Origin of the sequence: Psychrobacter sp. KCTC 72983 (assembly GCF_014280455.1) — a bacterium.
GTDB lineage: Bacteria > Pseudomonadota > Gammaproteobacteria > Pseudomonadales > Moraxellaceae > Psychrobacter > Psychrobacter pacificensis.
This window is the reverse complement of sequence record NZ_CP060391.1, coordinates 1-49,070: the sequence shown is the minus strand read 5'-3', so window position 1 is coordinate 49,070 and position 49,070 is coordinate 1. Positions and strand designations below refer to the sequence as shown.

At 41.7% G+C, this 49,070-nt stretch carries 45 protein-coding genes and 5 pseudogenes; 16 read left to right on the top strand and 34 right to left on the bottom strand.

All coding sequences use genetic code 11. The features are described 5' to 3' along the window. Positions 1–155: 155 nt before the first annotated feature. Positions 156–2,534 (top strand): annotated as a pseudogene (locus PSBA01_RS13185) (MobA/MobL family protein); the annotation flags it as partial. A 25-nt stretch (positions 2,535–2,559) separates the two neighbouring features. Beyond that, on the top strand, positions 2,560–3,516 hold the full coding sequence (locus tag PSBA01_RS13180) for a hypothetical protein (protein ID WP_025652652.1): 957 nt from the start codon (positions 2,560–2,562) through the stop codon (positions 3,514–3,516). A 188-nt stretch (positions 3,517–3,704) separates the two neighbouring features. On the opposite strand, the gene PSBA01_RS13175 is transcribed toward PSBA01_RS13180, so the two are convergent. Both PSBA01_RS13175 and PSBA01_RS13170 read right to left on the bottom strand, forming a co-directional pair. Further along, the gene (locus tag PSBA01_RS13175; protein ID WP_025652653.1) at positions 3,705–3,980 is read right to left on the bottom strand and encodes a hypothetical protein; all 276 of its coding nucleotides are present in this window, start codon (positions 3,978–3,980) and stop codon (positions 3,705–3,707) included. A gap of 157 nt (positions 3,981–4,137) precedes the next feature. Further along, positions 4,138–4,362, bottom strand: coding sequence for a helix-turn-helix domain-containing protein (locus PSBA01_RS13170; protein ID WP_186475567.1), 225 nt, complete (start codon positions 4,360–4,362; stop codon positions 4,138–4,140). Between the two features lie 381 nt (positions 4,363–4,743). Between PSBA01_RS13170 and parA the strand changes: the two genes are divergently transcribed. The 6 genes and pseudogenes from parA to PSBA01_RS13140 all read left to right on the top strand — a co-directional run bounded on the left by parA (position 4,744) and on the right by PSBA01_RS13140 (position 8,219). Next, positions 4,744–5,382, top strand: a complete 639-nt coding sequence (gene parA / locus PSBA01_RS13165; RefSeq protein WP_186475557.1) for a ParA family partition ATPase — start codon at positions 4,744–4,746, stop codon at positions 5,380–5,382. A gap of 3 nt (positions 5,383–5,385) precedes the next feature. After that, positions 5,386–5,595: a plasmid partition protein ParG gene (locus tag PSBA01_RS13160; protein WP_025652656.1), complete on the top strand. Its 210-nt coding sequence runs from the start codon at positions 5,386–5,388 to the stop codon at positions 5,593–5,595. Positions 5,596–5,786: 191 nt separating this feature from the next. Further along, positions 5,787–5,909 (top strand): annotated as a pseudogene (locus PSBA01_RS13155) (threonine synthase); the annotation flags it as partial. A 347-nt stretch (positions 5,910–6,256) separates the two neighbouring features. Then, positions 6,257–7,000 carry a TorF family putative porin gene (locus PSBA01_RS13150; RefSeq protein WP_071001644.1) on the top strand — a complete coding sequence of 248 codons (744 nt, stop codon included), beginning with the start codon at positions 6,257–6,259 and terminating at the stop codon, positions 6,998–7,000. A 200-nt stretch (positions 7,001–7,200) separates the two neighbouring features. Then, positions 7,201–7,374 (top strand): annotated as a pseudogene (locus PSBA01_RS13145) (IS1595 family transposase); the annotation flags it as partial. Between the two features lie 71 nt (positions 7,375–7,445). After that, on the top strand, positions 7,446–8,219 hold the full coding sequence (locus PSBA01_RS13140; RefSeq protein ID WP_186475556.1) for an IS5 family transposase: 774 nt from the start codon (positions 7,446–7,448) through the stop codon (positions 8,217–8,219). Between the two features lie 27 nt (positions 8,220–8,246). On the opposite strand, the gene PSBA01_RS13135 is transcribed toward PSBA01_RS13140, so the two are convergent. The 5 genes from PSBA01_RS13135 to PSBA01_RS13115 all read right to left on the bottom strand — a co-directional run bounded on the left by PSBA01_RS13135 (position 8,247) and on the right by PSBA01_RS13115 (position 15,378). Beyond that, positions 8,247–9,146, bottom strand: a complete 900-nt coding sequence (locus tag PSBA01_RS13135; protein WP_102078870.1) for a cation diffusion facilitator family transporter — start codon at positions 9,144–9,146, stop codon at positions 8,247–8,249. A gap of 86 nt (positions 9,147–9,232) precedes the next feature. After that, positions 9,233–12,373, bottom strand: coding sequence for an efflux RND transporter permease subunit (locus PSBA01_RS13130; protein WP_186475555.1), 3,141 nt, complete (start codon positions 12,371–12,373; stop codon positions 9,233–9,235). Next, positions 12,363–13,592 carry an efflux RND transporter periplasmic adaptor subunit gene (locus tag PSBA01_RS13125; protein ID WP_186475554.1) on the bottom strand — a complete coding sequence of 410 codons (1,230 nt, stop codon included), beginning with the start codon at positions 13,590–13,592 and terminating at the stop codon, positions 12,363–12,365. Before PSBA01_RS13125 ends, PSBA01_RS13130 begins: the two co-directional genes overlap by 11 nt. A gap of 1 nt (position 13,593) precedes the next feature. Then, positions 13,594–14,919, bottom strand: a complete 1,326-nt coding sequence (locus PSBA01_RS13120) for a TolC family protein (RefSeq protein WP_025644122.1) — start codon at positions 14,917–14,919, stop codon at positions 13,594–13,596. Between the two features lie 48 nt (positions 14,920–14,967). Further along, positions 14,968–15,378, bottom strand: a complete 411-nt coding sequence (locus PSBA01_RS13115; protein WP_198013336.1) for a cation efflux protein, CzcI-like — start codon at positions 15,376–15,378, stop codon at positions 14,968–14,970. A gap of 335 nt (positions 15,379–15,713) precedes the next feature. Here PSBA01_RS13115 and PSBA01_RS13415 point away from each other — a divergent pair. Both PSBA01_RS13415 and PSBA01_RS13105 read left to right on the top strand, forming a co-directional pair. Then, a pseudogene (locus PSBA01_RS13415) lies at positions 15,714–15,830 on the top strand (transposase); the annotation flags it as partial. Positions 15,831–15,957: 127 nt separating this feature from the next. Next, positions 15,958–16,287, top strand: a complete 330-nt coding sequence (locus PSBA01_RS13105) for a four-helix bundle copper-binding protein (protein WP_093071101.1) — start codon at positions 15,958–15,960, stop codon at positions 16,285–16,287. A gap of 335 nt (positions 16,288–16,622) precedes the next feature. Here the strand turns inward: PSBA01_RS13105 and PSBA01_RS13100 are convergent, their stop codons facing one another. Further along, the gene (locus tag PSBA01_RS13100; RefSeq protein WP_007115209.1) at positions 16,623–17,087 is read right to left on the bottom strand and encodes an NUDIX hydrolase; all 465 of its coding nucleotides are present in this window, start codon (positions 17,085–17,087) and stop codon (positions 16,623–16,625) included. 231 nt (positions 17,088–17,318) lie between these two features. Here PSBA01_RS13100 and PSBA01_RS13095 point away from each other — a divergent pair, with 231 nt between their 5' ends. Next, positions 17,319–17,906 (top strand): recombinase family protein, encoded by a 588-nt coding sequence (locus PSBA01_RS13095; RefSeq protein WP_186475553.1) that lies wholly within the window; start codon positions 17,319–17,321, stop codon positions 17,904–17,906. 777 nt (positions 17,907–18,683) lie between these two features. Here the strand turns inward: PSBA01_RS13095 and PSBA01_RS13090 are convergent. The 19 genes and pseudogenes from PSBA01_RS13090 to PSBA01_RS13000 all read right to left on the bottom strand — a co-directional run bounded on the left by PSBA01_RS13090 (position 18,684) and on the right by PSBA01_RS13000 (position 36,686). Continuing rightward, positions 18,684–19,046, bottom strand: a complete 363-nt coding sequence (locus tag PSBA01_RS13090; protein WP_186475552.1) for a DUF3817 domain-containing protein — start codon at positions 19,044–19,046, stop codon at positions 18,684–18,686. A 245-nt stretch (positions 19,047–19,291) separates the two neighbouring features. After that, on the bottom strand, positions 19,292–19,999 hold the full coding sequence (gene lspA, locus PSBA01_RS13085) for a signal peptidase II (RefSeq protein WP_186475551.1): 708 nt from the start codon (positions 19,997–19,999) through the stop codon (positions 19,292–19,294). 141 nt (positions 20,000–20,140) lie between these two features. Next, positions 20,141–21,421 (bottom strand): c-type cytochrome biogenesis protein CcmI, encoded by a 1,281-nt coding sequence (gene ccmI / locus PSBA01_RS13080; RefSeq protein ID WP_025643930.1) that lies wholly within the window; start codon positions 21,419–21,421, stop codon positions 20,141–20,143. Next, complete coding sequence (locus PSBA01_RS13075) at positions 21,418–21,900, bottom strand: cytochrome c-type biogenesis protein (protein WP_020443538.1); 483 nt, start codon at positions 21,898–21,900, stop codon at positions 21,418–21,420. The genes ccmI and PSBA01_RS13075 overlap by 4 nt, the downstream gene beginning before the upstream one ends. Before the next feature lie 83 nt (positions 21,901–21,983). Then, positions 21,984–22,646, bottom strand: coding sequence for a DsbE family thiol:disulfide interchange protein (locus PSBA01_RS13070; protein ID WP_011513682.1), 663 nt, complete (start codon positions 22,644–22,646; stop codon positions 21,984–21,986). Continuing rightward, a pseudogene (locus PSBA01_RS13065) lies at positions 22,647–24,696 on the bottom strand (heme lyase CcmF/NrfE family subunit). Positions 24,697–24,940: 244 nt separating this feature from the next. After that, on the bottom strand, positions 24,941–26,230 hold the full coding sequence (locus tag PSBA01_RS13060) for a hypothetical protein (RefSeq protein ID WP_036599449.1): 1,290 nt from the start codon (positions 26,228–26,230) through the stop codon (positions 24,941–24,943). A gap of 97 nt (positions 26,231–26,327) precedes the next feature. After that, positions 26,328–27,197 carry a twin-arginine translocase subunit TatC gene (gene tatC, locus PSBA01_RS13055; RefSeq protein WP_011959994.1) on the bottom strand — a complete coding sequence of 290 codons (870 nt, stop codon included), beginning with the start codon at positions 27,195–27,197 and terminating at the stop codon, positions 26,328–26,330. Next, positions 27,194–27,580 carry a Sec-independent protein translocase protein TatB gene (gene tatB / locus PSBA01_RS13050; protein ID WP_036599454.1) on the bottom strand — a complete coding sequence of 129 codons (387 nt, stop codon included), beginning with the start codon at positions 27,578–27,580 and terminating at the stop codon, positions 27,194–27,196. Before tatB ends, tatC begins: the two co-directional genes overlap by 4 nt. Before the next feature lie 55 nt (positions 27,581–27,635). Next, entirely contained in the window at positions 27,636–27,920 is a 285-nt protein-coding gene (gene tatA / locus PSBA01_RS13045; protein ID WP_011959992.1) for a Sec-independent protein translocase subunit TatA, read from the bottom strand. A gap of 80 nt (positions 27,921–28,000) precedes the next feature. Continuing rightward, positions 28,001–30,619, bottom strand: a complete 2,619-nt coding sequence (locus PSBA01_RS13040) for a copper-transporting P-type ATPase (RefSeq protein ID WP_186475566.1) — start codon at positions 30,617–30,619, stop codon at positions 28,001–28,003. Between the two features lie 115 nt (positions 30,620–30,734). Continuing rightward, on the bottom strand, positions 30,735–30,911 hold the full coding sequence (locus PSBA01_RS13035) for a hypothetical protein (protein ID WP_157769651.1): 177 nt from the start codon (positions 30,909–30,911) through the stop codon (positions 30,735–30,737). A 129-nt stretch (positions 30,912–31,040) separates the two neighbouring features. Next, positions 31,041–31,517, bottom strand: coding sequence for a DUF305 domain-containing protein (locus PSBA01_RS13030; protein WP_037059145.1), 477 nt, complete (start codon positions 31,515–31,517; stop codon positions 31,041–31,043). Positions 31,518–31,612: 95 nt separating this feature from the next. Further along, a complete protein-coding gene (locus tag PSBA01_RS13025) occupies positions 31,613–32,704 on the bottom strand; it encodes a copper resistance protein B (RefSeq protein ID WP_186475565.1) in 1,092 nt (363 codons plus the stop codon). Between the two features lie 25 nt (positions 32,705–32,729). After that, positions 32,730–34,430 (bottom strand): copper resistance system multicopper oxidase, encoded by a 1,701-nt coding sequence (locus tag PSBA01_RS13020; protein ID WP_186475564.1) that lies wholly within the window; start codon positions 34,428–34,430, stop codon positions 32,730–32,732. Positions 34,431–34,497: 67 nt separating this feature from the next. After that, positions 34,498–35,136, bottom strand: coding sequence for a DUF411 domain-containing protein (locus PSBA01_RS13015; RefSeq protein WP_186475563.1), 639 nt, complete (start codon positions 35,134–35,136; stop codon positions 34,498–34,500). Positions 35,137–35,301: 165 nt separating this feature from the next. Continuing rightward, positions 35,302–35,892: a c-type cytochrome gene (locus PSBA01_RS13010; RefSeq protein ID WP_102078921.1), complete on the bottom strand. Its 591-nt coding sequence runs from the start codon at positions 35,890–35,892 to the stop codon at positions 35,302–35,304. A gap of 61 nt (positions 35,893–35,953) precedes the next feature. Beyond that, positions 35,954–36,226 (bottom strand): hypothetical protein, encoded by a 273-nt coding sequence (locus PSBA01_RS13005; protein WP_186475562.1) that lies wholly within the window; start codon positions 36,224–36,226, stop codon positions 35,954–35,956. 133 nt (positions 36,227–36,359) lie between these two features. After that, positions 36,360–36,686 carry a hypothetical protein gene (locus tag PSBA01_RS13000; RefSeq protein WP_011959984.1) on the bottom strand — a complete coding sequence of 109 codons (327 nt, stop codon included), beginning with the start codon at positions 36,684–36,686 and terminating at the stop codon, positions 36,360–36,362. A 325-nt stretch (positions 36,687–37,011) separates the two neighbouring features. Here PSBA01_RS13000 and PSBA01_RS12995 point away from each other — a divergent pair, with 325 nt between their 5' ends. The 4 genes from PSBA01_RS12995 to PSBA01_RS12980 all read left to right on the top strand — a co-directional run bounded on the left by PSBA01_RS12995 (position 37,012) and on the right by PSBA01_RS12980 (position 41,822). After that, the gene (locus PSBA01_RS12995; protein ID WP_186475561.1) at positions 37,012–37,758 is read left to right on the top strand and encodes a heavy metal response regulator transcription factor; all 747 of its coding nucleotides are present in this window, start codon (positions 37,012–37,014) and stop codon (positions 37,756–37,758) included. After that, complete coding sequence (locus PSBA01_RS12990) at positions 37,748–39,220, top strand: ATP-binding protein (RefSeq protein ID WP_186475560.1); 1,473 nt, start codon at positions 37,748–37,750, stop codon at positions 39,218–39,220. The genes PSBA01_RS12995 and PSBA01_RS12990 overlap by 11 nt, the downstream gene beginning before the upstream one ends. A gap of 183 nt (positions 39,221–39,403) precedes the next feature. After that, the gene (gene lgt, locus PSBA01_RS12985) at positions 39,404–40,288 is read left to right on the top strand and encodes a prolipoprotein diacylglyceryl transferase (RefSeq protein ID WP_186475559.1); all 885 of its coding nucleotides are present in this window, start codon (positions 39,404–39,406) and stop codon (positions 40,286–40,288) included. 811 nt (positions 40,289–41,099) lie between these two features. Further along, positions 41,100–41,822 carry a CHAP domain-containing protein gene (locus PSBA01_RS12980; protein WP_186475558.1) on the top strand — a complete coding sequence of 241 codons (723 nt, stop codon included), beginning with the start codon at positions 41,100–41,102 and terminating at the stop codon, positions 41,820–41,822. A 1,358-nt stretch (positions 41,823–43,180) separates the two neighbouring features. Here the strand turns inward: PSBA01_RS12980 and PSBA01_RS12975 are convergent. Next, on the bottom strand, positions 43,181–44,149 hold the full coding sequence (locus PSBA01_RS12975; RefSeq protein ID WP_025652670.1) for a DNA-binding protein: 969 nt from the start codon (positions 44,147–44,149) through the stop codon (positions 43,181–43,183). A gap of 523 nt (positions 44,150–44,672) precedes the next feature. Here PSBA01_RS12975 and PSBA01_RS12970 point away from each other — a divergent pair. Beyond that, positions 44,673–45,749, top strand: coding sequence for an RNA-guided endonuclease InsQ/TnpB family protein (locus tag PSBA01_RS12970; protein WP_101211256.1), 1,077 nt, complete (start codon positions 44,673–44,675; stop codon positions 45,747–45,749). 260 nt (positions 45,750–46,009) lie between these two features. On the opposite strand, the gene PSBA01_RS12965 is transcribed toward PSBA01_RS12970, so the two are convergent. The 6 genes from PSBA01_RS12965 to PSBA01_RS12940 all read right to left on the bottom strand — a co-directional run bounded on the left by PSBA01_RS12965 (position 46,010) and on the right by PSBA01_RS12940 (position 48,951). Next, positions 46,010–46,264, bottom strand: coding sequence for a Txe/YoeB family addiction module toxin (locus PSBA01_RS12965; protein ID WP_025652646.1), 255 nt, complete (start codon positions 46,262–46,264; stop codon positions 46,010–46,012). Further along, on the bottom strand, positions 46,261–46,551 hold the full coding sequence (locus PSBA01_RS12960; protein ID WP_025652647.1) for a type II toxin-antitoxin system Phd/YefM family antitoxin: 291 nt from the start codon (positions 46,549–46,551) through the stop codon (positions 46,261–46,263). The genes PSBA01_RS12965 and PSBA01_RS12960 overlap by 4 nt, the downstream gene beginning before the upstream one ends. Before the next feature lie 92 nt (positions 46,552–46,643). Continuing rightward, positions 46,644–46,877: a type II toxin-antitoxin system RelB/DinJ family antitoxin gene (locus tag PSBA01_RS12955; RefSeq protein WP_025652648.1), complete on the bottom strand. Its 234-nt coding sequence runs from the start codon at positions 46,875–46,877 to the stop codon at positions 46,644–46,646. Between the two features lie 80 nt (positions 46,878–46,957). After that, complete coding sequence (locus tag PSBA01_RS12950) at positions 46,958–47,914, bottom strand: replication initiation protein (protein ID WP_025652649.1); 957 nt, start codon at positions 47,912–47,914, stop codon at positions 46,958–46,960. A gap of 326 nt (positions 47,915–48,240) precedes the next feature. Next, positions 48,241–48,411 (bottom strand): hypothetical protein, encoded by a 171-nt coding sequence (locus PSBA01_RS12945; protein ID WP_156410067.1) that lies wholly within the window; start codon positions 48,409–48,411, stop codon positions 48,241–48,243. 198 nt (positions 48,412–48,609) lie between these two features. Beyond that, positions 48,610–48,951, bottom strand: a complete 342-nt coding sequence (locus PSBA01_RS12940) for a hypothetical protein (RefSeq protein WP_025652650.1) — start codon at positions 48,949–48,951, stop codon at positions 48,610–48,612. Between the last annotated feature and the right edge of the window lie 119 nt (positions 48,952–49,070).

Below are 49,070 nucleotides of genomic sequence, written 5' to 3'. Positions count from 1 at the left end.
AAAAAAAAGAAACCCCCAAAAAAAAAAAATCTTTAAAATTTAAAGGGGAAAAGGGGAAAAAAGGTTTTTTAAAATTTAAAAGGGGGTTTTGTAAAGCCAAAAAACGTCTTGGGGTTTTGGGGGGGCATCCTTAGAAAAGGGGGGCGGACACTGAGGGTTTTTGGAATGATATCGAACGCATTGAGACTCGTAAAAACGCGCAATTGGGTACTGAGATTGACGTGATGTTTCCTGATGGGATCACCGCGGATCAGCGTATAGTTCTGGCCGAGCGCTACGCTCAAACCTTATCTGATCGCTATAACGTGCTTGTCGATGTGGCCATTCATCGGCCCCACAGTCACGAGAAACATGTGGGGGAGGTTGAAGTGGTTGAGCTGACCAGTCGTAACTTTCATGCCCATATTTTACTCTCAAGCCGTGAGATAGTAGCGGATGTTGAGGGTTATGCTTTATCAGCACGCAAGAATTGGTTGCAGTGGTCAACGGAGGAGCGGTTATCTAAGGGGTTAAACGGACGCGGCGATGAGCTTAAATATCAACGCACCCTTTGGGCGGATATGGCCAATGAGCTACTGCCTAAGAATAAAACCATTAGTGAGAAATCCTACCGTGAGCTGGGCATCAATCGTTTGCCAAAAATGAAACTAGGTAAATCACTATATAAGGATATTCTCAAAGGCAATCGTTCAGTGATTCACGAATACAACGAGACGATTGATGAGATCAATGCTTACATTGAAAAAAATGGTTTAGTAATTGAGTACGACGACAAGGGACGTATTGACCTAGAAAGCAATGAACAAGAGGTTAACGGCGTCACAATACATTATAAAAAGCGTAAACCCTTTGCGCGAATTGAGCTCAGTAATATCCGATTTGTAGATCCTGCCGTTGAACTTGAACCCGCTATCCCTAAAAGTAACAGTCAGACGCATAGTGATGCGGCGAATGATCACGCACTTGATGAGCTTTTAGCAATCTCAGCCGACTTTGTGAGTCAAAAAAAGATGGTACGCAGCGCCTTATTTTCAACCATTGATGCGCTGCATGAAGAGTTAGCGCACCAGTCTAAACAGATTATTACTATTGATAAAAACATTAAGAGTACCCAGCGGTTCACCGAGGAGGTGGGACAGGATTTTAGTGACCCCCGCCAAAAAATGATTGAGCTTGCCAGGCAGATAAGCACAAAAGAGCAAAGTGAGGCACTAAAGGCGGCTTTAGCGTTGGTTGAGGAGTTTAGACAAGATGATACCCTACAAACAGGCCGCGCTGTTAGCCGTCTTGAAGAGCAGCTGTCACAGATTGATAAAACGGTGCTGAACAATAAAACGGTTTTAAAAAAGCTGATCCCGCTTAATAATGAAGTCATTGCGGACTACAAAGGGTTGAAGGCCACGCTAAAACCCTTTGCCGCAAAGCTGAATAAACTGGCGACTGGCTTTAAAGCTCTTGATGAGATTGATATTGAAAAATCCGACTTATCCTTACAGTGGGATCAAGCGTTTGCGGATCTACAAGAGATAGACGTCACCAATAACATGGACACTTATCATAAGTTTGCCGCATTTGCAGATCTGGATGTTGAGCGCTTTAAATATCTTCAAAAAGAGCGTGAGGCGCTCAGTACGTTAAAAGCAGTAGAGGTAGACGCGGATGCTTACACTCGTTTAACGGCATTGACCGCTGATGTTAAAGCGTTTAAGACTGCCAATGATAACGACATCAAACAGTTAAAGCAGCAAATTAATACCAGTCAAAAAACCTATCAGCGCCTGTCGCCGTTTTATGAGCAGCGTATCGCCTTACTGGATCAAAGTGAAGCTGTGATTGTGCAAGATGATGACCTATACGATGAGATTACCCGTACCAAGACCACTCAATTGAACGCAGATCGGCTTGATGACTGGCGCAACCGTACGATGGTGCTTCACCACCAGCTCAATAAAGCACATGAGCAAGCAAAGCTTAAGGAAGAGGCTGAGCGCGCACGAGAGGAGGCTTTAACCAGGCGGCGAGTAGCTTTACAACAGAGACGGCAGCAGGCATCTCTTAAGCGTCAGCGAATCAATGAGACCAAAGCATATCGAGATCGATTTGACAATTTAGTGGTACGGGTGCGTGACCGCGTTGATGCCCTTGATTTTAAGGCCGTTGATGCACCGATCGAAGTGATCAACGCGGCTGAGGCGGTTGCCGCACAAGCATTTATATTCACTACTCTAAAACACACTGACAGCTTTACGACACTACAAAAAAGTTTACGAGACACCGATGCCAAAAAAATTGCAACGCAGGTGCAGAAGGCAGCAACGACGCTATGGCAACAGCTTGAGCGCTTGCCTGACAATCAAGATAAGGTCGAGGTATTAACCCAGATCAATGAGCGCTTTGAGCACGTTCCTGCTATCACCATAGATGGGGCAACGCTCACACAAACTGTGACAGATCACCTGCAAAAAACGAAGAACGCCATCCAAGCGCATGAACAAGCACAAAGACGCCGCTACTCCTCACCACGCCCATTTTAGGCGGCATTATAATAATGAGTACCCCATGAATAAAGACAATAGCAATGAGCAAGACATACACGATCAACTTGTTAACCTAGTGACTTCATTGACTCCGGTCATTGGGGCCTTGCGTGAGCTGATTAAGCGAGCCGATGATGCGGTAGCGAGGCGGCTTGAGCGTTCGCTTAGCGGTATTGATAGCAAGGTGAATGAGGTGTCTTCTGCCATTGAAGAATTAGGTAGTAGCGCAAGCACGACTTCGCAGGCATTGAGCCAGTATCAAGAACTCGTGTTAAAGCAGCTTCAAGCAGCAGTGACGGCTTTCACTGACAATGAGATGCCGCGTCGTTATGATGACAAAATAGCGGGCATCATCACCGATATGAAACAGCAGATTGATACGGCTGTAGAGTCGGTCGTCACTGCTAAAAACGATAGCATAGAGGTACAAATCAGTACCATGCAAGGAGTTGCTGATAAACTTAGCGCAAGCGCTGACAATCTAGCCCTATTCACCAATCAGTACCAAGCTGGTCATAAGCAGATTATTGAAGATATTGAGACCTTTGAGACCACCACCAAAACGCGGATTGAGCAGGTCGAGGGTAGAGCTAGTAAAGACTTGGACAAAATTCATAAGTCCATTGAGACTATGAGTATTAAAAGGATTGCAGCCGCTGTCGCAGCGGGTACGATGGCTGTGATAATAAGTTTGGTGGCTCTGGTATTTTGGTATGTGCCAAGCTTTGATGAGATTGCAGAGATGAAATACCAGCAAGCAGAGCTACAGCGCGGCATCGATGAGCTTGAAACGGGTTGGAAACAGGCCTTTAATAATGCTCAAAGTGCGCAGTTTATTTTGGCTTGTGATGTTAATAAAGAGCAGCCTGATGCAATCAGCTGGTGCGTTAGAGCAGACAGTAAGAGTGTTTTGAGAGATGAGAGAGGCTTTGTTTATTATAAAATAGCTGGGGTGCCGCGTGCAAAGCCGACTGAGTAAAGACGTATGGCAATAGTGAGCTATATTGCCCAAAAGTGCGTCTTCTGAAACATATAAGACTGAAAAAAGGCTTGTTTGATTGTCGTTATCTTTGTCTATATTAAAAAGCCAGATAATGACACTTTATCTGGCTTTAAGGGTTATTGTTTCTTGTTAAACAAGAAGTCTGTAAATATAAGCTAAAGTGACTAGGCTGCTTGGTCAGTGTAAGCTGTGACCAACTCTATAAAAGCAGTTTCAAGGATGCTTAAAGTGTAGTCGTCAACGATAAGACCATCATCCAGCTGTCGTTGCACCCAGACATAAATCGCTTCATCATTATAAAGAATAGCGTCAACACCAAGTAATGATGCCAGTTGTACGCCTTGCTGTACTTGTAAGCTGAATAACAGCTTAGAGGCTAAATTTTTAGTCTGTTCACTAAACCAAGCGCAGCTGTTGAGCCGCGATAGATTGTTATTCATTAGTATTCTCCTGCAGATTATTGTGTATAAATAATGGATAAAATGACTTACTACAGGTCAAATTATACCTATATTTTAATCTATTGCAAGAGAAAAATGACCTTCTATAGGTCTTTTTATACGTTTGAGGGTTATAATGTCTTATCAAAGAGTGTGCTTATTCAGGCGACACACTGCTTTTCTCATTTATGATTTCATATAAATCACCAACATTGATTCTAAGATACGTGCATAAAGACTCGATGACATCTAGGTCAACTCGGGTGGCTTCTTCATGATACATGCGAGTAATGGTGCCACGATTGATGCCAGTATCCCTTGCGACATCGGCAATTTTAAGGCGTCTTTCGCCCATGATGGTCGATAAGTGACACTTCACCATAGTGGTTTCCTCATTAACGATTAGTAGTTTTTGATTGGTGAGCGGATTATAACGAATATGAGCGGCTAACGTATTCATTTTAGTAGCTCATATTGATATCGAATAGCGGCAATTTACCTAGTAGTAGGCAGTTCGTTATGCTGTCTTTGATGCAGGACGTCTATCATGATGGATATACGCTAGTTAGAAAAGGTGATGCTATTTTTACTATGAAACATTGCTATTAGTAGTGATGTGACGTACATTTTTAGTTATACTTATATACTTATATACTTATATACTTATATACTTATATACTTATATACTTATATACTTATATACTTATATACTTATATACTTATATACTTATATACTCAATGCATGCTACAGGGATCTGTATTTATGAAGGTAATCGCGGTATTAAATCAAAAAGGTGGCAGCGGCAAGACTACCATCGCAACGCATCTGGCTCGTGGCTTACAGTTGAAAGGCCATAGTGTTCTGCTAGTAGATAGCGATCAGCAGGGCAGTGCGCGTGACTGGAGAGCGGTTGATGAAGACAATCCGGTACCAGTGATCGGGCTTGATAGACCAACACTTGATAAAGATTTAAAAAGCGTCTCTGATAAAGATTATGTGGTGATCGATGGATCGCCGCAAGCTACTAGTCTGGCTATTTCTGCTATAAAAGCGGCTGATTTTATATTGATTCCGGTGCAGCCGAGCCCCTATGATATCTGGGCGACCAGCGATTTGGTTGATTTAGTGCAGCAGCGTATTGAGATGAGGGATGGCCAACTAAAGGCAGCCTTTGTCGTCTCACGCGCCATTCAAAATACTAATATTGGTAAAGAGGTTGCAACCGCGCTGCTTGATTATAATCTTCCGGTATTAGAGACCAGAGTGATGCAGCGAGTTGCTTATCCTAATAGTGCTGCCCTTGGTAAGACAGTATTTGATACCGAATCGCCTAGTAGCAATGCGATACAAGAGATAACCGCATTGGTCAGTGAGATTCAAATATTTTTTGGTGAGGAGTAAGTCATGAGTTTATCAGCAGGTCGTCCTAGTAAGAACGTTAAGGATCAATTGGCTTTATCGGATGTGACGGACAGTCCCAAAAAGACGGTACGCGTGAATTTTAATTTAGATGAAGATAAACACATTGCGCTCAAGCGGTACGCGCTTGAAAGCCGAAAAACGGTGACTGAGTTGTTGACTGAAATGATTGAGGAAAAGTTGGTTGAGCGATAGGTATAAAAAAGGGACTTTCCTAAACTTTGTGTAACTTCTTATACCCTATTAGCAAATAGAAGTTACACAAAATCCAGGATGGGCTCGTGGTCGATGCCAATCCGTAACTGGACGTCTGCTCTGAATCGATTTATGATTATGTTCGGTGAGCGTGTAAGCTTGCATTTAATCTAATCGGCAGTTACACAGAATTCGGGACGGGCTCAAAAGATCCTGACACTGCGATCAAACAATGTGCCGATGCCGTGATGCTCACCATCAATGCCACATTGGATGATGTCAGAACATCAATCCTATCAAATATGGAAAAATAATTTTCCATGCTTTGCTCAGAAGAAAATACTTAAAAAGCCAACCACTGCGGTTGGTTTTTTTTATTGCATCGTGCAGAATATAAACTGTATAAGAATAATTCCTATTTACAAACAATTTGATACAGTTTGATTTGTTTTGGTGCAAAATCAATAAATCGCCCAATATTTGTGCAATACAATAATGCTTCAAAGTTGGTTTTGTAAGTTATTGCAGTTTTATTGCAAAGAAATAAGATAAAACAGTAACTTAATAAAGTTGGCACGCCCTTTGCTATTTCAATAACAAGTTCAGAGTCAAATCATTTCGATTTGAACATTTGTAATAAACAGCTTGGGGGAATACCAACATGAACTTTAAACTTTCTACATTAGTGGCTGCATCTTTACTCACTTGTGCAAGTGGCTTGACTATGGCAGCTGAAAGCGATGTATCATTCTCTGGTACTGCAGCAATGACTTCAGATTACCGCTATCGTGGTATGACACAAACTGAAAGCGACCCTGCCGTTCAAGTTGGTTATGGATTAACCCATAGCTCTGGCTTATACGCAGGTGTCTGGGGCTCGAATGTCGGCTTTGGTAGCTCATTAGAGCTCGATCCATATGTAGGTTATAGCACTGAACTTGGCTCTTTGGCGTCTAAACCAGTTTTAGATGTCGGTTTATGGTACTACGGCTATCCAAGTGCTTCTGATTTGAATTGGCTTGAGCTGTATGCACGTCTAGGTTTTGCAGACACCATCACTGTTGGTGACAGTTTGCTTGCAAGCGTGAATTTCACTAATGATTTTTTTGGCTTAGATACTGATGCATGGTATTTAAACCTGACTTATAGCATGCCATTGAGCGCATCTTTCGGTGGTGTAGCAAGCTTAGGTTATACCACTGCTGACGATTATGATTTCAGTGATAACGCTAGTGGCGATGATAACTACATCGACTGGAAAGTTGGTGTGACTTACAGCTTTGCTTCTGTTGAAGACCTGTCAGCTGAGCTTGCTGCTGTCGGCACAAATATTGACGCCGACACCAACCCGTACAAACGTGGTGTAGAGACTGGTGCTGTATTTACAATTACTAAAGCATTCTAAGTTGTAAATAGCATAGGCTAGAAAATTAGCCTTGCATAAAAAATCCTGTCTTACTTCAAGGCAGGATTTTTTTATGGAGAATTGGTTCTAAATACGTCTTGGCATGTTAAATGCTTAATATTTATATCGAATAAAGATTGTTTGAATAGATTAAAAAGAAGGGGCTGTCCTAGATGAGTAAAATTATTTAGGATAGCACTATGAGAAAGAGTAAACTAAGTTGGTATAAACAAAGCAGACTCATCGAGTTATTTGTTGCCGGTTCTACCGCGAGAACAGCAGCAAGCCTAATTGGTGTTAATAAAACCACAGCCAGTTATTACTTTCATAGGCTAAGACTGCTTATTTACGAGAATAGGGGCTGTATAGAATTGAGAAAACATTGAAAAAAATAAGCAACGCCTTACTCTAATGTTTACCACAACAAAGAAATAAGGCATCACTTATGACTCGCACCAAGCTCAACGATGAACATTGGCACAAGCTATTTATTATATTGCGACAAATTAACGTATATAACAAGCCCAATCTAAGACGTACCGTTGAAGGCATGTTGTACCGCATACGAGTAGGCTGTCCATGGCGAGACTTACCTTCTTATTTTGGTCATTGGTCTCGCATATATCATCAATACCGTTACTGGCGTAAAACCGGTAAATGGCAAAAGCTCATGAAGATAGTCACAGCAAACTATGATAGTGAATGGTTATTTATAGACGGTAGCGTGGTCAAAGCTCATCAGCATAGTTCAGGTGTAGCCAGTCATCTTGATGAGGCCATTGGTAAAAGTGTTGCAGGTAATAGCAGCAAACTGCACTTAGTGGTCGATGCTTGTGGTAACCCTATACATATTGAGCTGACAGGTGGGCAAGTGCATGACGCTAAGATGGCAAAGACGTTGATAGATAGCACGATTAATAACCAGACTAAAGCAGCGACCTATGGCCATGCCTTATCACGATTAAAGCGAGAAGGAAAATGTCCAGTAGATATTGAGCACAGGCAGATTAAGTATAAAAATAATGTCATTGAATGTGATCATGGTAAGTTAAAGCGGATCATCAGGGCCACATTAGGATTCAAATCTATGAAGACGGCTTATGCCACAATTAAAGGTATTGAAGTCATGCGTGCACTACGTAAAGGACAAGCATCGTCATTTTATTATGGTCAGCCTCAGGGTGAAGTGTGTCTAATCAACAGGGTTTTCGGTCTCTAAGTACTTTTTAAAGGGAACATCATCGACTCAAATCTCTATTTGCAACAGTGCCTTACATTTCGTATTTTCTATTTGTAACGTAATTTCAGTAATATTATGATTATGTTTTAGAACTTCTAAGGCCTTTTGATAGAGTTGATCTGTATTGCTATTCGGAGCAACCAAATGAGCAGTTAAATGAATATTTCTTGAGGATATAGCCCAGACTTTCAACTGATGAATCCCTTCAACGCCCTCTAGCTTCAATAAATCATTTCTTAACGACTCAATATCAATCTCATCAGGAACTCCTTCAAGCAGAATATTAATACTTTGTTTTAATAAAATCCAAGTTCGAGGTAAGACCCAGAAGCCAATTAACACAGCGATTACGGTATCAACCCACATCCACTGGGTAAAATAAATAACTATTCCTCCGATAATCACGCCTATCGATCCTAGAGCATCACTAAGAACTTCTAAATATGCACCTTTTATATTTAGACTTCCTTCAGCACTAGCAGAAAGGATTTTCATTGAAATCAAATTTATGACCAAACCACCAACCGCGACAATCATCATTCCAACACTTTGAATTTCAGCAGGATTCGTAAAACGTTGATAAGCTTCATATACAATATATATTGCTACCACAAAAAGCATCACCGCATTAAACAGAGCCGCTAAAATTTCAAATCGCTGATAGCCAAAAGTTCTTTTATCATCTGCGGCTTTTTTACCAATTTTGATAGCGGCAAGAGCAATAGCTAAAGCGGCTGCATCAGTAAACATATGAGCTGCATCAGATAACAAAGCCAAACTTTGGGTAATAAAAGCAGCGACAACTTCTACTATTAAAAAAGTAGTCGTTAAACCTAAGGCAACCATTAACTTCTTACTATTTTCTTCAGTAACAACCGCATGGCTATGATCATGATGTTCTGACATAAAATATTTTCCTTATTCTATTTATGATGAGCAGAGATATTGGATAACAGCCAATATCTCTGCTGTAAATCGACTAATCTATTGGATTAAGAAACTTTTTTTTCATTTATCCAACGATAAAGCACGGGTAACAGCACCAAAGTTAGTAATGTTGAAGAGATAATCCCGCCAATCACTACGGTTGCCAGTGGCCGTTGAACCTCAGCCCCTGTTCCGGTTGCCAGCGCCATTGGTACAAAACCCAGTGAAGCCACACAAGCTGTCATCAACACTGGTCTTAAGCGCAAAATAGCCCCTTGCCACACGGCTTTATGCACTGGATATTTGTCCCTTAATTCCTTAATAAAGGTCAGCATTACCAGTCCATTGAGGACTGCAACACCAGATAAGGCAATAAAGCCAATTCCAGCTGACATCGATAATGGAATATCCCTTAGCCAAAGGAACAGCACACCACCGGTCAAGGCAAAGGGTATCCCGGTAAAGACCAATAGACTTTCTTTGACATTGTGAAAGACCGCCATCAGTAAAATAAAGATAGTGATTAAAGCCAGTGGAATCACGATTTGCATCCGTGCTTTGGCTGAAGCCAAATTTTCAAACTGACCGCCATATTCTATCCAATAACCACTTGGCAAAGTGTATGCTTTGAGCTGTGTCTGTACATCAGAAACAAAAGACCCTAAATCACGCCCTTCAACATTCGTTGTAACCACAACTCGGCGTTTACCATTTTCTCGACTGACTTGGTTGATTCCTTCAATGGTCGAGACTTGCGCGACATCCGACAATAAAATACTGCCACCATTTGGAAGCTGAATAGGTAACTGGGAAACAGATGCGACACTACGGTCTTGCTCTCCAAGACGGATAACAAAATCAAAACGACGATCGCCTTCTAAAATCTCTCCCACGCTTTGTCCACCAATATTGGTTGCCACAAGGTCTTGAATTGAACGCACACTCAAACCATATTGTGCAGCCAAAGTTTTATTTACCTCGACATTCAGTAATGGCAAACCTGAGGTCTGCTCAACTTTCACGGCACTGCTACCCGATATTTGCTGAATGATTTTGGAGATTTTAGTCGCCTCAGTATTGAGGACATTCATATCATCACCGAAGATTTTCACACCAACATCACTACGCACACCTGAGATCAATTCATTAAATCGGAGTTCAATCGGTTGTGAAAATTCACTATTATTGCCTGGAATCGTGGCTAAATACGTCACCATACGGCCACGTAATTCATCTAAACTTTCTTTAGGATTTGGCCATTCTGAACGAGGCTTTAACATGATATAGCCATCTGAAATATTGGGTGGCATGACATCTGTTGCAACCTCGGCTGTACCCGTTCTGGCAAATACTGCCTTAATTTCAGGGAAACTCTTTAAAAGAAGTTTTTCAGTATTCTCCTGAATACGTAAAGACTCTTCTAAGCCTGTACTTGGTGAACGTAACTGTTGTATCGCAAAGTCTCCTTCACTGAGCTGTGGTGCAAATTCACTGCCGAGTTTGGTACTGATAAATCCCGTAATCACTAATAAACACAGTGCAAAAGTCAGCACAACTGCTTTGTATTGATACGAAATATCAAGAGTTTGCTGATATTTAGCTTTTAGCCATAACATCCAACGACTTTCTTTTTCTTGAATATCGCCTTTGACCCACAATGCCACAGCAGCAGGCACAAAGGTGATCGATAAAATAATGGCTGCAACAAGGGCGAGTACCACTGCCAATGCCATCGGATGGAACATTTTTGCTTCCACACCACTTAAAGCAAAAATCGGCAAATACACCACCAAAATAATAAGCTGACCAAAAATAAGAGGACGACGTGCTTGGCGGGCAGCCAGAAAAACTTCCTTAAAGCGTTCACTTTGTGTGAGAGGTCGTTTTAACAGTTGCTGTGTATGGGCTAAACGCCGGATACAGTTTTCGACAATCACCACAGCACCATCGACAATGATGCCGAAATCGAGTGCACCTAAACTCATCAGATTGGCACTGATATTTTGCTGTGCCATCCCGGTTAAGGTAAACAGCATAGAGAGTGGAATGACACAGGCAGTAATCAAGGCAGCACGGATATTCCCTAAAAACAGGAACAGAATGATGATGACCAGGATTGCTCCCTCTACCAAGTTTTTCTGAACGGTTTTAATCGCCTTCTCAACCAAGATAGTACGGTCGTACACCGTTTCAATCACTACCCCTTTAGGCAAACTATTCTGAATATCTTGAAGCTTGGCATCCACAGCTTTAGAAACAGTCTGGCTATTTCCACCCATCGCCATCATGACAACCCCTAAAACGGTTTCTTTGCCGTTATAGGTTGCCCCACCGGTTCTTAAATCATGCCCAATAGAGACTTGCGCAATATCACCAACCCGAATTGGGCTGCCATTTGGGCTACCCAGCATGGTGTTCTCAATATCAGAAAGCCCATTGAATGCACCCGGTACACGTACCGTCAGTTGCTGACCATTGTCTTCAATATAACCTGCACCTCGGTTCTCATTATTTTGCGCTAAAGCCTGTTGCAGTTGTTCTAATGAGATATTCAGTTGCTGCATCCGGTTTAAATCGGGAGAGACCACATAGGTTTTTTCAAAACCACCAATACTGTTGACCTCTGCAACTCCCTTAACACGTTGCAGTTGAGGACGCACAATCCAGTCCTGAATCTCACGCAAATCCATCGGCGTGTATGCAGTTCCATCCGGCTTTTTCGCATTCGGATCTGCCTTCAGTACCCATTGATAAATCTCACCGAGACCCGTAGAAACGGGGGACATCGTCGGTGCGATTTGTGCAGGCAACTCAGATTGCGCCTCCTGTGTCCGTTGGTTAATCTGCTGACGGGCCCAATAAATATCAGTCCCATCTTTAAAGATAATGGTGACTTGAGAGAGTCCATAACGGGATATGGAACGGGTAAGCTCCAGATCCGGAATGCCAGCCATGGCATTTTCAATGGGATAGGTAATCAGCTGTTCGACTTCAAGCGCAGTAAAACCCTTGGCTTGAGTATTAATCTGGACTTGGGTATTGGTAATATCGGGTACAGCATCAATCGGGAGTTTCTGATAGCTATACACCCCGACCGCAATCCAGGTACAGGCAAAGAGCAACACCCAAATCGCATTTTGTATGGAAAACTGAATGATTCGTTCGAATAAACCTTCTGGTTTTGGTAGATCAGAATTAATGTCCATGGCCTGCCTCGTCTTTTTCTAATTCAGATTTCAACAAGAAACTGCCTTGAGCGATATACTTCTGCCCTTCAGTCAGCCCAGAAATCACTTCAAGCCATTGTCCATCACTTGAAGCCTGCCCCAATTGCACTTTCTGTGCTTTTAAGTGGACTTGACCTTTTTGTTCTGAATCTACGATGAAAATACTGTCTTCACCTTCAATACTTTGCAGCGCAGACTTTTGAATCCGAAGGGCTGATTTTGCTGTAGCTTCCGGAATCAACACTCTCACTAACACATTAGAACGCAACTCAGTAGCTTGCGCATCGAGTTTTGCGCGCACCACCAGACGCCCTGTTTGTACATCTGCCTGAGAGGTTAAGCTTTGTACAGTAGCTTTATAGATTTGATCTGAATCATTCACTTTAAAGTCAATTTTTTGCCCGGCTTGCAGTTGACCTGAGAATTGATTCGGCAAATTAAACTCAAGCCATAAATCTTTCAGCTGTTCAATGACAAAGAGCTGATTAGCCAGTTGCACATTTTCACCGACCACAATATCTTTTTGACTGATCACCCCAGAGATCGGTGCTTTAATCAGAAAACGCCCATTGTTATTGCCACTTGCACCTAATGCATTTAAACGTGCTTGTGAGGACTGGACAGTAATCTGCGCTTGACGGTAGGCATTTTCGGCACGCTGGTAATCCTGTTTGGCAGAAACCCCCTGTGACCAGAGTTGCTGTTCGCGCTGGTAATCTTTACGGGCCAAATCCAGATTCACCTGTGCCATACGCAGATTTGCCTGTTGGTCGATCAGTTCAGGCACGGTTAGTACAGCCAGCGTTTGTCCTTTTTGCACGCTCTGTCCTAAAGCCACATTGATCTGCTCGACATAACCACTAAAATTAGGCGATATATGCGCTTGTTGATCGGTATTCACCACCAATTTACCTGGCAGGGTTGTCAGCTTTTCAACCAATCCTGTGGATGCAACAGCAACTTTTAAACCTTGTTCAACCATTTGTTGGCTGGTCAGTTGTATTTCGCCTTCTTCAGCATGTCCTTCTTCAGAACTATCTTCATCAGAATATTCGGCATTTCCCTCATCATAACCCTGCCCCTCAGATTCAGTTTTTTTTGAACTTAACCAAATAGCCAGACTGACCAAGACCGTAATCAGAATCAAAACTACAATCATGAGAGACTGGGATATTTTTCCGTTTTGCTTGGCGTTCATTTTATCGTGCTCCCCCATTGATTAAATTTTGCGATGCTTCGACTGCCTTTTTATTCAGTTGTGTATAGGCATCCGAACGGCTAATTTCTTCATAACTTGTGCCAATACTGAGTGCCTCAGCTGCTAGGGCAGTTTGCCAAGCTTGACGTAGAGTTTGTAATTGACCCAATCGAAGATTCTGCAGTTGGGTGGTTGCTTGCTGAACGTCGGTAATGGACAGTTTCCCTGCCTGAAACCCTAGTAAAGTACGGCTCTGAACTTTGGTCGCCAAAGTAACTTGTGCTGTTGTGGCATCGAACTGGCTACGTAAACCTTTGAGCTGATGCATGCTGTTGGCAATATCGAGTATTTGTTGCTTCAGCTCACGCTGCTGCTGTTGGTTCAGCAATATTTGCTGTTGCTGGACCATCGGGATCGCATATTGCTGGCGATTGAAAATATTCAGTGGAATAGCCACGCCGATTGCTAAAGTCGTATCGTTGCTTTCATTAGGGGTTTTGCTACGTTTCATGCCTACATTTAAAGTCGGATTGGGACGTGCCTGAATTCTTAAATTTTCAATTTGATGATCCGATTGCTGAATGTTCAAGGCATAGAGTTTTTCTAGCCACCCTTCAGCAATATACCGTTGCACAGTTTGGAGACTTTGCTCTGGCCAAGGGATAGCGGTTTTATTCAATTGAAGATGTGAAGATGTTTCTCCCCCCCACAAATTAGACAGCTGACGACCGGCAGCTTGTTTATTCAGCATCGCTTGCTCATAAAGTCGTTGGATTTCTAGCGCTTCAATTTGGGCACGCTCAAAATCAACCAGGGCAATACTGCCTGCCTGATAGCGTTTCTGGGCACTGTCCAGATTGACTTTACTTGTTTTTAACTGTACTGAATAAGCAGACTGCTCAACCTCAGCAAGTGCAAATTGCGACCATGCAAATTTAACAATCAGTTGGCTTTGTGCCTTCCATAATTGCTGTTGCAATTGGATTTGTTGATTCGAGGTATTGGCAATCACCCGGTTCAGCTTACGCTGACCAAATAGATCTAGAGGTTGACTAACGCCAACATTGAATTCCTGTTCTTGACCTGAGCCAAAGCCAGACTGTTCTAAACTTATACTTGGATTCTGCCATAACCGACTTTGCTGAATATTCAATTCAGATATTTGCTGAACTTGTTGCCACGGCTTGTCTTGAGTCTGGTAACTTTGTACTTTTGCTAAAGCGGATTCAAAGCTGGTAACGTTTTCAGCATAGCTATATTGCATAGCCGCTGCACATATACAAGCAACCAAGCTATGACGCAAGAGTATAATTGATTGTGAAGACATGATTTTTCCCACTTATTTAAATAATAAAAGTGGTGGGAATGTTTTAGGCTACCCCACCATGAGCGGGGAAAATTCGGGAGGTAGGCTTTGTTGAAACAGGTCAGGAGCCTGATAGCTGTTTTTCCAATGAAATTGTGGATTCACTTTAACTTCAGAGCTTGGATGAAACACATCTACTTTTTCATTTTGTACAATCAAATGCATCATCGATGGTAGATGATCTTGATGATCTTCACCGATTTCTAAATCGCTACTGAATGTTTTTATGTTTTCTGACTGTCCATTATGATCGTGTTGACGACTATCGCTGGCACACAAGGTATTTTGGTGATGACCAAAATGATAACTCTGCTGTGATTGAGGCTGTTGTTCATGGACACAAAAGGCCGCCGCCACATTCCAAAAGCTTTGGAACATGAACAATCCAACCAAGACTGTAATCCATGTAGTAGAACGCATCATCATAACAACCGAAAAATTTGTACCAAGTATAAGGCTTAGAGCCACTCCAAGGTCAAGCTTAATAAATTAAATTAAACATTCAATGAACACTGAATAGCCGGCACTTTTGCAAATTTACCTTGTCTCTATAAGCTCACATCAATTTCAGGTAAGAATAACAATAGATAGTGAACCGTACCGGGTTTGTCGGAGACTTTTTATTTAAGTTAGGCCACCTGACCTAACGGGTTAATCTTATCATTGTACATTGCTTCAAACTCAAAAGGCAATTTCCATGAGAGTTTCCCAAACTTTGTGTAACTGCTTATAATCCACTAACAGGAGAATAAGCAATGACTAACCAATCTGACATCAAGAAACTGGCTGAGCAAATGGCCAGCAGCATGAAAAGCTTCGATGACATCAAAGACTTTCAAAAGCAGCTCATGCAGTCCTTCATCGACACTGCATTTACACTCTCCTAAAACCATTTAACAAAATCTATGACTATTTTACTTTCCCTTACATAATCGTCCTAGTGTATATCTTTTTTTTTGATTAGCCTATTCCTAAATCAATTGACTTTAGGGAAGTATGATGAACGATATCCAATTTTCAGATTGCGCAAAGGCATGTATGAACTGTTACCTTACCTGTGCCAGTTGTGCAAATGCCTGTCTAAAAGAAGAAAATCTGGAGATGATGCGAGAATGTATTCAGCGTTGTCTAGATTGTGCAGATATTTGTCAGCTCTGTGCTCGTATGCAGCAAACAGAATCTCCTTTTATGAAAGAAATTTGTGAGCTTTGTGCCAAGGTTTGTGAATACTGTGCAGATGAATGTAGCCAACATGAGCATCAATACTGCCAGCAATGTGCTGATGCTTGCCGTGAATGTGCCGTCGAATGTCGAAAAATGGTTGCCTGATAAATAAAAGAATTAGTTGAGTTTAGGATTTACTCAATGAATAGCCAACGTGTTAGTTGTTAGTGGGTCAAACCACTAACAACTCGCAAAAAATGGCTGAATTTGTGGACGTTGTTTTTGCGATTCGATCCAAAGAGAGTACTTTGATTGAACGCGCATGAGTAAATCAGCACTAATACCTAAAGCATCGTGCAAACGTAAGGCTACATCGGCTGTTACTGGGAGGGTGTAAATAATTCTGTGTAAATACAGTTTTATTTACACTCTCAACTGTATTTACACAGAATTATTTACACCCTCCCCCTGGGGTATAGAATATCGAACTTTCTTACTTTTTAGAGTAACTCAGCTGCTTGTAATGCTATTTCTTTAACATCTAAGCTAAGGGCTAAATCTGCATTGATCAAATCTTCAATATCGAAAAATCTAGCTTCTAGGGCGTCATCACCTGCTAGAGGATCACCAGAAACCCAAATACAAAGTACGGCTACAAGAACAAAATGGTGACGCAGCTTACCACTACTATCAAAGTCAAACGCGTCTACAGCGTTAAATGTCTTAAAGGCTTTTGATACAATGCTTGTCTCTTCATAAAGTTCACGAACGGCAGCATCTTTAACAGTTTCCCCACGTTCAATTTTACCACCGGGAAAACCCCATCGACCTGCATCGGGTGGGTTAGCACGGCGTACTAAAAGCACCTTTCCATCTTTAAAAAGTACTCCAATAGTAGCTACTATTGGACGTAGGCTCTGTGGTTCGTATTGTATTATAGGTTCATTACTTAGTATATTAGACATAAAAACTCAATTGAGAATAGGACATAGAGGATAGCTTAATATTCAAGTCCTCACTAGGGAACCGAACCAGTGAAAGCGCCTGACAATCTACCATTAGACTATACCTAAAACGTAAATCCTCTAAACGATAATTTATCTATCAGTAGACTTGTTTCTAATATTAAATGATAGTAATATCTGTCTATTATCAATGAACATTAATTATTAAGTCTAAGTGATAGGGGTGGCGTTATGACTGTTCGTATTTATGTGAGAGCCAGTACTAAGGATCAAGACGCTAAGAGAGCCTTGTCTGACTTGATTAGCTTTAGCCAAAGCTATGATGATAAGCATGTTGAGTACGTTGAGCATTTCAGTGGTACGAAGCTTGATAGACCAGTACTCACTCTGTTACTCAATGACGCTGAGGAAGGCGATATTCTGTTGGTCGAAAGTGTGGATAGATTAAGCAGGCTATCTCAAGATGATTTTGCAATTCTAAAGCAGCGCATCAAAGACAAGGGCTTGCGATTGGTGGTAGCTGATCTACCAACCACGCATACGGTCAGTGAAGGTATGACCGGGGATATTCTCAGGGTGATCAACGATATGTTAATCGACTTATTAGCCACAATGGCAAAGCTTGATAACGACAAGCGTAGAGAGCGTATCAAGCAGGGATTGGCTAACAGTGGCTATAAGCCCACTGGTAAAAAGCCTAATACAACGAAACATAATCGTATTATAGAATTAAACAGTCAAAACAATATGACAAAAGAGGAAGTAGCTAAGGCAGTTGGTGTTGGGGTAGCTACCGTTTATCGCGTATTAAAAAAGTAGTTAGTCATCAGTAGCAGCTTAGGTATAGCTTTTTTATTCAACACTAAGTATTGAAATTAAGTATTTAAAATGTTTTAAGTAAAGACATGTAAAAACGATTCAGTTGACAAGAGTTCAAGCTATTTTTGACAATATTTTGAGTATTTTGAGTATTTTGAGTATTTTGAGTATTTTGAGTATTTTGAGTATTTTGAGTATTTTGAGTATTTTGAGTATTTTGAGTATTTTGAGTATTTTGAGTATTTTGAGTATTTGAGTATTTGAGTATTTGAGTATTTATGATCATATTTAGTGAGAATGGCCATAATCTAAAGCGGGCTGTATAGACTCTTTTTCAGCACGCTTATCGTCTTACTTTTCGGTGAAAGCCTTCAGATATGGTTTAGTAAACACAATCACCTAAAGTAGTCTGTCAAAAGTAGTTCCATCATATCAGTCTATTTTAAGTGGTCTATTAGTTGATAAGTGAACCTAATTAGGTAGTACCTTTGAGGCATACCCTACGATAACAGGAAATCCATCGCGGATGACAAAACCTGTTTAGCTTTTAAACAAGACGGGTTTGTCGATAGTATGTAAGATAAGTTGGAAAAGTAACTAGAGTGTAAGACTATTCATACTGGGTCTGAATCAAAGTTTTATTGTGATTAATTTCTGCTCAATATTATTCATTTGTCGCCATGATGAGTGATGGCGGCTTGTAATTTAGTTAGGAAAAATAATCTTGAGTAATAATATACGTTTGTATCATTTGTATCATTTGTAGCAGAGCTTGTTCTAGGCTTCTTTACTTACACTTTTCTGTAAGTTATTTTTTAGTAAATGATCGAATATAAATGGGCCAAAAGGTAAGAGTGAGCCGAGTACGCCCGCAGGTATTGCCCAAAGAGGCATTTTCATTTTGATAGCTGAGCCTATAAGTATTATGATATAGGTAATAAACAAAATACCGTGTGCCATACCGATGTATTTCACACCTTCTGGAATATCCAGCATATATTTTAGTGGCATGGCGATGAAGAGCAATAATAAGAAAGAGGTGCCTTCTAGGTAGCCTATAAGGGTAAGACTTTTTAACGCGGTCTCTTGTTTTTTTCTAAGGCTGTGAATTTTTTCAATAGTTGGCTGAGTCTGTGACACTGTATTTTCCTTTTGTTATTATCAATAAAGAATTTATGGATTATTCAATTTCTCTATAATAATGGCTCTACGCAGAGCTTTTAAGTATTGAGTTTTAAGACCTAAAATGAGTGAGTACCTATACCAGTCATACATTACCTTCCAGTTCACATTTTATAAACATACTCAAGTATAAAAAGTATTTTTCCGTATAGAGTGAATACGACGCTAGTTCATTTTGTTTGTGATAATCGGCATCAATGTGCTTATTTATTACGCTTACTTTCTAAAAATATCATGTCAATTATAATCAATGCGACACCGACACAGACACCTATATCTGCAACATTGAAAAGAGGATAATTCCAGACATCAGCATAATGCACATGGATAAAGTCAACCACTTTACCAATTCTTAAACGATCGATTAAGTTGCCAATCGCACCACCAAGCATTAAGGCCAACCCCATAGATAATAGCTTGGCTGCACGTGGCGCTTTGATTAAATAAACCGTTAAAAAGATAGCCATTACAAAAGCTAAGCCTGAGAAAAACCATTTCTGCCAACCGCCAGCGTTGGCTAAAAAGCTAAATGCTGCCCCATAGTTATAAGCGAGTGTCCAGTTGAGAAATGGTTCAATGACCGGTACGGGGTCATTGAACGCTAATGTGGTTTGGGCCAACCACTTAGTCCATTGATCAAGTATTAATACCATTATCGCCAACAAATACCAGATAAAAGCGCGACTGCCATTGGCAACCATTTTTGGCATTTTGTCCAACTTATCTTTAGGTGTTATTGAGTTGCCTGAAGTCACGTACATAGCTTTAGGCGTATGATTCATGGTTTTAGAGTCAATCGATTGATGAGTACTACTCACAGCTATAGGTACTTTATTGTCAGCAATATTAGTACTAGCCGATTCAACGCTATTCAATTTAGTACTATCTAATCTGTCGGTAGATTCAGTCATAGTTGTTTTCTTTATCTGTGTTTATACAATGAACAATGTTAAACGTATATGTTTTTGGTATACGACTATTAATCGCGCCACTTTTATAAACGGCTCCACTTACCGCTCTGGTGTTATGAAACTTACGGTAATAATTTTTTATTAGGGAATCTGTTGATTGATTTCAACATTAACCTGAGTCTGTTCAGCGCTAATCACTATAGGATTACCCGATAAGTCGCCTGACTCTGCTATGGCATTACCGCTATGACTAATACGAGCAACGACTGCTAACTGAGTTTTGTCACTACGAGCTGAATTTAACGTGCGATCTGGCATCATCGCATCAAGATTGCTTAAGCGGATACTAGCCTCACCTTGCTTGATAATACTAATGGGTAAACGTTTGGCGGCAAACGGTGGACCTCCTTTAACGTCACGTATCGCAACAAACAACACATCATCAGCTTTCACTAACGGTAATAAATTAGCGTTAATTTTCACTGTCACGTCAATACCTTCTAGCGCTTGCTTTTCTTGCGTGCTAACGTAGTTGCTTAACTCATCTAAGCTTGCTAAAGCTTTAGTATGATCACCTGGTTTGGCCACAATGCTGCCTTGTAAGCGTTTAATCCAACCTTGCGCTTGGGCAAAGTTACTACTACGAGTCTCACCCATTGCCATGAGCATTTGAGCCCGTTCATGCTGCGGATTCTTAGCTAATATAGCTTGTAATACACGGCGAATATTGGCGTCTAACTGACCTTCATTAACGAAAAAGCTAGTCTGAGCATAAGTGGTGGCGATTTCTTCATTTTCAGGAGCTAAACGATAGGCACGAGATAAGGCTTCCAGCGCAGAATCAGTTGCCTCCATAGATAAGAAAAGCTCGGATAGGCGCATCCAGCGATTAGGATCATCAGCATTACGATGAACATTGGTTTGCATGGCGCTAATCAGTTGACGACCATCTTCAAACGCCCATGATGGCGGCTTGTCAATTTTAGCTGTCAATAGGTCGTCAGCCACTTGTCCTACTTTGTCCTCAGCTGTCCACAAATCAAACACGGGCGTACGATTGCCTATTAGTAAATACGCCATTGCAGCCAATATTGGGATCCAAGCTGCGACAATTAAACGGCTTTTGACATCAGGGGTGACCATAGGTGTTATCTGACGCTGCACATCTAATAGCTGACGCTCCAGTTCCAGCTTTTGATTTTGATAATGGCTATTATTAATAGTACCGCTGTCTTTATCTGTTTGTAGCTCAGCTAAACGTTCGCGAAATACTGCAACATTAATATCTAGCAGTTGATTGTCTATTGGTTTGGACTGCAAACGCGGTGCTCGTAGCCATGGCATAATAGCAATCAGCGCAAATATAAGAGCAATCAGCAAGCTTAGAGTTACAAATAAGCCAAAAGTAGAAAATAGAGTCATTTTTTGTCCTCTAGGCTAGTAATGTCGTGGTCGACACTCTCAGCTTGCGATAATAGACGATCAAGCTCAGCCTTTTCCGTAGAGGTCAAGGCAGCAGTACTGTTCACTGTGACGCCGCTTTGACCACGGGCAACAACTTGGCGACGCTTACTTTGCCAAAACCAACCAATAATTAAGACGAGCAATAATAGTGGTGGAAAAAACCATAGGATCCATGTTGATGGTCGCATAGGCGGCTTGTAGCTAATAAAGTCACCGTAGCGCTCTTGCATATAGACGCGTATTTCAGCATCACTACGTCTATCTTTAATTAAATCATAGACTTTTTGCTTTAGATCCTGTGCAATCGGTGCATCAGAGGCTGCAAGGTTTTGATTTTGGCATTTTGGGCAGCGAAACTCTTCTATTAATCCACGATACTGAGCTTCTTGCTGTGGTGAGTCAAAATCGTATACGTCAATAGCTGCGTTTGCCGTCATGTTAAGCAGACACGCTAGTATTAAGCTTGCTAGTTTTAAAACTATATTGGGTTTTAGTTGAGGAGCTCTTATTCGAGTAACGTTCATTTGCACATCTCCTCAACCTGAATGAGATCAGGACTATCGTTGTTCTTATTAGCCTTATTAAGTACTGTCAGGCACGGCTTAACACGCTGTTGCCAATTGGCTTCATTAATCTCACCAACAATATGCTGACGAATGATGCCATCTCCATCCACAACAAAGGTTTCGGGCGCACCAGTTATGCCTAAGTCTAGAGCAAACTGACCCAATGAATCCTGAATAGACATAGAAAATGGATCACCGCCTCGGTTTAAGTAACTGAGCGCATTACCAATCTCATCCTTATAATTCACACCAACGATATCAACGCCGCGCTCTTCTAGTTGCATTAAAAACGGATGCTCAATAACGCAAGTTGGGCACCATGAGCCCCAAACATTAAGTAAAAACGGCTTATCCGGCAAATTATCATTGGTGATAGTACGGGTAGTATCTGCTAATAACGGCAGCTCAAAGGTAGGAACCGGACGCTCAAGAGCGGTATTGGTCACAATGTCTGTTGGTTTACCTAAGCGCATGTACAATATAACTACCAAACCAAAAAAGAGGATAAGCGGAATTAAGAACCATAGCTTCGTCTGCTTTTTTTTCATTGTCTTTGGGTTACGCTGCTTACTGTTTTGGCTATCTTTTTGCTCAGGAGTATTATTCGACATAGTCATTTATTTCTCCTTTAGTGTCGACATCGTCGATACTGAGATTGCCTGCTCAATAGCTACCTCATTGACTCCATAAGTAGCCAAACTACCAGTAACTAGCAACGGAGCTTTAATTTTTTTGATGCGGTATCGTTTATCAAGCATACTAATTAATCCACCTAGAGCCATGATAATTGCCCCTAACCAAATCCAGCGAATTAATGGTTTTACATAAATCCTTAATGCCCATTGGTTACTACCATCGGCAATAGGTTCGCCCAGTGCGACATAAACATCGCGCATAAGACTGGGGTCAATAGCAGCTTCAGTTGTTGGCATCGTGCTGATAATATAAGTACGCTTTTCTGGAGTCAGTTTCGCCACTTCACGACCGTCTTTGGATACCACCACTTGCGCTTGCGTTGCATCAAAGTTACTACCCTTTATTTCAAAAAATTCAGTTACTTCAAAATCGTAACCTTGAACATTGACTGTATCGCCAATACCCATTGCTACGTCACGCTCAATACTCAGGCTACTAGTAAAGGCTATGCCAATGACAGCAACCAATACGCCAATATGAGCAGTCTGTTGACCCCAATAGCTAAGACGCAGCTGACGCAGACCTTTAAAGAAATTAGGGGCGTTCTTGGTTTTGTCTCTAAAGTCAACGATCATCCATAGCAGTACCCAAAAGCTCACCGCTAAAGTCACGCCAATATTGAACATAGCAGATGGACTGGTAAAGTAGGCGATAATAGCAGCCAATACGATACTACTAGCGGCAATGGCGATACCCACCCCTAGTAACGGACGCTTATCTTGTTTCCAGCGAATATTAGAGCCCATACCCATAGCGATTAACAACAGCCATGTCAAAGGCACAAACAGCGCATTGAAGTATGGAGGCCCTACAGATACCTGACCGAGACTAAAGGCATCAGCGATAATAGGATAGAGGGTGCCGAGCAGCACCACTAAGGTTGCAATCAAAATGATGGCGTTATTGATCACTAAAAAGGACTCACGTGAAATCAGCTGATATTGACTTTCAACGGTTAAACGCCAACCGCGAACGGCAAACATTAATAGACCACTACCGATGATAATGCCAAGAATAGCTAAGATGACCAAACCACGCGTCGGATCAGCGGCAAACGAATGCACTGAGGTAAGGACTCCAGAGCGTACCAGGAACGTGCCAAGCAAGCTTAAGGCAAAGGCGAAAATAGCCAGCATGATGGTCCATGCTTTAAACACCCCGCGCTTTTCAGTGACTGCTAATGAATGCAGCAATGCTAAGCCGACAAGCCAAGGCATAAACGAGGCGTTCTCTACCGGATCCCAAAACCACCAACCGCCCCAGCCAAGCTCGTAGTAGGCCCACCACGAGCCCAGTGCAATACCAATGGTCAAAAATCCCCAAGCCGCGAGCGCCCATGGACGTGACCAGCGTGTCCAAGCAGCATCTAAACGCCCTTCCCACAATGCCGCCATACAAAATGCAAAAGGCACTACCATACCCACATAGCCCATATATAACATGGGCGGATGAATAATCAGACCGAAATCTTGTAGGACAGGATTTAAATCCAGCGCCATCTACGGGCAGATTGGGCAAGGTACGATCAAATGGCGACGAGGTAAAAATCAGCATCGCTAGCATCATGACCTGCACACCGGCCAATATCACGAGTACCCGCGCGCGCATCGACAACGGCAAGCCACGGCTAAAATAGGAGACCAGCGCGCACCACGTGGCCATGATGGTCATCCACAACAAGAGCGAGCCTTCGTGTCCGCCCCATGTCGCCGAGAGTTTATAGTACCAAGGCAACAAAGTATTAGAGTGCTGCGTGACATAGACGAGACTAAAGTCATTGAAATAAAAGCCTGCCATCAATGCAACAAATGAACAAATCATGGCAGCAAACTGTGCCCACGCGAGACTGGGCGCGAGACGCTGCCAAGCAACGTGATCGCGCATGACGCCAACGGTTGGTAATACCACCTGCAAAATCGCCAATATAAAGGCGGCCAGCAAGGCAAAATAACCCAATTCTGTGATTAACATACGGTCTAACCTTGTTTACTCTAATATGATTTAAGCTCACTGTAACGGTTGGATTTTTATTATTGGAAACTATTGAAATTTACTGCTATCTCTAGCTCCAATTGTTTTCGAAGTGTTTTGAAAAGCGTGCCGAAAGTAATAGACAATCATAAATATACAACCATCTTTTGTTAGGTAAGAAGAATATTGAATTAGTTAACCGGACTTATAACAGCCTAATGCCATCTAAATAAGACCTAGACGATCACACCTGAAAGACAGGCGCGAATCCACCGCCTGGCGTACGGAAGTTAGTCACCTGACCTTGATACACACGCGCAGCAGGTAGTAACAGTTTTCCGCCATACGTATAAAGACGTATATCTACCTTTCTTGTTGTTACGATGTCATCAATTTTGAGTGATCTCTCTCCTGCAGGGACAAAGGTCTGTGCGATATAATCTTCATCCAGAATGTTTTCGAAGACGCGTCGAGTCAGTTTGCTACCGCGATAAACGCCTTTGCTTCCATGACCAGCAACTGGCTTAAAAAACAGTTGCCGCCGAGTAAGCCACAACTCTGCTGCATCGTCTCTTGATACAATCTTAGTCCTCGGTACAGACCTTTCGAGGCACTCCACTGCAGCCTCATCCAGACCCCAAGAGCGCAATATTTGGGAGTCTGATAGCAATGTCAGGTTTTGCTTATTGGCCAACATAGCATGTACGCGGGGATTGGGTGTCACTACCACAGCACCCTCTAAATAAGCCTGCTTAAGCAATACATGGTCAGGGTCCTCAAATGCAAAGTCGACAAGCCGATTGTAAATCATATCGATTTTCTGGCCATGGGCTGTTAACGTACCGTCGATATACTCGAGTTCAGAGGGATCAAGTATCACAGTATCAATACCTCTAGCTTGGAGCAGTTGACAGGCTAACTCAAACTCTAAGAACATGAACTGACTCTCGGGGTCATTGTCCACAATGGCTATCCGATTGGGCATAGCAACAGCGGACTGTCGCTGCCATTCCTGTTTGAACATGTCAAACACTGCTTCCTCGAACCTATCTAGCATTTGATTGGTTGCAGCGCTTTGCTCTGAGGGGTTGCAACAGCGTTTTTGTGCGCGAGCGAGCAACACATTCAGAAATGCGCCACCGGCATTAGTATTGACCTCGATGAGCTGAGGTCCATCGCTACCCAAGTGAAAGTCATAACCCATGAGGGCCCCTATTGGGCCTGGGTCGAAAGCAGCTATTTCTGGTGCCCACGACAGCACTTGCTCTTGATACAATGGCAGTTCGGCAGCTGACTCGATAGCCCTGACGATTCGCTCCATCGCCTCTATCTCTGTTTTGGGAACGAACACGGGTGTTGCTGAAAAAAGCTTATTAAGCTCGTTCGCTCCTATTGGATTGTTTCTAGTTTCTACCAATTGATCTTGAAGGCTTGTATTAAGCGCTTTACGATCAAGGGTAATGCAGTAGCACTCTTGGTTAAGTCGATTTGCAAGACCGTCATTTTTTTCGTTGTTATTAGTTGGGTGTTCCATTTAGAGTCCGTCGCTAAGTAGAGTACTCACGCTGACATACTCTAGTAAAAAGTAAAAAGTAAAAAGTAAAAAAGGTTCTTGGCGTGTTTAAGTAGTGCTAGCTACTTTCTAATGTTTCATTCCCTGAGACTAAATCATTATTTCGTTCATTTTTAATTAATATCTTTGCTAAGAGTAAACCCAGCTCAAATAATAGCCACATAGGAATCGCCAACAACAGCATTGATACACCATCAGGCGGTGTCACTACCGCGGCGATCCCAAAACAGCCGACTATGATATAACGACGCTTATCTTCTAAAATTTGAGTAGAAACGATTCCGGCCATTATCAGCAATAAGGTAACCACTGGAATCTCAAAAGTCAGTCCAAACACCATAAATAGCTTGAGGGCAAAGCTCAGATAACTGTCAATATCGGTCATTGGTATAACGTTCTGCGGAGCGAACATAATAAAAAATTTCAATACCCCTTTGAGTACGACAAAGTAGGAAAAAGCAACACCAGCATAAAATAGAAATATCGAAGATAGCAGTACAGGAATGGCAATTTTCTTCTCTTTTTTATATAAGCCGGAAGCTACAAATGACCAAATTTGATACAGGATATAAGGCATTGCTAAAAATGCGGCGACGAATATCGTTAAGCGAATGGGTGCCATAAAGTTTGACGTTATATCAGTGGCAATCATGGTCGAATTGATGGGTAACTGCGCCACTAATGGGTCTGATAAAAGATTATAAAGCTCGCGTGAAAATCCCACCAATACTAAGAATATAATTAAGACGACCACGCATATTCTTATTAAGTGCGTACGCAGCTCGATTAAATGTCCGGTAATAGGCATATCGCCAAGCGTACCTAACGTATCTCCAGACTCACTATTCTGTGTTGTATCTGTTGGCGCCTCAAACTCTATATCTGTTATTTTTTCTTGTCGACTTTTTTGCCGTTTAAATAGGCTCACTGATCCGCCTCCTGTTTAATGAACGAGGAGGTAGTATTCTGTTGATGGTCTTTATCATAAGGGGTGATTGACTGATGTGAAGCGTCTAGGCTTTGGTTCTGTGACTGCTCAAACTTTTGCATACTGCCACGCATTTCTGCTAATTCGCGCTTCATATCCGACTCGGTCTGACGGATTTTCGCAAGTTCATTTTGCATTTGTTGACGTGTTTCAGCTAGATCAAGCTCAGCTTCTATTTCAGATTGTAGAGTGGATACTGTACGGCGCAGTTTGGCATACCATTGCCCAGCGGTACGTGCGGCTTGCGGCAGTTTTTCTGGGCCCAATACGATTAAAGCAATGACGCCAAACAAGAGTAATTCGGAAAACCCAATATCAAACATAACAGTCACATATATTAATAGACTACTTAGTGCCGCTATTTATAAGCGGCGCGCTTCATACTTTAGGCTGGTCATCAGTGGAAATAGGGCTGATTTCCATATCATCAGCCTGATTACCTACACGCGTATTTAAATCATTACTTGCAGCTGGCGTACTATTTTCATGGCTAAGCACATGATTTTTGCGAGCATTCTCGGGTTCTTCATCTTTGACCGCTTCTTTAAAACCCTTCACCGCACCGCCTAAATCTTTACCTGCATTTTTAAGCTTGGCAGTACCAAATACGACCACCACTACGACCAATAAAATCAGCCAATGTGTAATAGAAAAGCTGCCCATAACGGTATCCTTATATTTTGTGATCTTGTTTAGACCAGTATGTGTCAGTGTGCTTTAGAACACTTTTTACCGTACCAGAATTATAGTTTCAAACGGCGCAATCGCAGCGCGTTAGCAATCACCGAGAATGACGACAAGCTCATCGCTGCCGCTGCTATCATCGGACTGAGCAGAAGCCCAAATATGGGATAGAGCACACCTGCGGCAATAGGAACACCAAGTGCATTGTAGATAAAGGCAAAAAACAGATTCTGTCTGATATTGCGCATGGTGGCGTGGCTAAGCTTATAAGCTTTGGCAATGCCCATTAAATCACCTTTTAGCAGGGTAATGCCCGCACTCTCCATCGCCACATCGGTACCGGTTCCCATAGCGATACCAACATTAGCTTGCGCTAGCGCTGGTGCGTCGTTGATACCATCACCCGCCATAGCGACCAATTTACCGCTGTCTTGCATTTCTTTGACGATACGGTTTTTATCCTCTGGTGAGACATCCGCATGAACTTCATCAATACCTAGTTTATTGGCGACTGCCTGCGCGGTTTTTTCGTTGTCACCGGTTAGCATCACAACTTTTAAACCTGCGTCATGAAGCAGTGAAATAGCCTCTTTAGTGCTTGGTTTAATAGGGTCAGCAACTGAAATAATACCAGCAGCTTTACCGTCTATAGCCACAAACATTGCCGTTTCACCGTCTTTTCTACGGACATCAGCTTTAGTGGACAGCTCATTATCAAAACTATTTAGGCTTTCCATAAGCTTAGAGTTACCAATAGCGACTTTCTTACCATCGACCACGGCTTGTACGCCTTCGCCAGTAGTCGAATTAAAGTCAGTAGCTTTAGGAATAATGAGTGATCTTTCTTGAGCTGCTCTAACGATAGCTTCTGCTAAAGGATGCTCGCTAGCGCTTTCTACTGAGGCTACCAATGCGAGGAACTCGTCTTCATCTTGACCTACCTGCGCATCAATTGCGGTAAGCTCGGGCTTACCAGCGGTCAGTGTTCCGGTCTTGTCGACGACAATGGTATCGACTTTTTCCATACTCTCTAACGCTTCAGCATTTTTGATGAGGACGCCGTTTTGCGCGCCTTTGCCGGTACCAACCATAATGGACATCGGCGTCGCTAGACCAAGGGCACAAGGACAAGCAATAATCAGTACCGCAATCGCGTTAACCAAAGCATAGGTCATAGCGGGCTCAGGGCCGAATATCGCCCAGACAATAAAGGTTATGATAGAGCTGACAATAACAATAGGTACGAACCAACCCGCCACTTGATCTACCAATTTCTGTATAGGTGCGCGGCTACGCTGGGCTTCAGCAACCATTTGTACAATTTTAGATAATACTGAATCTGCTCCAACATTGACCGCTTCGACCAATAGCGTTCCGGTGCCATTTACCGTACCACCAGTCACTGTATCTCCTGCTACTTTTGATACAGGGATTGGCTCACCCGTCACCATTGATTCATCAACATTACTATTACCATCGATCACTGTACCATCTACGGGTAGTTTCTCACCTGGTTTAACCCGTAGCTTATCGCCAGTGACGACCTCATCAAGCGAGACTTCGACTTCTTCACCGTTTTCATCGACACGTCTTGCGGTTGGTGGTGCGAGCTCAAGCAAAGCTCTAATCGCACCTGAAGTTTGACTTCTAGCTTTGAGCTCTAATACTTGACCCAGTAGCACCAAGGTCACAATGACCGCTGCCGCTTCATAGTAGACTCCGACTTGACCAGAGGCATCTCTGAAACTGTCTGGGAAAATATCGGGAAAAAAGGTCGCGACAATACTAAAAATATAAGCAGCGCCTACGCCTATCGCAATCAAGGTAAACATATTTAGATTGCGGCTTTTTATAGACTGCCAGCCACGGACGAAAAACGGGGCGGCGCCCCAAAGCACTACAGGGGTCGCGAGCACTAACTCAGCCCATTGTAAGATCTTTGAAGAGATACCATACTGACTAAAATTAACTACGTTTAAGTCAAACATACCGCTCATCACATATATTAATAGCGGTACAGTCAACACGGTACATATCCAAAAACGACGAGTCATGTCGTCAAGCTCTGAGGTGTCCTCTTCACCGATAGTAAGCGTTTCGGGCTCAAGCGCCATACCACATATCGGACAACCGCTATTTCTAACGTCTCTCACTTCAGGATGCATAGGACAGGTATATACCGTGCCATCGTAATCAGCAGGTACTTTATCGTATTTACCGCCTTTAACAGATTTTACTCCGCTACTATCAGTATCCTTTCCATGACAACTGGCGTGACTATCATCTTTAGCAACTTCGTCTTCAGGTTTAAGAAACATGCCACATATTGGGCAGTCACTTTTTTCAACATCTCTTACTTCTGGATGCATAGGACAAATATAGACCGTACCGCTATAATTTTCCGGTATCTTGTCGTACTTATCGTCTTCGACAGAATTTACCTCATTACTATTATTAGCATCCGCTCCATGACAATGCGCATGACTATCTTCATGGTTGTTGGATTCAGCAACCTCGTCTTCAGGTTTAAGAAACATGCCGCATATCGGACAATCGCTCTTTTCAGTATCTCTAACCTCAGGATGCATCGGGCAGATATAAACCGTACCACTATAATTTTCTGGTACTTTATCGTACTGACCACCTTTGATAGATTTTTCATCGGCAATATGTTTCATAAAATCACTCCTTGAAGACAATAAATAAAGCTTTTAAAGCACAATCATCAACCTTTAATTGCTATTCATCTAATTACTAATCTAGATATCTCGAAAATTAAGTTTCAATTGGAACTTAATCTTTATTACGCAAATATTTGAGTAAGGCCATAATAGTCAATATCAGTACCGCAAAAACCAGTACTGTAAACAATAAGGAGACAATAGATTCTCCCCAACCCATACCGTGCATCGATCCATTCATCATGCCGTGCATAGTCCCGTTCATCATACCGTGCATCATAATAACCATTACAAGGACTCCTTATTTGTTATTTCCTTAGTATAAGTAATGATATAGTGCTAGTGTGTGAACGTACACCTCTCAATAGTCTGCTTACTTAATAACACCTAATACAAAGTGCTCAAAATTTGTGACTGCCTATTCCAACTCATCAATAAGCGCTTGCATCTCACCGATTTCACGCTTTTGTGCTTCGATAATGTCATCAGCAAGCTGGCGTACACGTGGATCTTCGATATCAGCACGCGAACTGGTCAAAATAGCAATCGAGTGATGCGGTATCATCGCCTGCATCCAATCCACTTGATCGACCGTTTGTTGTGATCTAACGCCCCATAAACCAAAGGCAAATAGCACGACACTAATCCCATAAACCATTAGATTGACCTTAGTCTTTTTATACATATTGGTCATAAAGGCGAGCATAATAATAGCCATCATAGCGCCCATATATAACGCCATATAAGCTCTGGTTTCGCTAAAATAAACGTGATCCCATTGATAAGTATTAAAATACATCATGATAAACATCACGACTGTCGATGTTAAAATCATGATTGTGAACTTTACATAAGGGTTCATTTGCTTCTGTTTATTATCCATATGGTTATTCATATTCTTGTCCTTAATTTAGTAAAAAGGCACCTAAATAAAGAGGTGCCTTTTTTTAGAGCTAGTGTTATAAACTGTTGTTACTTACATGGTTAACACTAGAACCAAAACATCACACCAGCAGTCAGACTGTTAGAATCAACGTCTTCGTCCTCTTGACGACGTAAGTCTCGCGCATCACCCAAGGCGCTCTCGTAGCTGAAACCAACATAAGGCGCGAGCTGACGACTGAATGTCTCATAAGCCAGCCTAACTTCAGCTTCAAACTCATTAAATCCTTTAGTAATACCGTTATCGGTATCATCTTTACTAAAGGCAGTCAGCTCCAGCTCTGGTCTGACCACCCAACGCTGATCTAAGCGCCACTCGTACGCTGCCCCAAGATCAAGCTGGACTTGACCATCAGTATATAGATAAGCTCTTGCGTCAGTCTCAACGAAGTACGGCGCCGTACCAACAATGCCTGCCATGATTGCGGACTTATCGTTTTCAGTATTATAAGCAATACCCGCTTCTCCATTCCAGAAGATACCGAGCGGCTTCCAATAAGCGAGTGAGGTTAAGCTATCAATTTCTTTATCATCGTTAGTTTGAGCACTACCTTCACTGCGTAGAGTGACACGATTACTATCAGTACCGTACCACGTATCAAACTCAAAATCGATTTGGTCATTCTCAAACTGATAGCCCAAAGTTTCTACTGACACACCCCATAACGGTAAGCTATCCATCATCACAGGCTTACCAAAGCGACCATAGGGAACACCGTTCGAGTAGTCAGGACTGCGAGCATCAGCTGGAGCTTTACCACCTTGCATACCTCCTGACATATCCATACTGCCATGGTCCATGCCTGACATATCCATGCCACTATGATCCATACCTGACATATCGCCCGACATATCCATGCCACTGTGATCCATATCTGACATGTCACCTGACATATCCATACCACTGTGATCCATATCCGACATATCGCCTGACATATCCATACCACTATGATCCATATCTGACATATCCATACCAGACATGTCCATGCTGCTGTGATCCATATCTGACATATCCATACCAGACATGTCCATACTGCCATGATCCATGTTCGACATCTCAGCAGCGTTTGCTAAAGGTGACATTAGTAGCATCAAAGATGACATGCCAATAAACGGTAGACCTACTTTATATATTTTCATAATAAGGCTCATATTCGAAGGTTTATTAAACAACGGCAACTTCTCTAAACATCCCTGCTTCCATGTGATAGAGCAAGTGGCAATGCCATGCCCATCTGCCAGCTTCTCCGGTGACATCAAAGCTTATCTTTTGTGCAGGCTGTACCATTATCGTATGCTTACGTACTTGAAACTCACCTGAAGGCATCCGCAGATCGCTCCACATACCATGCAAATGCATGGGATGATTCATCATGGTGTCATTGACTAAGGTAATACGTACGCGCTCACCCGGCTTAATATTGACCGGTGCGGCATCTTTGAACATAACCCCGTCTAGAGCCCAAATATAGCGCTCCATGTTTCCCGTCAGATGTATTTCAATCTCTCTGGTGGGTTTGCGCTGCTCTGCCATTATCTCATCGCCGACAGAGCGCAACTGACTATAATTCAAAACCTTTCTATCAATGTTACGTAGATTAATACCAGGGTCATCAAGGTTCATACGCGGACTATCAACGCGCATATCGGACTTAAAGTCATATTCTGTTTTGGCATGTTTAGCGTTATAGCCATTCGATCCCATGGCGCCCATCATGTCGGCCATCGTCAGCCATTCGATTTTGTCCATAGCAGGTATCGCAGGACGAGCACCTTTTTTGGTAGCAAGCGTTGTCGCAACATAGCCTGACCGATCTATGTTTTGAGCAAATATGGTATGCGCGTCTTTAGTGGGCGTCACGATGACATCATAAGTCTCGGCCACCCCAATACGGAAATCATCGATATCGACGGGACTGACATCAATCCCATCCGTCGCGACGACTTTCATTTTTAGGCCGGGGATGCGTACATCAAATATCGTCTGCGCTGAACCATTAATAAAACGTAGTTTGACAGGCTGTCCAGCCTTGACAAGTTGCGTCCAGTTAGCCGCTGTGGTTTTACCATTCATCAGATAGGTAAAGGTTTTTTCACCAGACAGATCAGTAAAGTCTGTCGGCATCATCCGCATCTGATTCCACATTTTGCGCTTATCAAAAGCAGCTTTTAGATCTGTTGCGGCAATATCGGACAGTAGCTTTTTAAAGTCTGGCAGATGATAATTATCAAAGTCAGCACGCTGCTTAAGTAGTTTTAGCAGATTATGCGGATCGCGATGCGTCCAATCACTAAGCAGGATAACGTGATCTTCCTCGATAGGATAGCGTTCGCGCCCTTTCGGCTCAATGACGATGGCCCCGCGCATACCGGTCTGCTCTTGGAAGCCAGTATGCGAGTGATACCAATAAGTGCCTGACTGTATCAGTTTAAATTTGTACGTGAAGGTGCTACCCGCAGGAATACCATCAAAGCTGATACCCGGTACGCCATCCATCTCAAACGGCACTAAGAGGCCATGCCAGTGAATAGAGGTCGACTCATTCAGCTGATTATGGACTCGAATGGTGACCGTATCGCCTTCTTGCATCTTAAGCGTTGGCGCAGGCAGTGAGTCATTTATCAGCGTTGCCATGCTTGACTTGCCGTTGACCGTTATCATCTTCTCACTGACATAAAGATCAAACTCTTTGCCTGTCAGTATGGGTACTTTATGATCGGGTTTATCACTGTTAATGACGGCATTTTTTTGATTTGCACCCAACGCACTATTGGCAATGGTTGGTAACGTCGATAGCATAGACGCGCCAAGTAGCGTAGATGACCCTGTCAAAAAACGCCTGCGGTTAAATCTGTTTTTATTCATAATATTGACCTAAGTTAATCCATGAAATGAGAGTTGAACTTATATATCTGATAACTTATTAATAGAACTACATCTGCTGCGCTGGCGACTCAATAGCCGCATACACTTGAGTGCTGCCATCCTTGTTCAATTGCATGACTTTATAGGGCATAAATTTATCTTGATATTCCATGCCCGGACTACCAACTGGCATACTCGGTACCGCAAGACCGATGGAATCAGTTGGCGGATTGGCTAGAAACTGTGCCATGTATTTAGCAGGAACGTGACCTTCAAAAACATAACCATTAGTAGTGACGGTGGTATGACAAGAGCGCATTTGCTGCGGGACACCGTAACGCTCTTTAAATAAAGATAAATCTGTAACGTCTTGCGCAGTTGCGCTTAGACCATGACCTTCGGCATAGCCTACCCATTCTTTACAGCAGCCGCAGTTGGCATCTTTATAAACCGTGGCTGAGACGTTTTTGAGTAATGATGACGAGCTGTTAACGGGAGCATTTGTAGGAGCAGAACTTTCATTTTGTACTTGTGCATTCTGGGTAGCAGACTGTTCAACCTTTACTGGTTGAGAATCAGAGCCACTGGTATTAGATTGGCTGCAAGCGGCTAGCGTTAACGAGAGTGACGATGTCACCACCAATAAAAGGACACGACCGGATAACCAGCTATGTCCATTAGAAAGCACATGTGTGTAATGTCTCATTAAATTACTCCTAAACGTCTATTATTATGCTCGATATTCTAAAAACTTACACCCTATATTTGAATTCTTATGTACTTAACTAAAAACATTAAATGCAGCACTGTTCAGTACTGCATTATTAATAGCGACAACCGTGAGTTAGGAGGCTTTCATATCTAGAAAGTATTAATGCTGCATTCCAGATCCATCATCCGACATATTCATATCACCGTCAAATGACATGTCCATCATATCGCCATCTATCCTAGTGGTTAGCATCGTGTACTGAGCTTCATCTAATTCAGGTAACGATCTGATAAAAGCAACCATTGCCCACATTCTAGCGTCATCATGGGACGCGCCCCACGTAGGCATTCCAGATGCCATAATACCGTGCTTGATTGCCCAAAAGCCTTGCTTTGCACCGTCTTCTGTTTGATAACGTTTGACAATATCAGCCTTGGTAAAGTTGGGCGGCTTTGGATATAAGCCCTCACTAAAGTCAGTTTGTGCCACTCCCGGAGACAAGTGACAGCCTGCACACATATCCTTATAGTCCGCGCCCCCAGAAATGATATCGACCTTCTCTAAGTCTGGTACCACAATATCTTTACTGGCATTTGCTATGGAACGATTGCGAGCGGTTTCCAAAAAGCTAAACATCATTGGGCTATGCTCTTGGTCAGCTCCCACATTGACAACACCACTAGTAACAACCGCAAACACGCCAACGATTGCCACAAATACGGTAAAGAGCGCACCCAATAAAAATTTCATATGTTTTCCTAAAACTTTATTTTCGTTAAGTGTTGACTGCTATTTAGCAGAGCTAAAATTTTTAAGATTTACTGTCGTTAGTAACGCAGTGTTTTTGGTACATTTGCTTCATTTTACCCATGTTAGCCATCATTGCTTTCATAGCAGGATCTTTCATATCCATCTTGCTATGATCCATTTTTCCCATCATCTGCATATGCTTTTCCAACTTTTCACAGTTCATTTGATCCTTTTGCGCATGCATTTTTGGATCATGCGCCATAGCTGAGGTCGATACGACAAGAGCGATGGCCGTCATTGCGATTGATTTAGACAGTAATTTAAATTGTGACATGATTAATTCCTATTGTTTGGATTAAAGGTTATTGAGTTCAATAGTTGTTAAACCAGCCTAAATGATACATTAATCATTCTGACTGGTAGATGACGATAAGATTACAATTCTGTCATTCTCACCGCTTTAGATTTTAATGCGCGATATATTCATTTAATATGGCTTCAGCATTTCTATCACGATCGCTACCATATTTTTTTACAAAATACTTTTCAGATTGCAAATGTTGATCTTGATGTTGAACCTGACAAGCCACTCTGGCGTCGACATAACTTTTCTTTTGCTCTTTGGACATTTGTGCATCATTATGATCTGCGTTTCTTGCAAAACTAGTGAGCGCATCACAATTACCGAGAACAGAAGCATCTAAGTTTGTGGTATGCGCATTGGCCGCTGACATGCCCACTAACATCGATACTGAAAGCAAAGCTGCTTTTTTTAATGAACTATAATTTTTCATATAAGACCCTTTAAAGATAAATAACAAACTGTTTAAGTAGGATAATTGCTTTACTCGTAGAGGCAGTCTGTATCAGAGACAAGCCAATATGCGGCGTTGATTTAGAATACTAAATGGTGGCTGACAGCTAGATGACACGGATATTACATGTTCGTTAGGAACAGCATAATATTGTCATCTTCTTGTCATTAAAACCAAATACCAGCATCTGTCTCTATCCAAAGAACACTGTTATAACAAGGGTTCCTGATAAATATATGGCTGATAAGCTAACAATGTTAGTGATACGCTGTTGACAACTATAATGATATAAAGGTAAGCAACGATGAAAGTACTGTTAGTAGAAGATGAGAAAAACCTTGGAGAATATATTAAGAAAGGCTTAACTGAGGCCGGTTTCATCGTGGATCATCACATGACAGGTTTAGATGGCTATCATGCGTTAATGACTGAAGATTTTAGTGTGGTTTTGATGGATGTCATGCTACCTGACGTCAGTGGCTTTGAGTTGGTACAGCGCTACCGAGCTGCTGGAAAGCATACGCCAGTTTTATTTTTAACGGCTAAAGATGATTTAAGCGATCGGATCAAAGGTATTGAAATTGGTGGCGATGATTATCTGACCAAGCCTTTTGCTTTTGCTGAACTGATTGTTAGAATAAAAAGCCTATTGCGCCGTGCCAATCAATCTGATTATAAAAGCTCGGTCATACACATAGCTGATCTGAAAATGGATATTGCTAAACGCACTGTATATAGAGGCGATACCAACATAAAATTGACTGCTAAAGAATTTGCTTTATTACAACTTTTCTTAGAACGTCAAGGTGAGGTACTGCCACGCACTGTGATTGCCTCACAAGTATGGGACATAAATTTTGACAGTGATACAAATGTCATTGACGTGGCTATAAGGCGCTTGCGGATAAAAATTGATGATGGATTTGATATAAAGCTGATTCATACGGTACGCGGAATGGGCTACAAGTTAGAGCCACTGGCTGTCGACGTGGATAGTGGCATGGGCGACGATAGTATTAATAAAGACAGTCTGACATCAAATGAGACATAAATCTAAGAATCGGCGTTGGTCACTGTTATGGCGAACTGTTTTTTTACTGACAATATTTGTTGTTATCTCTCAAGTTATTATTTATATATGGGTTCAGCGCTCTGTTAACGAGCACTTTGAGCAAATGGACTCAGAGATTATTACCCATGCAGCTTTTAACCTGCGTAAACGCATGGTGAATTTTAACGATCACATAGAACCTTTTACAGTGTCAAAGTCGCAAGCGCTAATTGATGCCAATCATCTACATTCTTCTTGGTTAGACTATGATTTAAAAACGTTAATATCAGACAAAAACGGCAATTTATTGTCCAGCGATCCCAGTAATTTCATCAATGATCTACCGGCAGATTTTAGCTTGTTACAACTATTGCAGGACTATCGCGATCAGCAGTTTATGATCAAGATAAATAATAGGCATTACCGAGCCATTATCATTACACATCAAGAGGTTTTGGCATTTATTGCTCTACCTATCGATGTGCATCATCAATATCTTATCCAGTTTAATCGCCAGCTGAGCTTGATACTTATCGCCATTACCTTATTATTGGTTTCAGTAGCAGCACTAAGTGTACACTGGGGTTTTGCTCCCCTAGCTACTATCGTACAAAAGATGAAAGGCATTAATCTTCAAAGGTTAGATGAAAGAATTGTGGTTGGCGATATGCCGTTAGAATTACGTCCACTAACGGAGTCTTATAATTCTATGATGGTCAAGCTTGAAAGTAACTTTGAATCATTATCACGGTTTTCAGACAATATCGCCCATGAGCTACGTACGCCAATAGCGACGCTGAGTACGCAAACGCAAGTCATGTTAACTAAGCCAAGAGAAAGCGACGAATACATTGAGCAATTGCATCATCAGCATGATACGTTAAAGCAGTTATCCGCCATGATTAACGATATGTTATTACTGGCAAAAACTCAAAAAGAGCTGAGTGATTCGCAAATCAGTCATGTCGATATAGAGAGCTTGATCACAAAGCTTATAGATTATTATGAGATGATTGCTGAGGATCGTGAGATAATCTTTGAAAAATCGGGTGATTTTAAAACAGTACTAGGTGATAAAGGCTTATTGCAACGGCTGTTTGCCAACCTGATGTCAAATGCGATTCATTATGCGGCTAGTAATAGCACTATTATGATATCCGCTACTGTCCTCACTTCAAGCACCTCGCTTAATGCGCCAAAAGACGATATTCAATCCCCAGAGCAGCTCTGGTTAAGAATAACTATGACCAACCGTCTAGACAAACCATTAAATCAGATTGAAGCCGATAAACTGTTTGAGCGATTCTATCGTCATGATAAAACGAATACGATGCATTCAGGAACAGGCTTAGGCTTATCTATTGTGCAAGCTATCGCCAATGCTCATAATGGCAAAGTTAGTATTACTATCAAAGATGAGTGTCTTTTTGAGGTTGCTGTAAAGTTGTTGATTGCCAGGTAGTAAATACCTTCATACTGTCTATGAACCGCTCAGATTAGATCGAAGGCGAGTTTACTTGGAAGGTCTCTCTATCCATAAGATGAGATTCTGACTTGCGATAGTTGTACTTTTCAATTGTTGGACAAAAAATTTCTTATATAAGCCTATTTCATACATTCTATTACCAATAATTATGGTGCCTTTATGATGATTCATCCTCAGTATGATCCCGTAGCGCTTTCCTTGGGTCCATTGGAAGTGCATTGGTATGGGCTAATGTATTTGCTAGCCTTTGCTGCCGCTTACGGTTTGGCTTGGTATCGCACTACCAAACGCGACAATTGGACCACCGACATGGTCTCTGACTTAGTCTTTTATGGCGCGCTTGGTGTCATCTTAGGCGGTCGTATTGGCTATGTGCTGTTTTATCAGTTCGGTGAATTACTCCAAAACCCTGCCTATATATTAAAAGTCTGGGAAGGCGGTATGTCTTTCCACGGCGGCTTTATCGGCGTCATGCTAGGTATGTGGTTCTTTGCCCGTAAATATAAAAAGACTACCTTTCAAGTATTCGATTTTATCGTTCCTTGTGTACCAACCGGCTTACTGTTTGGGCGTATCGGCAACTATATCAATGGCGAATTATGGGGTCGCGTCTCAGACGGTGGCTATAACTGGCTGACCTACTTTCCGCAAGCCGCGGCGTTTGATATGGAGCAATTACAGAGCAATCCACAATTGCAAGAATTGATGATTGAAGTCAATGGTCAATACATATTGCCTCGTCATCCATCACAGCTATATGAAGCCTTTGCCGAAGGTCTGCTGCTATTTATATTCTTATGGTGGTATTCATCAAAACCACGTCCACGTATGGCCGCCTCCGCTGTATTCTTACTAGGCTATGGCATCAGCCGCTTTATCATTGAATTCTTCCGCCAGCCAGATGCTGACCAAGGATTCATATTATTAGGTTGGATGACCAAAGGGCAAATCTTAAGCGCGCCGATGATTATCGCCGGCTTAATCATGCTGATTTATGCTTACAAACGCGGTATTTATGATTGGGGTAAGCAGTCTGCATATTAGAAATAAGTGTCGAGGTGCATGAACAAATAAATATAAATGCAGTTCTAACAAGATACATTCCATTTGCAGAATTAATACCTATGTTAGTACAAGGATTTTTATTCCTAAACCTAATTTTTTCATCAGATAGTGGAACTTCAAAAGCTAAAAATAAATTTGGATATGTAACTTTTTATGTCAATGTAACCTATTTTAGATGTTATCTGTCTTTAAAATAACCAATTTCTTAGAAATTAATACAAGGAACTACATGATGTATCGCAACAATTACGTAATATTACATAAGCTAGTAGGGAATTAGCATCTATATTAATATTATAAATTATTATATTATCTTAATAATTAGTTAGACCCTATATAGGGTAATTACTTCATCCAATAAAAAAACGTCTGAGGGTTAAATCTAAATTATAGATTTAACCCTCAGACGTTTTTTTTGCTTATAAAACAGTAGAAATTGTGGTCAATCTAGTCAGCTATATTCTGTACATGTTACACAAACTTACATTGTAAAATGTGGGATATTAGCAATTTTTTCAACATCAAAAAAGTATTTTTGGGGTTTTTAAGGGTGATGACAGGCTAAACAGCCTATGCTAAAGTCGGCTTTGTGTTTTGGTCAGCAGCTTGATTTGTAACAGCTTCGTAAGACTTCAATGAGCTGTGATCGCCAATAATTATTTTTTATATGAATAATATGCAGCAGAAGTATCAGTCACTATGACGTATATATACTTGTGTTGTTGAGATTTAATTGACTGCGCTGTTGTTGATAACAGACGATTTTGAATTAACCGTAGGTATTAGATTTATGAAACAGGCTTTATTGATTTTGTCAGTACTGGGTATGGGCATAGCACAAACGAGTGGTGCTGCTATCACAATCTCTCAAACAAATAATACCATCACCAATACTTCTGTGGCATCAAACTACGGTTCATCAAAAAACATCTATAGCACCAAAAGTGGTGCTTATGTTTCTAATAATGATGAAATTAGTCAAGCAATTAGCAACCTAAGTGCGCAGGCCAAGCAAAAAGAGAATCAGCTTTCATCATTAAACAGCCGCTTATACGCTGAAAAACAACAGCAGCAAGTCAATAAGGTTCCTGATAGCAATTCAGCCCCCGCTATCGCTGCTGCTCGCGCCTCAAGAGTGGCTCTATCTGGCAGCTCTGGATATTGTGCCCGTTACGTACGTAAAGCACTACAATCAGCTGGTTATGAGTTCACTCCAAATCCTTCAGCCTATCAGTACGCTACTCGTGGCACACTTGAGAAAGCAGGTTTCAGCAAAATCAGCAATGATATGCCAACCCAAGTAGGTGATGTTATTGTCTATGATCGCTCATCAAAGCGTCCACATGGCCATATTCAAATTTTCGATGGTACAAATTGGATTTCTGACTTCCGTCAGAACAGTATCAGCCCATACAGTGGTGTCTATGCTTATACGACATGGCGTGATTCAAAATATGTGGATGACGCATCCGCATCAGATCGTAATATCTACCTTGCTATGAATGATAAATAAGACCTGAGAAGTCAGCACAACATATTTATTGCTTTTCTCCAACCCAGTAGTGATCTTACTATCATTGCTGGGTTTTTTTGTGCTTAACATCAGGGTGTATTTAACCTTTCATGATTTGATCCGTCAGAAATGAACACTACTGATATCATTACTCATTACAAGAATTATCGGCAAGCGCGTTTAAGATGCCACATGATACCGCTTGTGCACTACCTGCACATTTCTGGCGCAAAACTGAGAAATTTTTGGATTGCTAGCATTACAAGACAAATTACGAAACGACGCTCATGAAGATGTGGCTTAGCTCAAAGCGTATGGGTAAACCACCCCGAGTTCGTCGTACTCTCTAAGACTGTTTAGTCTCCGAAAACCTGAGGCGGTTCAGATGGTTTTTTGAGAGATTATGACACTCTCAAAGCGATTTGAAGTACTTGAGAAAGTTGATTATGATAGCACCTAAAGATTTACCAGAGTCATATCGAAAGACTAAACAAAAAAATGCCTCTGGGAGTTGACTCCTAGAGGCATTTAGTTTTTAATGTAGCTAACGGTTACAGTGTGCGTCAACACGCTGTAACGAACAAATAAGCATCTGAAGTGCGTTATTTGAACAGCATTAAATGCCCGTATAAGTGCATTTTATCTTAAAGTCTGCTCAATATCAATATACCTACCGTATACTTATTCGCTCGTTACATCCTCGTGCAGCTCTCTCTGTAATTGTTACCCGTCAAATGGGTGGCAGGCCTCGGTGACGACTGCGTTTGACATAAGGGTGAGCTCCCTACAGGGGTGACTAGACAAAGGATCAGAGCAACGCAATGAGTGGTTACTCGTGCATATCGTAGCGGTATATTGGGTTTAGGCCCTTGCTAGCGTATGACAGCACAGTAGCGGTTAAGAGCGTGTCTAGGCGGTGCTATCAGCCGTAATCTTAACAACCGTAGCTTGATACAGTGATACGGTCTTGATGACGCGATGGGCGATGAAGTCGGCATGACTAATCACATCAAATCCAAGGAATGCACTAAAGCGTTTGTGAGTATTTTTTTACTCATAAACGCTTTAGGGTGAGTGTTCCTTGAAATCTGCTCAAGGCTCCAAAATCAGCATAAATTCACTTAGGCTAATTTAAGTAGTATATAGCCCACTCGGCTATATACTATAAGAGTCCAGAGAAAAATTTAGAATAGTTATTATACAGCAGTCACTTATTCAGTGAGTCGATATTGTCATGGTTGATTCATAAGCTTAGTGTGAATAGAACGAGATCTATGCCTTGGGTAAACTACCTCCCAAACTTATAACTGTTCTTTATCTTGAAATCCTAATTAAACTGAAACCTCGAATACTTTTATTTAGTCAGCATCCAAAGTATTATCTTTGTTTTGAATAAGTATTAGAGCATCTTGTGCTTTCTTAAGTTGATCTTGTAACAGAGTCACTTGTTCCTGCTTTGATAAATGACGGCTTGATAGCTCGCTATATTGTTTATTCAATACGCTATGCTCGGCTTCAAGCTTAGCCTGAGTTTGAGTCAGCTGATTATTAAGTCCTGATAGCTTGTCACGTTCAGCGGTGACTGCCTTTAACTCTCCTTTGATCTCTGCGGTAGCCGTTTGTATATCATTCCGCTCAGTGGTGACTGCCTTTAGCTCTGACTTAGTATTTTTAAGTTCAATCTTTAAACGTGCAATCTCTGCCTTATCACTATCAGCTGTGGCTTTAAGCGTGGCTACCTCACCAAGACTGCTAGTCAGCTCTATAGATTGCTTATCTAATGCATTACTCACCTCTGCAAGCTGTGATTGCGCGGTCTTAGCCTTAGTGCGTTCAAGCTCTAATTCATGCCTAGTATCTAATAGCGTCTGTTTGGTAGCGTCATGGTCAGCTGTGGCTTGCTGTGCGCTTTTAGTTGCTGTTTCCGCAGTGCCGGTCACCTCGTCCAGTTGCTGTAGTAAATCCGCTTGTTCCCCCTCCAAGGTCTTAACCGCTTCTTGCGCTTCGTCCATCTCTGCTTGTGCCTTGATCTTAACCACCTCTAAAGCTTCACGCTCTTTAGACAATCTATCATTAGCCATATCAATAGCCGTCTGCCACATATCAGCCCCAAGCGTGTGCAAGCGTTCTGTGATACCACTAGGTAAGTCTACTTGCTGTAGCTCTTGCTCTTCTTGCTGTTCTCGCTTCCAGCTTTGCATAGCATCACTGATAGTCGTGAATGATCCACCGCCTAGCGCCTTACGCACCTCTGCCAGTGTCGGCTTAACCCCTTGCTCTTGTAATTGGTCTGCTGCTGCATGAATATCTTGTATCGTGAGTGCCATGATTTTGTATCCCTTAATAGTATATTGTAGTATGTTGTATATAATATACTACAATATACAACATACTACAATATAGAATGTAAAAAAACCCCAAGTAATCTTGAGGTCATGTGCTTGTTATTTAATGCCTAGTGATCGGTTAGGTATTCTTCTAGGGCATCGTTGATCATGTCTTGATAGTTACCGCCTGTTTGCTTAGCTCTGTCCTTGAATTTGGTAAGGATACTTGGGCTAATGACACTGGTTTCCGTAGACAACGCTTGAGATTTGATACTGCCACGGATCGCGCCTGACCAGTCGGTGACTTCTGGAATGTCCGATAAATCAATGTCGTCATCGCTAAGCGTGGCTAGATGCTCTGAGTCTGCTTGCTGCTTAGCAGTTAGTGGCGGTAATTCGTCTATTTTATCATCTAACGCCGTAAAACCACGTCCTTCTAGGGCGTGGATATCAGGCGTCAGTCGTTGTCGCCCAGTATGGCGAACCCCTTGATACCCAACTGCATTGAGATCATAATTACTCCATGAAAACGCTCAAACTACGCATCAAAGACAAACACGCCACTCAGCTCAATATCTTAGCTGGGGCAGTCAACTTTGTCTGGAACTACGTCAATGAGCTAAGTTTTAAACATTTACAGCGCACGGGCAAATTCTTTTCAGCCTATGACTTGGCCGCTTATACTAAAGGGGCGGGTGAATACCTGAATCTGCACAGTCAAACCTTGCAAGCGATCAGTGAGGTTCACGCTAAATCCCGTAAACAGTTTAAAAAAGCCAAACTCAACTGGCGTACCAATAACCCAAAAGCCAAGAGAAGAAGCTTGGGCTGGATTCCGTTTAAAAAGACCGCCATTAAGCACCTAACAACCCGTCAGTCAGGCAAGAAAAGCCTTAAATCTACTATTCAGCTAAGCCTCGCTAAAGGCAAAAAGCTGATCATTGATTTGTGGGATAGCTATAACCTCTCGCTCTATACCATCAATACTTGTGAGCTGGTACAAGATGCACGAGGTCACTGGTACGCCTGTATCACCGTCAAAGAATTTCCAAAAACAGTTTGTGGTACGGGCCAAGTCGGTATTGATTTAGGCTGTAAAGATGCCGCAGTCAGTAGTGAGGGTGATCAGCTACAAATCAAAGTCACCCATCAATACGCAGAAAAACTGGCCATCGCTCAACGTGCCAAAAACAAAAAACGGGTTAAGGTCATTCATGCCAAGATTAAAAACACCCGCCAAGATCTGATTCATAAATTCACATCAAAGCTTGTCAAAGCCAACAGCTTAATCGTTGTTGGTAAAATCAAATCAAACTCATTCACTTCATCCAAACTGGCCAAATCCGTCTATGATGCTGGTTGGTTTGAGATTAAGCGGCAACTGGATTATAAATGCGCGAACGCAGGTTGCCACTATATCGAAGTCAATGAAGCGTACACCACCCAAACCTGCTCGTGTTGCGGCTCTCGCCAAGACAGTCCGAAAGGTAGAGAAGGTCTTGGTATAAGAGCATGGTTTTGTCGTTCTTGTAAAACGACCCATAACAGAGATGTTAATGGAGCAAAAAACATTCTCGCGGTCGGGCTTGGCCGTCTTTAGTAGGAATCCCCGTTCCTTTAGGTCGGGGAGGAAGTCAATCTGTGGTAACGTGATCAGAGGTATAGTCATTATTAGCAATTATATGGCGTCGTATGACCACATAAGGTTTGTTATCGAATGTTTAGGTCGAAATACTAACCAATATATTTAGACGTCTCTACAGAGCTTTCTCGTTCGTTTTAGGACACATAGCCAGAATGGAAAATAAAAAAGTGCCTGATTCTTAGGATCAAGCACTTTTGTGAACTAACACTGTTTACTTAATAATGATATCGGCACTGAACGATGATAATGGCATCATCTTGAACCTCATAAACCAGTCTATGCTCTTGATCAATGCGACGCGACCAATAGCCTGCCAGATCGTGTTTGAGTGGTTCAGGTTTACCAATACCCTCAAATGGGTCACGTTTGATGGCTTTAATCAGCTTACTTATTTGCTTGACCTTCTCTTTGCTGGTTTTTTGCCAGTATTCGTAGTCCTCCCACGCATCCTGTGTCCAAGATAAGATCAAGCGTCCACCTCATCATCACAAGTCAATAATGCGTCATCCGTATTGATGTCATGCTCGATTAAACGACCCGCCTTAGCATCGGCTATAGAGCGTCTGAGGCGCTTGGCATTAGTGGGGCTTTTTAGCAGATGAAGCGTTTCCTCATATGAATTAAACTCTTCTAAACTCATGAGTACCGCAGGTTTGGCGTTTTGTCTAGTAATCACGATCGGCGATTTGTCGGTATCTACCTTATCGATATATTTGGCTAGGCCCTTTCTAAAATCAGTGTAGTTCACAACATCCATAACGATTACTCCGTGTTTGGTCATCTTTATTTGTATGACTGATATTATATACCATATCTGTACTTATATCTGTACAGATATTTTACACTGATTTATTTATGGCGCTGGCCGCTCAATCCGTAATCACCCGCAGAAGTTTGTGGCGGCGTATTAAGATTAGAGGGTTTTTGATAATCAAAGGATAACGGCACGGTATTGGTTTGCGCCACTTGAGTTAAGAACAATTTGATTGCTTGAGACGGCGTTAATCCATAGCTTTCAAACACGGCAAAGGCGCTATCCTTGAGCTCTTGATCGAGCCTGATATTATAATTGGTTGTCGTCATGGCATTACAAATGGCTTATATATGTACGTACAATATAAACCATTTGTAATGCCAAAACTACTAAGCATGCTTTTTTCATATTATGATTTCTGCTTAGGGAACGTATAGCCTATCGCCAGTAAGTGCTTTTTGTGGGTCTTTAAAAAAGCTTCATCTCTTAATTGAGTGTGTAACCAGCTGATCACTTCTTGGGTACTTTTTCCTGAAGGCGCATAGCTACCAAATGGGGCATAGTTAGCCAATAGAGGCGCAAAACGGTCGATCTGTTTGACGGTTAAGGATGGTATATCTCTATTCTCATTATTCTGATTTAAGTCCTCCAGACTTTTTTTCTTGGTGGGCTTAGCTTTGACATTAAATTTTAGTCCTGTGACGGTACGACCACGTTTAACGTTTTCATAGGTGATTTTAATATCTGACTTTTCTGTTATTTCTTCAACGCTTGGGTTGATGACTCGACTTTTTAGGTTGTTAATACGTTCGTAAGATTTAGAAAGAGCTAGCTCCTCTCTAATTTCTTCAAGTGACATTGTCCACGAGCTCATTGCCTCATGTTTTTTGGCCAGATGGTATATATCTATTGAATATTCACCCTTCAGTTTAAGTACATCTTCTTTTTTATATTTAGTGAATGGATTATTTTCATCAAAAACCTTCAACATCAGTAGCACTTCATCTGTAAAACATAGAGACACATAGCCATCTTCATATATTGATCTGATGACCCACTGTACATTGACACGGCTACCGCGTTCATTTCTATAGCTAAAAAATCGCCTCATCATCGTTTCACTAGCATCTTTTAATTGAGTATAAGCAGAATCCACTTGAATGTTGCAAGCCTCTGCAAATGCTTTCGCGGTTATCTCTATAGTGTCTTTTTCAGTGGCATCTATCAAACGCACTACTGAACTAGCAAGCAACAGCAACCGTTTTTCATCAAGTGTCATTTCATAAAACGCTTGTAGAATACGATTTTGCATAACAACCCAATTTGCAGGGTATTTCTTCTCATATAAACCAACTTGGTTAGTCATATCTACGCCTTAATGCTCAAATCTATCTAATTGTAGCATAATACCTGCTGATTGTAGCTTTTAACCTAGCTGATTGTAGCATTAACCTAGCTGATTGTAGCATTAACCTAGCTGATTGTAGCTTTATAGATCTTGAAGCCCTTAATTGGTAAGGTCTGAGAGCGTCCTAAAAGTCTTTAAAAGTCTTTAAAAGTAAAAAATATGTTTTTATATTAAATAATAGGAAAAAAACCAAAAAACCGACGGATTTAAGATGATAATTTGATCGACCAATCACTTATAAAACTTATCAGTAGCTCAGAATGCAATTGTCCATTTACTTGATGTTAATCCTCGTTCACATAGTTCGGATCAAGCTTGGATCTTTGAAAATCTTCAAAAGCATGGTCAAAGATATTTTGAATATCTTCATCTGTCATTCTGGACAACCCTGTTTTCACATTCTCAATATCAGTCTCATTTTTTGTAGATAGTTTGTCTTCATTTTCAGTAGCCATTATCGACACATCTGTAAACACTTATCAAACCGTTGCTAAAAAGCCTAGAAACCACTCTTATATACGTTTTACGCTCTGTCCGATACGATGGTAGCTAAAGCTATTCTAAAACGCTTAAAACAGCCGATAACCGTCTCCTAACCTTTCGCTAATTAGTAGACGATCCAGCTGTACCTTCAATTAGGCGATTTCGAGTAGCTACTGTGATGATGAATAAATATCAAGCAATGAACCGTGGTCACTGTCCTGACTGTTTTTAGGTGGTGTAAAGCTGCTTGGTACCACCTCAGCTTTACTTTGTATTTTATTGGCAATTGCTTTCAAAAATTCACGGTGCTTTTTCAAACGAGCATATTTTTCATTATCGTGTGCGTCTAAAAAAATAGCTTGCAGTTCATGATTATCATCATCGTCTAATGCGTTGGCCAACCACTCCCCCAATATTTTATGTGCTTCAAGCCTGTCCTGATCAATCTCTTTTTTAAGAGCCTGTAATTGCTTAATCTTATTTGCGAATAAATCATCTGATATTACTGACATTACCTCATCCTTTTTTAGCCAACTATGATAGAGTTGATCTAGCATACTACATGGTATGCAAGGATAAAAACACAGACCCATCGTTTCTGCCAGTAGTATTAACCCTCTTAGCATTTTTT

Coding starts and splice junctions, on each gene's coding strand:
- PSBA01_RS13170 (WP_186475567.1), bottom strand. CDS start 4,362: ATGGTGAAGTGTCACTTATCGACCATCATGGGCGAAAGACGCCTTAAA.
- PSBA01_RS13000 (WP_011959984.1), bottom strand. CDS start 36,686: ATGAAAAATTATAGTTCATTAAAAAAAGCAGCTTTGCTTTCAGTATCG.
- parA (WP_186475557.1), top strand. CDS start 4,744: ATGAAGGTAATCGCGGTATTAAATCAAAAAGGTGGCAGCGGCAAGACT.
- PSBA01_RS13105 (WP_093071101.1), top strand. CDS start 15,958: ATGAACGATATCCAATTTTCAGATTGCGCAAAGGCATGTATGAACTGT.
- PSBA01_RS12980 (WP_186475558.1), top strand. CDS start 41,100: ATGAAACAGGCTTTATTGATTTTGTCAGTACTGGGTATGGGCATAGCA.
- PSBA01_RS13010 (WP_102078921.1), bottom strand. CDS start 35,892: ATGAAATTTTTATTGGGTGCGCTCTTTACCGTATTTGTGGCAATCGTT.
- lgt (WP_186475559.1), top strand. CDS start 39,404: ATGATGATTCATCCTCAGTATGATCCCGTAGCGCTTTCCTTGGGTCCA.
- PSBA01_RS13180 (WP_025652652.1), top strand. CDS start 2,560: ATGAATAAAGACAATAGCAATGAGCAAGACATACACGATCAACTTGTT.
- ccmI (WP_025643930.1), bottom strand. CDS start 21,421: ATGACTCTATTTTCTACTTTTGGCTTATTTGTAACTCTAAGCTTGCTG.
- PSBA01_RS13095 (WP_186475553.1), top strand. CDS start 17,319: ATGACTGTTCGTATTTATGTGAGAGCCAGTACTAAGGATCAAGACGCT.
- PSBA01_RS12955 (WP_025652648.1), bottom strand. CDS start 46,877: ATGACGACAACCAATTATAATATCAGGCTCGATCAAGAGCTCAAGGAT.
- PSBA01_RS13115 (WP_198013336.1), bottom strand. CDS start 15,378: ATGCGTTCTACTACATGGATTACAGTCTTGGTTGGATTGTTCATGTTC.
- lspA (WP_186475551.1), bottom strand. CDS start 19,999: ATGACTGAATCTACCGACAGATTAGATAGTACTAAATTGAATAGCGTT.
- PSBA01_RS13125 (WP_186475554.1), bottom strand. CDS start 13,592: ATGAACGCCAAGCAAAACGGAAAAATATCCCAGTCTCTCATGATTGTA.
- PSBA01_RS12945 (WP_156410067.1), bottom strand. CDS start 48,411: ATGGCTACTGAAAATGAAGACAAACTATCTACAAAAAATGAGACTGAT.
- PSBA01_RS13030 (WP_037059145.1), bottom strand. CDS start 31,517: ATGAATAACCATATGGATAATAAACAGAAGCAAATGAACCCTTATGTA.
- PSBA01_RS13150 (WP_071001644.1), top strand. CDS start 6,257: ATGAACTTTAAACTTTCTACATTAGTGGCTGCATCTTTACTCACTTGT.
- PSBA01_RS13025 (WP_186475565.1), bottom strand. CDS start 32,704: ATGAAAATATATAAAGTAGGTCTACCGTTTATTGGCATGTCATCTTTG.
- PSBA01_RS12960 (WP_025652647.1), bottom strand. CDS start 46,551: ATGGATGTTGTGAACTACACTGATTTTAGAAAGGGCCTAGCCAAATAT.
- PSBA01_RS13100 (WP_007115209.1), bottom strand. CDS start 17,087: ATGTCTAATATACTAAGTAATGAACCTATAATACAATACGAACCACAG.
- PSBA01_RS12990 (WP_186475560.1), top strand. CDS start 37,748: ATGAGACATAAATCTAAGAATCGGCGTTGGTCACTGTTATGGCGAACT.
- PSBA01_RS13175 (WP_025652653.1), bottom strand. CDS start 3,980: ATGAATAACAATCTATCGCGGCTCAACAGCTGCGCTTGGTTTAGTGAA.
- PSBA01_RS13070 (WP_011513682.1), bottom strand. CDS start 22,646: ATGACTATGTCGAATAATACTCCTGAGCAAAAAGATAGCCAAAACAGT.
- PSBA01_RS13060 (WP_036599449.1), bottom strand. CDS start 26,230: ATGGAACACCCAACTAATAACAACGAAAAAAATGACGGTCTTGCAAAT.
- PSBA01_RS13130 (WP_186475555.1), bottom strand. CDS start 12,373: ATGGACATTAATTCTGATCTACCAAAACCAGAAGGTTTATTCGAACGA.
- PSBA01_RS12950 (WP_025652649.1), bottom strand. CDS start 47,914: ATGACTAACCAAGTTGGTTTATATGAGAAGAAATACCCTGCAAATTGG.
- PSBA01_RS13160 (WP_025652656.1), top strand. CDS start 5,386: ATGAGTTTATCAGCAGGTCGTCCTAGTAAGAACGTTAAGGATCAATTG.
- PSBA01_RS12940 (WP_025652650.1), bottom strand. CDS start 48,951: ATGTCAGTAATATCAGATGATTTATTCGCAAATAAGATTAAGCAATTA.
- PSBA01_RS13135 (WP_102078870.1), bottom strand. CDS start 9,146: ATGTCAGAACATCATGATCATAGCCATGCGGTTGTTACTGAAGAAAAT.
- PSBA01_RS13040 (WP_186475566.1), bottom strand. CDS start 30,619: ATGAAACATATTGCCGATGAAAAATCTATCAAAGGTGGTCAGTACGAT.
- tatB (WP_036599454.1), bottom strand. CDS start 27,580: ATGTTTGATATTGGGTTTTCCGAATTACTCTTGTTTGGCGTCATTGCT.
- PSBA01_RS13120 (WP_025644122.1), bottom strand. CDS start 14,919: ATGTCTTCACAATCAATTATACTCTTGCGTCATAGCTTGGTTGCTTGT.
- tatA (WP_011959992.1), bottom strand. CDS start 27,920: ATGGGCAGCTTTTCTATTACACATTGGCTGATTTTATTGGTCGTAGTG.
- PSBA01_RS13020 (WP_186475564.1), bottom strand. CDS start 34,430: ATGAATAAAAACAGATTTAACCGCAGGCGTTTTTTGACAGGGTCATCT.
- PSBA01_RS13035 (WP_157769651.1), bottom strand. CDS start 30,911: ATGGTTATTATGATGCACGGTATGATGAACGGGACTATGCACGGCATG.
- PSBA01_RS13140 (WP_186475556.1), top strand. CDS start 7,446: ATGACTCGCACCAAGCTCAACGATGAACATTGGCACAAGCTATTTATT.
- PSBA01_RS12975 (WP_025652670.1), bottom strand. CDS start 44,149: ATGGCACTCACGATACAAGATATTCATGCAGCAGCAGACCAATTACAA.
- PSBA01_RS13005 (WP_186475562.1), bottom strand. CDS start 36,226: ATGTCACAATTTAAATTACTGTCTAAATCAATCGCAATGACGGCCATC.
- PSBA01_RS12970 (WP_101211256.1), top strand. CDS start 44,673: ATGAAAACGCTCAAACTACGCATCAAAGACAAACACGCCACTCAGCTC.
- PSBA01_RS13015 (WP_186475563.1), bottom strand. CDS start 35,136: ATGAGACATTACACACATGTGCTTTCTAATGGACATAGCTGGTTATCC.
- PSBA01_RS13075 (WP_020443538.1), bottom strand. CDS start 21,900: ATGACGGCAAACGCAGCTATTGACGTATACGATTTTGACTCACCACAG.
- PSBA01_RS12995 (WP_186475561.1), top strand. CDS start 37,012: ATGAAAGTACTGTTAGTAGAAGATGAGAAAAACCTTGGAGAATATATT.